Here is a 57,671-nt window from a genome sequence, read left to right as displayed (position 1 = left end):
CCATCGGCCTGGGGCTTCTCGCGCTCAGCATCTTCTTCTCCGGACGCATCGCCCGGCTGAAGGTCTACACCGTCTCCGAGATGCTCGACCTGCGCTACGGCGGCCGGGCCGGGGTCATCTCCGGCGTCGTCATGTGGGCGTACACGCTGATGCTCGCGGTCACCTCGACGATCGCCTACGCCACGATCTTCGACGTCCTCTTCGACATGAACAGGACCGTGGCGATCATCATCGGCGGCGCGATCGTCGTGGCGTACTCGACGCTCGGCGGCATGTGGTCGATCACCCTCACCGACATGGTGCAGTTCGTCGTCAAGACGATCGGCGTGCTGCTGCTCCTCCTGCCGATCGCGATCGTCAAGGCGGGCGGCTTCTCGGAGATGAAGGCCAAGCTGCCCACCTCGTACTTCGACCCGCTGGGCGTCGGCGGCGAGACGATCTTCACGTACGTCCTGATCTATACCTTCGGCATGCTGATCGGACAGGACATCTGGCAGCGGGTCTTCACCGCGCGCAGCGACAAGGTCGCCCGCATCGGCGGCACCGTCGCCGGCACCTACTGCCTGGTGTACGCGGTCGCCGGAGCCGTCATCGGCACGGCCGCCAAGGTCATGTACCCGAAGCTGCCGAGCGCCGACTCCGCCTTCGCGACCATCGTGAAGGACGAACTGCCCATCGGCGTGCGGGGCCTGGTGCTCGCCGCCGCGCTGGCCGCGGTGATGTCCACCTCGTCCGGGGCGCTGATCGCCTGCGCCACCGTCGCCAACAACGACATCTGGTCGCGGCTGCGGGGGATACGCGGTGGCGGGAGTGCCCGGGGCGACGACCACGACGAGGTGCGCGGCAACCGTGCCTTCATCCTCGCCATGGGTGTCCTGGTCATCTGTATCGCCATCGCGCTGAACAACGTCGTCGAGGCGCTCACCGTCGCGTACAACCTGCTGGTCGGCGGCCTGCTGGTGCCGATCCTCGGCGGACTGCTGTGGAAGCGCGGCACGGTGCAGGGGGCGCTCGCGTCCGTGGCCGCGGGCGGACTCGTCGTCCTGGGCCTGATGGCGAAGTACGGAGCCCTCGCCAACGAGCCCATCTACTACGGGCTGCTCAGCTCCCTGGTCGTGTACGTCGTCGTCTCGCTGGCCACGAAGCCGACGGACGCGGCGGTGCTCGCCACCTGGCGGGAGCGGCTGGCCGGGCGGGACGGTTCCGGTGCATCCGGTGCATCCGGTGCGGAAGAAGCCGAGCCCGGCGCCGGTACGGATTCGGTACCGGCCCATCATTGAGGTTCCACGCGCCGAACACGCGCAGGACCGCGCCACAAGCGCAGAAACACAGAACAGAGAAGAAGGGCACACCCATGAGCAGCACCGACCAGCCGCGCGGCCCCGTCGATTCGTCCCGAGTACCCCGGTACGCGGGCCCCGCGACCTTCGCCAGGCTGCCCCGGCTCGACGAGGTCGGCACCGCCGACGTCGCGGTTGTCGGTGTGCCCTTCGACTCCGGTGTCTCCTACCGGCCGGGCGCCCGCTTCGGCGGCAACGCCATCCGGGAGGCATCCCGGCTGCTGCGCCCGTACAACCCGGCCCAGGACGCGTCGCCGTTCGCCCTGGCACAGGTCGCCGACGCCGGTGACATCGCGGCCAACCCGTTCAACATCAACGAGGCCGTCGACACCATCGAGGCCGCCGCCGACGACCTGCTCTCCACCGGCGCCCGGCTGATGACCCTCGGCGGCGACCACACCATCGCGCTGCCGCTGCTGCGCTCCGTCGCCAAGCAGCACGGCCCCGTCGCGCTGCTCCACTTCGACGCGCACCTGGACACCTGGGACACCTACTTCGGGGCCGAGTACACCCACGGCACGCCGTTCCGCCGGGCCGTCGAGGAGGGCATCCTCGACACGTCCGCGCTCTCCCACGTCGGTACCCGCGGCCCGCTCTACGGCAAGAAGGACCTGGACGACGACGCGAAGATGGGCTTCGGCATCGTCTCGTCGGCCGACGTCATGCGGCGCGGCGTCGACGAGATCACCGACCAGCTGCGCCAGCGCATCGGTGACCGGCCGCTGTACATCTCCATCGACATCGACGTGCTGGACCCGGCACACGCCCCGGGCACCGGCACTCCGGAGGCGGGCGGCCTGACCTCCCGCGAGCTCCTGGAGATCGTCCGCGGCCTCTCCTCCTGCCACCTGGTCTCCGCGGACCTGGTCGAGGTCGCGCCCGCGTACGACCACGCCGAGATCACCTCCGTCGCCGCCTCCCACACGGCGTACGAGCTCACCACGATCATGTCGCGCCAGATTGCCGAGGCCCGAGCGAAGTGACCCACGACCACCACCACGAGACCCCCCGGCTCACGGCCGAGCAGACCGCTGCCGCGCTGAACCCCCCGGCCGGACGCAACGGCGGCGACCTCGTCGTCGAGACGCTCCAGGGCCTCGGCGCGACCACCGTCTTCGGGCTGCCCGGCCAGCACGCGCTCGGCATGTTCGACGCGCTGCGCCGCTCCGCGCTCGCCTACGTGGGGCTGCGCGTCGAGAACAACGCCGGCTTCGCCGCCGACGCGTACGGCCGGATCACCGGCGAGGTCGCCCCACTGCTGCTCTCCACCGGCCCCGGTGCGCTGACCTCGCTCGCCGCGCTCCAGGAGGCGGCGGCGGCCAGCGCGCCCGTGCTCGCGATCTCCAGCCAGGTCCCGACGGCCGGGCTCGGCGGCGGACGCCACGGCTATCTGCACGAGCTGCGCGACCAGAAGGCGTCGTTCCGCGACATCGTGAAGTCCGTGCACACCGTGCGCTCCGCCTCCCAGATCCCCTCCGCCGTCGCTGCGGCCTGGGAGTCCGCGCTGACCGCGCCGCACGGCCCTGTCTGGGTGGAGATCCCGCAGGACGTGCTGCTCGCGGAGACGACCCTCCCGCCGGTCACGGCGCTGGACGCGACCCCGCGTGAGCTGGAGCCCCGCCCCGAACTGACCGCGGTGGCAGCGCATCTCCTCTCGCACGCCGAGCGACCCGTGATCATCGCGGGCGGCGGTGTCGTACGGTCCGACGCGGCCGGGAAGCTGCTCGCGCTCGCCGAACGCCTGGACTCCCCGGTCGTCTGCACCGTCGGCGGGAAGGGTGCCTTCCCCTGGGAGCACCCGCTCTCGCTCCAGTCCTGGATGGAGGACCGGCACACCACGGACTTCCTGGAGGCGGCCGACGTCCTGCTGGTCGTCGGCTCCGGGCTTGGCGAACTCTCCTCGAACTACCACACGTTCAAGCCGCGCGGCCGGGTCGTCCAGATCGAGGCGGACCTCGGCAAGCTGGAGTCCAACCACCCGGCGCTCGGCATCCACGCGGACGCCAGGATCGCGCTGTCCGCTCTCCTGGAGACCGTGGAGGAGCGCACCGACCCGGGCGCTGCCGATGCCGTACGCACCGTCCTCGCGAAGGTCGCCGAGCGGATCGGGAGCCAGGACCTGAACCTGGAACAGCAGATCCTGGCCTCGGTCAGGGCCGCGCTGCCCGCCACGTCCCCCAGCTTCTGGGACATGACGATCCTGGCCTACTGGGCCTGGTCCGCCTGGCCCGGCGCCCTGCACTCGGCGCAGGGGGCGGGCGGTCTCGGCTACGGCTTCCCGGCCGCGCTGGGCGCGTCGGTCGCCGACCCGACGACACCGGTCCTCGCGGTGTCGGGCGACGGCGGCGCGATGTACTCGATCGCCGAACTCGCCACGGCCAGGCAGTACGGCCTGCCGGTCACCTGGCTGATCGTGGACGACGGCGGCTACGGCATCCTCCGCGAGTACATGGAGGACGCCTTCGGCGAGGCCACCGCCACGGAGCTCACCCGCCCGGACTTCGTCGCGCTGGCCGAGTCCTTCGGGGTCCCGGCGGTCCGTACGACGCCTGAGGCACTGACCGAGGATCTCGCGAAGGCGTTCGCCGCTCCGGGCCCTTCGGTGGTCGTGCTGCCCGCGGTCCTGAAGATGTTCGCACCGACGCACCTGGGCTGACACCCGGGCGGGGTCCGGCCGCGCCGGTCCTAGGTCCGCGGACCGGTGTTCCCGTAGGTCCTTCGGACCGGCTTCGGCCCCCGATTGTTGCGGCGGGATGAAATCCCCTGGTCGCCGCGTTGGTTCCTTCCGGTGGTATGAGACAACGGGAGGCACCAGTGGCGGACGCCGCGCAACAGGATCCCGCGCAGCAGGCCGGCGCGCAGCAGGACGAGACGCCGGGCGGTGTGCGGCAGGACGGCGCAGCCCGGGACCCGGCGCGGGACGGTGTGCGGGAGGCCGGGGGAGCGCAGCCGCAGGGCTGGGCGAGACGGCTCGTCGGGTACGCCTGGCGGTACCGCCGCAACGTGCTGCTCGCCCTCGGCTCGTCGCTCGCCGGGATGGCCGTCATGGCGCTCGTCCCGCTGGTCACGAAGGTGATCATCGACGACGTCATCGGCAACGGCACCCGCTCCCTCGCGGTCTGGACGGGACTGCTGATCGGCGCTGCCGTCGTCGTCTACGGCCTCACCTTCGTCAGGCGCTACTACGGCGGCCGGCTTGCCCTCGACGTCCAGCACGACCTCCGTACCGAGATGTACGGAACGATCATGAAGCTGGACGGGCGCCGGCAGGACGAGCTGTCCACCGGGCAGGTCATCGGCCGCGCCACCAGCGACCTCCAGCTCATCCAGGGGCTGCTCTTCATGCTGCCGATGACCATCGGCAACGTGCTGCTCTTCCTGATCTCGCTGGGCATCATGGCCTGGCTCTCCCCGCTGCTGACCCTGATCGCCGTCGCCGTGGCGCCCGCTCTGTGGATCATCGCCAAGCGCAGCAGGACCCGGCTCTTCCCGGCCACCTGGTACGCCCAGTCGCAGGCCGCAGCCGTCGCTGGTGTCGTCGACGGAGCCGTCACAGGTGTCCGGGTGGTGAAGGGGTTCGGCCAGGAGGACCAGGAGACCGGCAAGCTCCGCGCGGTCAGCCGCAGGCTCTTCGCCGGGCGGCTGCGCACCATCAAGCTGAACTCCCGCTACACCCCGGCGCTCCAGGCCGTCCCCGCCCTCGGCCAGGTGGCCATGCTGGCGCTCGGCGGCTGGCTGGCCACCAGGGGCGAGATCACCCTCGGGACGTTCGTCGCCTTCTCCTCCTACCTCGCCCAGCTCGTCGGCCCGGTCCGGATGCTCGCCATGGTGCTCACCGTCGGCCAGCAGGCCCGTGCGGGCGTCGAGCGCGTCCTGGAGCTGATCGACACCGAGCCGGCCATCGCCGACGGCACGAAGGAGCTCCCGGCGGACGCCGAGGCCACCGTCGAATTCGACGACGTCTCCTTCGGGTACACCGATGACCGGCCCGTGCTCGACGGGTTCTCACTGACCATCGCACCGGGCGAGACGGTCGCAGTCGTCGGCTCGTCGGGCAGCGGGAAGTCCACGGTCTCGCTGCTCCTGCCGCGCTTCTACGACGTCTCGCACGGCGCGGTGCTCATCGGCGGCCACGACGTGCGCGAACTGACCCTGGAGTCGCTGCGGGCCGCCATCGGCCTGGTGCCCGAGGACAGCTTCCTCTTCTCCGACACCGTCCGCGCCAACATCGCCTACGGCTTCCCCGACGCCACCGATGAGCAGATCCGCACCGCGGCCCGCGCGGCCCAGGCCGACCGCTTCATCGCCGAGCTGCCCGCCGGTTACGACACCACAGTCGGCGAGCACGGCCTCACGCTCTCCGGCGGCCAGCGCCAGCGCGTCGCGCTCGCCCGTGCCATCCTCACCGACCCCAGGCTGCTCCTCCTGGACGACGCGACATCCGCCGTGGACGCCCGCGTCGAGCACGAGATCCACGAGGCGCTGCGCGGCGTGATGGCGGGCCGCACCACGCTGCTCATCGCGCACCGCCGCTCCACCCTCAACCTCGCCGACCGCATCGCGGTCCTCGAAGGGGGCCGGCTCGCCGACATCGGCACGCACGCCGAGCTGGAGGAGCGCTCGGCGCTCTACCGGCAGCTGCTGACCGACCCCGACGAGCTGGGCGGCGTCTCGCCCGGCCACGCGGCGCCCGCGGCCGGTGAGCCCGATGACACCTCCGTACGGGCCGAGCTGGAGGCCGAGTTCGACGCCGAGCGGGGCATCACCCCGCCGCTCTGGGTACGCAACGAGACCCCCGGCACCGGCACGGACGCCGCCCCCGCCCCCGGCGGGATGCCCGCGACGCCCGAACTCCTCGCCCAGGTAGCGGCGCTGCCGCCCGCCACGGACACCCCGGACGTGGACGAGGCACACGCCGTCGCCGCCGAGACGTCCTACGGGCTGCGCAGGCTGCTGCGCGGCTTCGGGCCCGTGCTGCTCATCAGCCTGCTGCTGGTGGCGATCGACGCGGGCATGGGGCTGCTGCTGCCCGTACTGATCCGGCACGGCATCGACCAGGGGGTCACCCGGCTCGCCACCGGCGCGGTGTGGACGGCGGCCGGGCTCGGCCTGGTCACCGTGGCGGTCCAGTGGCTGGCCCAGACCGGCGAGACCCGGATGACCGGGCGCACCGGCGAGCGGGTCCTCTACACGCTGCGGCTCAAGATCTTCGCGCAGCTCCAGCGGCTCGGCCTCGACTACTACGAGCGCGAGCTGACCGGCCGGATCATGACCCGGATGACCACCGACGTGGACGCGCTCTCCACCTTCCTGCAGACCGGCCTGGTCACCGCGTTCGTCTCCGTCGTCACCTTCTTCGGCATCCTCGTGGTGCTCCTCGTCATCGATGTGCAGCTGGCCCTGGTCGTCTTCGCCACGCTGCCGTTCCTGGCCGTCGCCACGTACGTCTTCCGCAAGAAGAGCGTCCGCGCGTACGAACTGGCACGTGAGCGGGTGTCGGTCGTCAACGCCGACCTCCAGGAGTCCGTTTCCGGGCTGCGCATCGTGCAGGCGTTCCGCCGCGAGTCCACCGGCGCCGGCCGCTTCTCCGGCCGCAGCGACCACTACCGGCAGGCGCGGGTGCGCGGGCAGTGGCTGATCTCGGTCTACTTCCCGTTCGTCCAGCTGCTGTCGTCGGTGGCCGCGGCCTCCGTGATGATCGTCGGCTCCCACCGGATCGAGGCGGGCACCCTCACCACGGGCGCCCTCGTCGCCTACCTCCTGTACATCGACCTGTTCTTCGCACCCGTGCAGCAGCTGTCGCAGGTCTTCGACGGCTACCAGCAGGCCACCGTCTCGCTCAAGCGCATCCAGGAGCTGCTCGTCGAGCCCACCTCCACCGAGGCGAGCGCGGTGCCGCTGGGGGTCGGCGCACTCCGCGGCGACATCGCCTTCGAGGGCGTCTCCTTCGCGTACGGCCCCGGCGGCGAGCCCGATGAGGCGGCGCTCAGCGGTGTCGATCTGCTGATCCCCGCAGGACAGACGGTCGCCTTCGTCGGGGAGACAGGCGCGGGCAAGTCCACCCTGGTCAAGCTGGTCGCGCGGTTCTACGACCCGACAGCGGGCCGCGTCACCGCCGACGGCGTCGACCTCCGGGACATGGACTTGACCGCCTACCGGCACCGGCTGGGAGTCGTCCCCCAGGAGGCGTATCTCTTCGCGGGCACGGTCCGCGACGCCATCGCGTACGGCCGGGCGGACGCCACCGACGCCGAGGTCGAAGCGGCGGCGCGGGCGGTCGGCGCGCACGACATGATCGCGACCCTGGACGGCGGCTACCTCCACGAGGTCGCCGAACGAGGCCGGAATCTCTCGGCCGGCCAGCGCCAGCTGATCGCGCTGGCCCGCGCCGAGCTGGTCGACCCGGACATCCTGCTGCTCGACGAGGCGACCGCAGCGCTCGACCTCGCGACGGAGGCCCAGGTCAACCAGGCCACGGACCGGATCGCCGGGCGCCGGACCACGCTGGTGGTCGCCCACCGGCTGACCACGGCGGCGCGGGCCGACCGGGTGGTGGTGATGGACCACGGCCGGGTCGTCGAGGACGGCACGCACGAGGAGCTGCTGGCCCTGGACGGGAGCTACGCGCGGCTGTGGCGGACGTTCACGGGAGAGCACGCCGAGGTGGTGGTCTAGCCGCCGGACGGGCGCCGTCACGGCGGGTGCAGGAGGGGCCGGGCCGGTGCGGTCCGGCCCCTCCTCGCGGCGCGGCGGGGGCGGGATGAGAGCGTTGGCGAGGCCGCACGTCCGCCGTCCGGGACAACTTTTCCTCCCGTCCGGCCCTCTTCCCTGCCGGGATGTGCAGCCCCGACAGCGCACACACCGGAAGCGGGAGCTGAGATACGGTGCCGACGATCAGTCAGCGGATGCACTTGGTGCTGCTCACCGTATGGACGGTGCTGTGGTTCGCCGTGGTGGAGCCGCACGGCGGCTTCTCCTGGCACTATCTGCGCGCCGGCGGCGAGCTGCTCTACCAGGGCGACGGCACCGGCGGCCTCAACCTCTACGCCCACCACCCCGAGCTCCAGATGGGCCCGGTCAGCTTCCTCGTCGCCGGAATGTTCAATCCGTTCCCGGAAGCCACCGGACAGTTCCTCGCCGCCGCGCTGATGTCCCTGCTCGGTCTGGTCATCGTCGTGCTGGCCGGACGCAGCGCCGCGCACCATCTGCTGGGTACCGGCACCAACCACCAGCGGCTGCGCCAGCGGGTGCTGATCGCCGGGCTCGCCTTCATCCCGATGTGGATCGAGGTCTCGGTCCGCTTCGGGCATCTCGACGACGTCCTCGCGCTGTTCTTCACCGCGCTCGCCGTCCGGGCCGTCACCCGGGGCACCCCGGCTGCCACCGGCGCGTTCCTCGCCCTCGCGATGGACTCCAAACCCACCGCACTGGCGTTCCTCCCGCTGCTGCTGGCGCTTCCCCGGCGGCACTGGCTGCGGGCCGCCCTGTGGTGCGCGGGGCTGGTGGCGGTGGCCTGGCTGCCGTTCTTCGCGGGCGATCCTCAGTCGTTCGCCGCGGCCAAGTTCGCCATTCCCAACCATCCGGCGTCCGCACTGCGCTGGCTCGGTGTCGGTGATCCGGAGACACCCGGCTGGGACCGCCCCGCCCAGGCCGCGCTCGGCCTGGTGCTCGGCACGGTGGCGGTCTGGCGGGGCCGCTGGCCCGCCGTGGTCCTGCTCGGCGCCAACGCCCGGATCGTGCTCGATCCGAGCGTCTACACGTACTACACGGCGTCGGTGCTGCTCGGCACTTTGCTGTGGGACGTGATCGGGCAGCGCCGGCTGGTGCCGTGGTGGAGCTGGCTGGCCCTGCTGACCCTGTACGGAAGCGTCTTCGTCATCCCGGACGACGCGGTCCGCGGTCTCCTGCGCCTGGCGTTCGTGGCGCTCTCCACGGCCTATGTGCTGCTCTGGCCGGTCCGTGAACGCGGTGGCAGGGGCGGGGTCCGCGGTCGGCGCAGACCCCCGGCCGGCGCGAGGGGCCCGCTGGTGGACTCGGGCCCGTAGGCGCTCCGCGCCCCGCTGGCGCGCCCCGCGCTCCCGGGACCGGCAGCTGTCCGTGCCCGCCGTGCCCCCGATCCGTGGTTCTTCTGCCGGTCCAGGGGCAGCCGGTACGGGGTGACATCAAAACTGTCACCATCTGTCCGCTTCTGCGGTGCAACCAGCCGACTGCCCGATGCGTCCGTACACACATACGTCCGCGCGGCCGAAAGGGAAAAAGTGTTCGAGTGGCGACGAAAGCCGGAGCCCGGCCCGGAGCCGGTGGGCGCATCGGTGCGCGCAACCGGCGGTGGCGGCCGGGCCGGTCGCTGGACAGCCGGGCTGACGGCGGCGGCAGCGGTGACGCTGACCCTGGCGGGGCCGGGCGTTCACGCGGCGAGTGCTGCTTCCGGCTGCCCCGGGCACCAGGTCAGGGCCGTGGGCTTCGCCACCGGCCAGCTCCGGGTCTACCGGAGCGGCCAGTACGTCTGCGCCGTCGCCGTCGCGAAGAAACCCGGCGCCAGGAGGCAGATGTCCGTGGAGCTCCAGGTGCGCGGGGGCAGGCCGGTCGTCGACAGCGGGCGTTTCACCCGACTGGCGGGGCCGGTGAAGGTCCGTGCGGCGAACCGCTGTGTCCGGGCCGTGGGCGCGGTCTCCGGCGGGAAGGGAGCGTCCGGCTGGTTCCTGTGCTGAGCGGCCGGTAGCCCCCGGTGGTCAGCTGGGTCTGGCGGGCCTGGTGGTACCCCGGCTAGGTTCGCGGCTACTCGTCGTGATCCCCAGGGGAGGGCTGAATGCGCAAGGCGCTCAGATGGCTGCTCGCGTTAGTGGTGCTCATAGGCACCTTGAGTGCGGCAGGTGTGCCGGCCGGTGCGGCCACCGCCGCGGTACCGGGCACTCCGGATATCAAGGACCGGATCCTCGCGATACCGGGCATGAGTCTCATCGAGGAGAAGCCCTACACGGGCTACCGCTTCTTCGTTCTCCAGTACAGCCAGCCCATCGACCACCGCCACCCGTCGAAGGGCACCTTCAACCAGCGCTTCACCCTGCTCCACAAGGACACCAGCCGGCCGACCGTCTTCTACACCGGCGGGTACAACGTCTCCACCGCGCCCAGCCGCACCGAGCCGACCCGCATCGTCGACGGCAACCAGGTCTCGCTGGAGTACCGCTACTTCACACCGTCCAGGCCGCAGCCCGCCGACTGGTCCAAGCTGGACATCTGGCAGGCCGCCAGCGACCAGCACCGGCTGTTCACGGCGCTGAAGAGGATCTACACCCGGAACTGGCTCACCACCGGCGGTTCCAAGGGCGGTATGACCGCCACCTACTACGAGCGCTACTACCCCCGGGACATGGACGGGGTCGTCGCCTACGTCGCCCCCGACGACGTCGTGAACGACGAGGACTCGGCGTACGACCGCTTCCTCAGCACCGTCGGCACCAAGGAGTGCCGCGACCGGCTGGAGGGCGTCCAGCGTGAGGCGCTCATCCGCCGCGCGCCGCTCGAGAAGAAGTACGCCCAGTACGCCGAGGAGAACGGCTACACCTTCGGCACCGTCGGTTCGCTCGACAAGGCATACGAGGCCGTGGTCCTCGACTACATCTGGGGCTTCTGGCAGTACAGCCTGCTCTCCGACTGCGACACCATCCCTGCCGACGCCCCGCACGCCACGGACCAGGAGATCTGGGACTCGGTCGACACCATCTCCGGCTTCTCGTTCTACACCGATCAGGGGCTGGAGGCGTACACGCCGTACTACTACCAGGCAGGCACCCAGCTCGGTTCGCCGGACATCCAGCAGCCGTGGCTCGGCAGGCTGAGCCGCTACGGTTACCAGCCGCCCCGCCACTTCGTGCCCAGCTCCGTCCCGATGCACTTCCAGCCGGGCGTGATGGCCGAGGTGGACAACTGGGTGAAGCACCACGCCCACCACATGCTGTACGTGTACGGGCAGAACGACCCCTGGGGCGCCGAGCGCTTCAGCGTCGGCAAGCACCCGGACGACAGCTATGTCCTCACGGCGCCGGGGATGAACCACGGCGCGAACGTCGACGGCCTCGCCCCCGCCGAGAAGGCGCAGGCCACCGCCCGCATCCTGGCCTGGGCCGGCGTCGCCCCTGCCGAGGTCCAGGCCGACCCCCAACGGGCCAAGCCGCTTGCCCCCTACGACGCGACGCTCGACCACAAGGGCCTGGAGCGCGAACCGTCCCTGCGGCCCTGACCGGGCAGCAGCGCTCCGACAACCCCTGAAGCACGCCCGGTTGGACTGTGCCCGCCGCGGAACTCCGCGGCGGGCACAGCCGTTGCCGGGCGGAGCGGGCTCAGTAGGTCAGGCCGTGTCCCACCGGATACAGCACCTTCGTGGGATCGTCCGCGCGCTGGACGGGCACCGGCAGCAGCCCGCGCGGCGTGACCTGCCCGGCGATCACCCGTGCCGCCGCCCGGAGTTCGACATCGGTCCAGCTGTAGGTGGCGATCGAGGCCCGGACGCCTGGGAGCACGGCGATGTCGTACGGATTGCGGATCGCGATCTGCACCACCGGGACCCCGGACGCGACCAGGGCCGCCACCAGTTTCGACTGCGCGTCGCCCGCGGCCACGTCGTAGGTGCCGACGACGACCGCGTCCTTGCCCGCCGCTGCGGCCACCGCGCTGTCGATCAGGGCGGCGGTGGGCGCGGTGCCGGTCGGCAGCACCGTGGTGGTGAAGCCCAGCCCGGTCAGCTCCTTGCCGAGCACGGTGGTCGGCGGCCCCGTCGTCCCCGTGGGCGACGCCGGGTCGGGGCCGACGACCAGCAGACTCCGGGAGCGGCGCCGGGAGAGCGGCAGCAGCCGGTCCGTGTTGACCAGCAGCGTGGTGGTCCGCTCGGCGATCAGGTCGGCCGACGCGAGATGGGAGCGGATGCCGACCGTGCGGTCGATCCGGACCCCGGCCACGTACGGGCTGCTGAACAGCGCGCGCCGCTCCTTGAGGCGCAGGATCCGCAGAATCGATACGTCGAGCCGCTCCTCGGTGAGCTCCCCGCTCCGGACCGCGCCGAGCACACCGTTCCACGCGGCGGCGAGGTCCGGCGGGTTCAGCAGCTGGTCGACGCCGGCCTTGAGCGCGAGCACCGGCACCCGGTCGTCGCCGTACTTGTCCCGCACGCCCTGCATGCCGAGCGAGTCGGTGACGACGACCCCGTCGTACCCCAGCTCCTCACGGAGGATGCCCGTCAGGATCGGCTGCGACAGGGTGGCCGGGTCGTTGCTCGGGTCCAGGGCGGGGAACTGGATGTGCGCCGTCATGATCGAGTCGATCCCGGCGGCGACGGCTGCCTTGAAGGGCGGGGCGTCGATGCGCTCCCACTCCTCGCGGGTGTGGGTGATGACCGGGATCCCGGTGTGGCTGTCGACCGCGGTGTCGCCGTGGCCCGGGAAATGCTTGGCGGTGGCGGCGACCTGGGAGCTCTGGTAGCCCTCCACCTCGGCGGCGACCAGCCGGGCCACGGCGGCCGGATCGGAGCCGAAGGAGCGGACGCCGATGACCGGGTTGGCGGGGTTCACGTTGACGTCGGCGTCCGTCGAGTAGTCCTGCCGGATGCCGATCGCCCGCAGTTCGGCCCCGGAGATCCGTCCGACCGTGCGGACGTCCTCGCGCGAGCGCCCCGCGCCGAGCGCCATCGCGCCGGGGAACAGGGCGGCCGGATAACCGACCCGGCAGACGATGCCGTGCTCCTGGTCGGTGGCGATCAGCAGCGGTACGGGGGTGCGCTGGGCGAGCCCCGCGCGCTGGATGCCGTTGGAGAGAGCGGCGATCTGGTGCGGGTCGCGGGTGTTGTGCGCCCAGCTGAAGTAGATGATGCCGCCGACGTGGTACTTGGCGATCAGCTCGGCGGCGGTGCGGACGCCGATCTCGCTCAGGTTGGCGTCGATGTCGGCCTGGTCGGGTGCGGTCGCGGAGTGCCCGTACACCCGCATCACGAAGAGCTGGCCGACCTTCTCCTCGATGCTCATCCGGTCGATGAGCTTCTTGAGCCGCCGGTCGCGGCTGCGGGAGCCGGGACCGGGACGGGGATCGGCGTGTGCCGTGGCGCCGGTGGCGCCCGTAGCGGCTGCGGCGACCGCTGCGGCGGTGGCGGTGAGCAGGGAACGTCTGGAGGTGCGGTACTGCACTGGTGCCCCTTCCGGCCATGCTGCGCAAGGAATCTGAAGGAAACTTCCGATCAGCAGCGATATCCGGAAAGTAACTGCCAGGTCAAGGGTGTGGGCCGGATCGGGGCGGCATTGGCCCATATGCCAGCGGGCCGGCCGGGGCGGGGCCCGCCCGCCACGGCCTGTGGCGGAGAGGCCCGCGCCGGGACGGTGGCCCCGCGCCGGACCGGACCCGCTACCGCGCCGTGGGGGCCGCGCCCCCGGCCAGCAGCTGCTCCAGGTACTCACGGCCCGCCGTCAGCAGCCCCGGCAGCCCGGCCGCCTCCGGGTACCAGCGCTTCTCGTACTCCCAGCAGAGCCACCCCTGGTCCGGCGCGAGCAGCTCCACACACTCCCCGAGCGGCAGCACCCCGGCGCCGAGCGCCAGCGGGGTGGTGTCCTCGGCCGACGCGATGTCCTTGACCTGCGTGTAGCCGAGGTGCGGGGCGAGGACGGCGTGGCTCGCCGCCGGGGTCTCACCGCCCAGCCAGGTGTGCATGACATCCCAGAGCGCCCCGACGTTGAGGTGGCCGACCGGGCCCAGCACCCGGGACGCGTCGGCGCCGGTGCGGTGCGAGTCATGGGTTTCGAGCAGGATCCGTACGCCCTTGTCGGCGGCGACCTCGGCCGCCGCTCCCAGCCTGCGTGCGGCGGCCGCGTCGGCCTCGGCCGGCTCCTGACCGCCACCGCCGGGGAAGACCCGGACGAACGGGGCGCCGAGGTCGGCGGCGAGGAAGACCAGTTCGGCGAGGTCGCCCTCGATCTGCTTGTCGTCGCCGGGCGCCGCCACCCGTACGTATCCGGCCACCCCGAGGATCTCGACGCCGCCGCCGGCGAACTCCTCGGCGGCAGCCTTCCGTTCCCGCAGCCCGGTGCCGGGGTGCAGCGCCTCCTCGGCGTGGGCGCGCAGTTCGACCCCCTGGTAGCCGCTGTCCGCTGCGAGCCGCACCACGTCCGGGACGGTGATTCCTGGCACTCCGAGGGTGGAGAACGCGAATTTCAACGCACTGTTCCTTCCTGAAGGCCGAGCCGCCGGCTCCGACTCCGGGCGCTCCGGCAGTTCCGTCTGATGTGTCGCTGCTGCTGGTTCCGACTGGTCTGGTTCCGCTTGCCCTGATTCCCGCAGATCCTGCCTGCTGGTGCCAGGTCATCATTGGTCCACGGCAGCCGTTCCCGGTAGCGCGCCTCGCGGAGGGAGCCGCTCACCGCCCCGGGCGGCGCAGGGCCGCCCCCGTCACCGCCCGGGCGGAGCCGTCGACGCCCGGGTCACCAGCTCGCCCCGCACCACAGCGGCCCCGCCCTTCGGGACCGCCTCCCGGCCCATCGCCAGCCGGCCCGCCCGCGCCCCCGCCTCGTGGAGCGGCAGCCGCACCGTGGTCAGGGCCGGTACCGCGTCCACCGAGAACGGCAGATCGTCGAAACCGGCCACCGAGACGTCCTCGGGGATCCGCAGGCCCCGCTCCCGCAGCGCCGCGCAGGCGCCCAGGGCAACGGTGTCGTTCGCCGCCACGATCGCCGTCAACCCCGGCTCTCTTCGCAGCAGTTCGAGAGTCGCGTGGTAGCCGGAGCCGCGGTCGTAGGGGCCGTGGACGGTGAGTCCGTCCCGGCCGTCGGGCAGGCCGGCCGCCGCCAGGGCCAGCCGGTGGCCCTCCAGGCGGTCCCGGGTCGTGGTCCGTTCGGTGGGGCCTGCCACGTAACCGATCCGCCGGTGTCCCAGCGTCAGCAGGTGCTCGGTGAGCCGCTGTCCGCCGCCCCGGTTGTCGAAGGTCAGCGCGGCCACCACGGACTCGCTGCCGGGCATCGGGGGGCGCCCGCAGAGCACGACCCGCGTCCCCGCGTCGGCCAGTTTCGCGAGTTTGGCGGAGACCGCTGCGGTGTGCTCCGGGTCCTCGATGGCGCCGCCCGTCAGCACCACCGCGGCGGCGCGCTGGCGCTGGAGGAGTGTGAGGTAGGTCAGCTCACGCTCCGGGGAGCCGCCGGTGTTGCAGACGACGGCCAGCTTCTCGCCGCCCGCGCGCCCGCTGCCCTCCTGGCCGCTGATCTCGGACTGGGCCGCGCCCGCCATGATGCCGAAGAACGGGTCGGCGATGTCGTTGACCAGGATGCCGACCAGATCGGACGTGGCGGCGGCGAGCGAGCTCGCGGGCCCGTTCAGCACGTAGTCCAGCTCGTCCACGGCCGCCAGGACCCGCTCCCGGGTGGCCGCCGCCACCGGGTAGTTGCCGTTGAGCACGCGCGAGACCGTCGCCGGGGAGACCCGTGCGCGGGCCGCGACGTCCGAGAGCGTCGCTGTCATTTCTGCCTCCGTGCCACTCGCCCGCATCTCCTGTCAGGTGATCGCGACCCTGTGCGCCTGTCCGCGCCTCTTGTCCGGGCCGGTGTGCGCAGGTTAGCTTCATACCGCGTAGAAAGCGCTTGCTATGACCGTGTGGAGGGACCTTTCGTGACACGTAAGACAGTGCGGATCGCCATGAACGGCGTGACGGGCCGGATGGGCTACCGCCAGCACCTGGTCCGCTCCCTGCTCGCTATCCGCGAGGAGGGTGGCCTGGACCTCGGTGACGGCACGGTGCTCTGGCCCGAGATCGTCCTGGTCGGCCGCCGTGAGCACGCCCTCCGGACCATGGCCGGCAAGCACGGGCTCGACGAGTGGTCCACCGACCTCGACGCCGTGCTGGCGGACCCGTCCATCGACATCTACTTCGACGCCCAGGTCACCTCCGCCCGCGAGGAGGCGCTGCGGAAGGCCATCGCGGCCGGGAAGCACATCTACACCGAGAAGCCGACCGCGACCGGCCTGGACGGCGCCCTGGAGCTGGCGCGGCTGGCCGCGGCCGCCGGGATCAAGCACGGCGTGGTCCAGGACAAGCTGTTCCTGCCGGGCCTGCTGAAGCTCAAGCGGCTCATCGACGGCGGCTTCTTCGGCGAGATCCTCTCCATTCGCGGCGAGTTCGGCTACTGGGTCTTCGAGGGGGACTGGCAGGAGGCCCAGCGCCCCTCGTGGAACTACCGCGCACAGGACGGCGGCGGCATCGTCGTGGACATGTTCCCGCACTGGGAGTACGTCCTGCATGAGCTGTTCGGCCGCGTCACCTCCGTCCAGGCCCTCACCGCCACCCACATCCCGCAGCGCTGGGACGAGCGGTCCGAGCCGTACGAGGCGACCGCCGACGACTCCGCCTACGGCGTCTTCCAGCTGGAGAGCGGCGCTGTCGCCCAGATCAACTCCTCCTGGGCGGTACGCGTCAACCGCGACGAACTGGTCGAGTTCCAGGTCGACGGCACGGAGGGCTCGGCCGTCGCCGGCCTCCGCAACTGCCGTGTCCAGCACCGCAGCGCCACCCCGAAGCCGGTCTGGAACCCGGACCTGCCCGCCACCCACTCCTTCCGTGACCAGTGGCAGGAGGTCCCGGACAACGGCGACTTCGGCAACGGCTTCAAGGTCCAGTGGGAGCTGTTCCTGCGCCACATCGTGCTCGACGAGCCGTACCACTGGGACCTGCTGGCCGGCGCGCGCGGAGTGCAGCTCGCCGAGCTGGGACTCAAGTCGTCCGCCGAGGGCCGCCGTCTCGACGTTCCGGAGATCTCGCTGTGACGATCCTGCTTCCGCGCGCGGGCGCACCCGATGGCGGTCCGCACGCCGGCGGTACGTACGCCTACACGCCCCGCACCGAGCCCGCCCCCTTCGCACCGGGCGGCGCGCCGCTCGCCTCCCGTACGGTCTTCTCCGCCGCGCACGTCGTCGCCGACCCGTACGCCGATGTCCCGCCGGACGGGCCGGCCGCCGTGGACTGGGAGTCCACCCTCGCCTTCCGGCGCCACCTCTGGTCCCACGGGCTCGGGGTGGCGGAGGCCATGGACACCGCACAGCGCGGCATGGGCCTGGACTGGCCGGTCGCGGCGGAGCTGATCCGCAGGTCCGCGGCCGAGGCCAGGTCGGCGGGCGGGGCCATCGCCTGCGGCGTCGGCACCGACCAGCTCCCGCCGGGCGAGGTCACCCTTGACCAGGTCGCCGCGGCGTACGAGGACCAGCTCGGCGTCGTCGAGGAGACGGGCGCGCAGGCCATCCTGATGGCCTCCCGCGGGCTGGCGGCAGCCGCGAAGAGCCCCGACGACTATCTGGAGACCTACGGGCATCTGCTGCGCCAGTGCGCCGAGCCGGTCATCCTGCACTGGCTCGGCCCGATGTTCGACCCGGCGCTCGACGGTTACTGGGGCTCCCCGGACCTGGACGCGGCGACCGACACCTTCCTCGATGTCATCGCGGCCCACCCGGACAAGGTCGACGGCATCAAGGTGTCGCTGCTCGACGCCGAACGCGAGGTGGAGCTGCGCCGCAGACTGCCGGACGGGGTCCGCTGCTACACCGGCGACGACTTCAACTACCCCGAGCTGATCGCGGGCGACGAGCGCGGCTTCAGCCATGCCCTGCTGGGGATCTTCGACCCGCTCGGCCCGCTGGCCGCCGAGGCGGTCCGGGTCCTGGACACCGGCGACACCCAGGGTTTCCGGGACGTCCTGGACCCGACGGTCGAGCTGTCCCGTCATCTGTTCCGGACGCCGACCCGCTTCTACAAGACGGGTGTGGTCCTGCTCGCCTGGCTCGCCGGGCACCAGTCGCACTTCACGATGGTGGGCGGCCTCCAGTCCGCACGCTCGCTGCCCCATCTGGCGCGGGCGTACGAACTGGCCGACCGGCTGGGTCTCTTCCCCGACCCGGCGCTCGCCGAGAGCCGGATGAAGTCCCTGCTGACTGTGGGCGGAGTACCCCAGTGACCATGGACCTCACCCGCTTCAGCATCAACCAGATGACCGTGAAGCAGCTCACCCTGCCGGAACTGGTCTCGGCCTGCACCGACTTGGGCGTCCCCGGGGTCGGGCTGTGGCGTGAACCGGTGCAGCGGTACGGCGTCGCGGCGGCAGCGGCACTCGTACGGGACGCGGGGCTGTCCGTCACCACGCTCTGCCGGGGCGGCTTCCTCACCGCGATCGACCCGGCCGAGAGGGCCGAGGCGCTGGCGGACAACCGTACGGCGGTCGACGAGGCGGTGGCCCTGGGCACGGACACCCTGGTGCTGGTCTCCGGGGGGCTCCCGGCGGGCTCGAAGGACCTGCACGGCGCACGCGAACGCATCGCGGACGCACTGGCCGAACTCGGCCCGTACGCGGCCGAGCGCGGAGTGCGCCTCGCGATCGAACCGCTGCACCCGATGTTCGCGGCGGACCGCTGTGTGGTCTCGACCCTGACGCAGGCCCTGGACCTGGCGGAGCGCTTCCCCGCCGACCAGGTGGGCGTTGCCGTCGACACGTACCACATCTGGTGGGACGACCAGGCGCCCGCGCAGGTGGCCCGTGCGGGCGCGGCGGGCCGCATCTGCACCTTCCAGCTGGCGGACTGGGTCACCCCGCTGCCCGCCGGGGTCCTGAACGGCCGCGGCCAGATCGGCGACGGGTCGGTCGACATGCGGGAGTGGCGCGAGCGGGTGGACGCGGCCGGATACACGGGCCCGGTCGAAGTCGAGCTCTTCAACGAGGAGTTGTGGGCGCGGGACGGGGTGCAGCTGCTGCGGGAGACAGCCGGGCGATTCGTCCGGTACGCGCTGTAGCGGACCGGACAGGACCGCACGGGCGAGCGCATCGCGCGGCCCGTGCCGGGTCGGCAGCCGCAGAGTGCGGGAAAACTACTCCCCGCAGCCGTACAACCCTTCCGCCGTGACGGAAGTCGTAGGTGGCGTACAGGGCTTCAGGGGGACGTATCCGGGGGGAAACGTGGAGCTCTGGTCACAGGGGAGGGGAATGCGGCGGGGGCCCGGTCCGGTGGACCGGGCCCTCTCGGCACCTCCTCCGGTCAGGAGAGGGCCCCGCACCGCGTGGTCAGAAGAAGACCCCGCACCGCAGCAGCACGTTCGCGTACGGCCGGGCCTCGCCCGTGCGGACCACCAGGCGGGCGCCCGCCGACAGCTCCTTGAGGCCGTCGTGCGGGACCAGCCGCAGGTCCGGGAAGCGGGCGTCCAGCAGTTCCGCCGTCGCCGGGTTCGCCTCCCGTACCTCGTGCGCGGCCGTCGCACCCTCCACGACCAGTTCGGCCAGCAGCCCGTCCAGCACCTCGGCGAACGAAGGGGTACCGGCCCGGAACGCGAGATCCACCAGGCGGGGGCCGGACGGGACCGGCATCCCCACGTCACAGATCAGGACACCGTCGCCGTGGCCCAGCTCGGCCAGGGCGCCCGCCAGATGGCGGTTGAGGATTCCCGACTTCTTCATTCCGGGCGCACCTCGTCCGCAGTCGGGTAGGACTCCTGCGCGCCGGGCCTGGTGACCGCGGTCGCACCCACCCGGGCGGCGAACGCGGCGGCCTGCGCCAGATCGTCGCCCAGGCCCAGCCGCCAGGCCAGCGCGGCGGTGAAGGCGTCGCCCGCACCGGTGGTGTCCACGGCCTCCACCTTCAGGCTCGGCACATGCGCGCTCGTCCCCGTGCGGCCGTCCACGACCAGCGCGCCCTCGGCGCCCAGGGTGACCACCACCGAGCGCGGGCCGAGCGCGAGCAGCGCCCGCGCCCACTCCTCAGGGGAGTCGCCCGCCGTGTCGCCCAGCACCGTCCTGGCCTCGTGCTCATTGACCACCAGGGGGTCGCAGGCCGCGAGGATCTCGTCGGGCAGCGGCTGCGGCGGGGACGGATTCAGTACGAACCGGGTCCCGGACGGCAGCACCCTGACCACCTCGGCGACCGTCTCCAGCGGGATCTCCAGCTGCGCCGACACGGCTCCGGCCGACGCGAACAGGCTGCCCGCAGCGCGGACGTCGGCGGGAGTGAGCCGGGCGTTGGCACCGGGGGAGACCACGATGCTGTTGTCGCCCGACGGGTCCACCGTGATCAGCGCGACGCCGGTGGGCGCACCGCCGACCAGGACGCCGGCGGTGTCGACGCCCGCCGCGCTCTGGGACTCCAGCAGGAGCCGGCCGTTGGCGTCGTCGCCGACCCGGGCCAGCAGGGCGCTGCGGGCGCCGAGCCGTGCCGCGGCCACCGCCTGGTTGGCGCCCTTGCCGCCCGGATGGATCGCCAGGTCGGAGCCGAGCACGGTCTCGCCGGGGGCGGGGCGGCGTTCGACGCCGATCACCAGGTCGGCGTTGGCCGACCCTACGACCAGCAGGTCGTAGTCGTACATCTCTGTCCTGCTTTCGAAAGAGGGCGATGACAGGGCCGGCGGCCCGTCAGGAGAAGTCGGCTGCGTTCTTCTTGGTGACGACCTTGACCGGCACCTTCACCATGCTGCCGACCTTCTTGCCGTGCGTGGCCCTGAGCGCGTTCCGGACCGCCAGCCTGCCGAGCTCCGCGGGCTGCTGGGCGACCGTGGCGTACAGCGTGCCCGCCTCGACGGCCTTCAGCCCGTCGGGCGTTCCGTCGAAGCTGACCACCGGGATCGAGGTGCCCGCCTTGCTGCCGAGCGCCTTGATCGCTCCGAGGCCCATCTCGTCGTTCTCGGCGAAGACCCCGGTGACGCCGTGGTTCGCCTGGAGCAGGTTGGTCATGACGTCCAGGCCCTTGGTGCGGTCGAAGTCGGCGGGCTGCCGGGCGACGACCTTGATGCCCGGGTAGGCCTTGATGCCCTCGTCGAAGCCCTGCCCGCGCTCACGGCTGGCCGAGGTGCCCGCGGTGCCCTGGAGCACCACGATCCTGCCCTTGCCGCCGAGCTTCTCCGCGAGGGTCTTCGCGGCGAGCTTGCCGCCCGCGATGTTGTCGGACGCCACGAGCGTCGCGGTGTCGGCCTTGTTGACACCGCGGTCGGCCGCGACCACCGGGATGCCGGCCTTGTCGGCCGCGCGTACGGAGGGGGCCGCGGCGTCCGAGTCCACCGGGTTGATGATCATGGCTTTGACACCGGCACTGGTGAAGTTCTCGATCTGGTTGGCCTGCTGGGAGGCGTCGTTCTGTGCGTCGGTGACGGTCAGATCGACGTGCTCCGCCTTGGCCTCCTGCTGGGCGCCCGCCTTCATCTGGACGAAGAAGGGGTTGTTCATGGTGGAGAGCGAGAGCCCGACCTTGGTCCGGGCGGTCGACGAGGAACCGGAGTTGACGTAGGAGACGGCGCCCACGACGGCCGCGACCACGACGACGGCGATGCCCGCCTTCGCCGCTTGCCTGCCCTTGCCGCCCGGCCCGCCGGAACCGGTGCCCGCACCGGCGGAACCGGCGCCCGCACCGGACCCGGCGCGGCGGCGCAGCGTGTCGAGCAGCACGGCCAGGGCGATGACCACGCCGATCACTACCTGCTGCCAGAAGGCGGACACCGAGAGGAGGTTGAGGCCGTTGCGGAGCACGGCCAGGATCAGTGCGCCGATCAGGGTGCCGGACGCCTTGCCGACACCGCCCGCCAGGCTGGCCCCGCCGATGACGACGGCGGCGATGGCGTCCAGCTCGTACCCGTTGGCGGCCTGCGGCTGCGCGGAGGAGAGCCGCGACGCGAGGACGATGCCCGCTGCGGCGGCGAAGAGGCCGGAGAGTGCGTAGATGGCGAGCTTCTGCCGCTTGACCCGCAGCCCGGAGAGGCGTGCCGCCTCCTCGTTGCCGCCGATGGCGTACATCGAGCGGCCGATGTAGGTGCGGGCCAGGATCAGCGCGGTGATCAGCCCCATCACGATCATCACGATGACCGGCACAGGCAGCCAGCCGCCGAGCGTGTCACCGAGTGTGGAGACCGAGCCGGGGAAGGCGATCGGGCTGCCCTGCGAGATGACCAGTGAGAGACCGCGGCCGATGGAGAGCATGGCAAGCGTGGCGATGAACGGCGGGAGTTTGCCGTACGAGATGAGCACACCGTTGACCAGGCCGCAGGCGATGCCGGTCGCGACCGCCAGGATCACCGCGATCCAGACGGGTATCCCCTCGGAGGTCGCCGTCCACGCCAGTACGGTCGCGGAGAGCGCGGCCACCGAGCCGACCGAGAGGTCGATGCCCGCCGAGACGATGACGAAGGTGACGCCGAACGCGAGGATCGCGGTCACGGCGGCCTGCACGCCGACGTTGAGCAGGTTCTGGGTGGTCAGGAAGTCACCGGAGAGCAGCGACATCGCCACCACCAGGACCACCAGGGCGCTGAGCGCGCCGTTGTCGAGCAGGAGGCGGCGGGCCGTCCGTGCCGGGGCGCCACTGGCGCCCGTAGTGCTCTTGAGCGTGTCAGTGGTCACGGGAACCCTCTGCTTCCTTCACTTCGCCATGGGAGTGGGTGGATTTGCTCTGCGCCGGGGCGGGCGCGCTGACGGCGAGTGCCATCACCGCGTCCTGGGTCGCTTCGTGCGCGGAAAGTTCCCCGGCGATCCGGCCCTGTGCCATCACCAGCACCCGGTCGCTCATGCCGAGCACCTCGGGGAGATCGCTGGAGATCATCAGGACCGCGTGGCCGGACGCCGTCAGCTCGTTGATGAGCTGGTAGATCTCGACCTTGGCGCCGACGTCGATCCCGCGCGTCGGCTCGTCCAGGATCAGGATCCTGGTGTCGGCGAGCAGCCACTTGCCGATGACGACCTTCTGCTGGTTGCCGCCCGACAGGGTGCGCACATGCTGGCCGAGCCCGGCCATGCGTACGCCGAGCTGCCCGGCGACGCGGGCGGCCGCGGCCTGCTGGCCCTTGATGTCGACGAGGCCCGCGCGGGTGGCCGAGCGCAGCGTGACCAGGCCGAGGTTCTCCTCGACCGAGGCGTCGAGCACCAGGCCCTGGCCCTTGCGGTCCTCGGGGACCAGGCCGATCCCGGCGCCCATCGCCGCGTTCACGTCGTGCCGGGGGAGCCGTCTGCCGACGACGTCGACGGTGCCGGTGTCGTAGGGGTCGGCGCCGAAGACCGCGCGGGCCACCTCGGTCCGGCCGGCCCCGACGAGCCCGGCGATGCCGACGACCTCACCGGCGCGCACCTCGAAGCTGATGTCGTGGAAGACGCCGTCCCGGCCGAGGCCGCGTACGGAGAGCAGCGGCGCGGCGCCGCCGGGCTCGCCGGGGCCGGCGTCCGGGCCGGCGGCGGGGCGCTCCCGCGGGTACTGCTGCTCGATGCTGCGGCCCACCATCAGCCGGACCAGCTCGTCCTCGGGGGTGTCGGCGGGCACCTGGTCGATGCTGCGGCCGTCCCGGATCACCGTGACCCGGTCGCCGAGTGCGGCGATCTCCTCCAGATGGTGGGTGATGAAGACGATGCCGACGCCGCTCTCGCGCAGCGTGCGGACCAGCCCGAAGAGCTTCTCCACCTCGCCGGACGTGAGCACGGCGGTCGGCTCGTCCATGATCAGCACGCGTGCTTCCAGGCTCAGTGCCTTGGCGATCTCCACCATCTGCAGCCGGGCGATGCCCAGTTCGCGCACCTTGGTCCGGGGCGAGACGTCGAGCCCCACCCGGGCCAGCAGCCCGGTGGCGTCCTGCTCCATCCGCGCGCGGTCGATCATCCCGAAGCGGCGCGGCTGGCGTCCGAGGAAGATGTTCTCGGCGACCGTCAGCTCGGGCACCAGGTTGAACTCCTGGTAGATCGTGGCGATCCCGAGGCGTTCGGCGTCCTGCGCATCGTGGATGCGGACCTCGGCGCCCTCGGCGAAGATCCTGCCGCTGTCGGGCCGGTAGGCGCCCGAGAGCATCTTGATGAGGGTGCTCTTGCCGGCGCCGTTCTCGCCGAGCAGGACATGGACCTCGCCGCGGCGCAGGTCGAAGTCGACGCTGTCGAGCGCGACCACTCCGGGGAAGGTCTTGCGTATGCCTTCGATACGCAGCAACTCGTCGGGGGAGTTCACCGGTTGCTCCTGTTCGGAGTGGGGGACGGGGGTGTGGCGGGCGCTGTCACGGGGGAGGCGGGCGAGGCTCCGCCGGCCCCGGTGGGGGGTGGCGGTTCGCCGCACGAGCGCCGGATCACCAGCTCGGCGGGGAGGATGGCGGACTGCGGCTCCCGGCCCGCCAGCCGGTCGATGAGCGCGCGCACGGCGGCCCGGCCGAGCTCGCCGGTCGGCTGGGCGATGGCGGTGATCGGCGGGTCGGTGTGCACGAACCACGGGATGTCGTCGAAGGCGGCCAGCGCGATGTCCTGCGGGATGCGCAGGCCGTGGGCGCGGATCGCGTCCATCGCGCCGAGCGCCATCAGGTTGTCGGCGGCGAAGATCACGTCCGGGGGTTCGGCGAGCGCCAGCAGCCGGGCCGCCTCCCGGCGTCCGCTGGCGGCCTGGAAGTCACCGTGCCCGATCCGGGAGTCAGGGAGGGGCAGCCCGTGCTCGGCCAGTGCCTCGCGGAAGGCGTCCACCCGCTCGCTGCCTGTGGTGGTCGTGGCCGGGCCCGCGATGATGGCGAGTCTGCGGTGCCCCAGGGCGTACAGGTGGGCCACCAGGTCGCGGACTGCGCCACGCCCGTCGGACCGTACGACGGGGACGTCCACGCCCGGGATCCAGCGGTCCACGAAGACCATCGGCACGCCGGCCCTGACCGCGTCGAGCATCAGCGGGGAGCCCCCGTCGGTGGGGCTGACCAGCAGGCCGTCTATCCGGCGGTCGACGAGCGTGCGGACGTGGTGGTCCTGGAGGGCGGGCTGTTCGTCGGCGTTGCCGATGATCACGCTGTAGCCGTGCGCCCGCGCCTCGTCCTCGACGGAGCGGGCCAGCTCGGTGAAGTACGGGTTCAGCACATCGCTGATGACCAGTCCGAGCGTGCGGGTCTGCTGGGTGCGCAGGGATCTGGCCACCGCGTTCGGCCGGTAACCGAGGGCCTCCACGGCGGCCATCACCCGGGTGCGGGTGTCGGGCCTGACCGACGGATGGCCGTTGAGTACCCGGGACACCGTGGCGACGGAGACCTCCGCGCCGGCTGCGACGTCCTTGATGCTCGCCATCGCTGGACCACCTCCCTGTGGGCCGCATGGAATCGATTACACGGGTGATTGGAATCGATTACATGCAGAGCGGTCAAGAGGAACCCGGCACTCCGTAATCCGATCGTGACCGCGCGGGCCGGCCGGTCCCGGCGGGCCTCACGGCGCGCGGCGGGCCTCACGGCGCGCGGCGGTCGGGGCGGCCGGACCGCATCGCTCCGGATCCCCGCGGTCCGCTGTCGGACCGCGGCGGTAACGTCGCCCCATGTCCAACATGGCAGTGCTGGAAGGGGTCCTGGAGCGGATCACCTACGCCAACGAGGAGAACGGCTACACGGTCGCCCGTGTCGACACCGGCCGCGGATCCGACCTGCTGACCGTCGTCGGCTCGCTGCTGGGCGCCCAGCCCGGCGAGTCGCTGCGCATGGAGGGCCACTGGGGCTCGCACTCCCAGTACGGCAAGCAGTTCACCGTGGAGAACTACACGACGGTCCTGCCCGCCACCATCCAGGGCATCCGGCGCTATCTCGGCTCGGGGCTCATCAAGGGCATCGGCCCGGTGATGGCCGACCGGATCACCACCCACTTCGGCCTGGAGACGCTCGACGTCATCGAGCAGGAGCCCAAGCGCCTCATCGAGGTGCCGGGGCTCGGGCCGAAGCGGACGAAGATGATCGGCGCGGCCTGGGAGGAGCAGAAGGCGATCAAGGAGGTGATGATCTTCCTCCAGGGGGTCGGGGTCTCCACCTCCATCGCCGTCCGGATCTACAAGAAGTACGGCGACGCCTCGATCTCCGTCGTACGGAACGAGCCGTACCGGCTGGCCGCCGACGTCTGGGGCATCGGTTTCCTGACCGCCGACCGCATCGCCCAGGCCGTCGGCATCCCGCACGATTCGCCCGAGCGCGTCAAGGCCGGTCTCCAGTACGCGCTCTCCCAGTCCACCGACCAGGGGCACTGCTTCCTCCCCGAGGAACAGCTGATCTCCGACGCCGTGAAGCTGCTCCAGGTCGACACCGGCCTGGTCATCGACTGCCTGGCCGAGCTGGCCGCCGATGAGGGCGTCGTACGGGAACGGGTGCCGGGACCTGAGGGCGGCGAGGAGCAGGTCACCGCGGTCTATCTGGTCCCCTTCCACCGGGCCGAGATCTCCCTCGCCTCCCAGGTGGTCAGGCTGCTGCGCACCGAGCAGGACCGGATGCCGGCCTTCCGCGACGTCGACTGGGAGAAGGCGCTGCACTGGCTGGCGGGGCGCACCGGGGCCGAGCTGGCCCCCGAACAGCAGGCGGCGGTCCGGCTCGCACTCACCGAGAAGGTCGCGGTCCTCACCGGCGGACCCGGCTGCGGCAAGTCCTTCACGGTCCGCTCCGTGGTCGAGCTGGCCCGCGCCAAGCAGGCCAAGGTGGTGCTGGCGGCGCCCACCGGCCGCGCCGCCAAGCGTCTCGCCGAGCTGACGGGGGCGGAGGCGTCCACCGTGCACCGCCTTCTGGAGCTGAAGCCCGGGGGCGACGCGGCGTACGACCGGGACCGCCCGCTCGACGCGGACCTGGTCGTCGTGGACGAGGCGTCGATGCTCGATCTCCTCCTCGCCAACAAGCTGGTCAAGGCCGTCGCCCCGGGTGCGCATCTGCTCCTCGTCGGCGATGTGGACCAGCTGCCGTCCGTCGGCGCGGGTGAGGTGCTTCGCGACCTGCTCTCGGCCACCAGCCCGGCGCCCTGCGTCCGGCTGACCCGGATCTTCCGCCAGGCCCAGCAGTCCGGGGTGGTCACCAACGCCCACCGGATCAACTCCGGCGTGCAACCGGTCACCCAGGGGCTGCCGGACTTCTTCCTCTTCGTGGAGGACGAGACGGAGGAGGCCGGGCGGCTCACGGTCGACGTGGCGGCCCGCCGCATCCCGCAGAAGTTCGGGCTGAACCCCCGCCGTGACATCCAGGTGCTGGCCCCGATGCACCGCGGCCCGGCCGGAGCGGGCACGCTCAACGGGCTGCTCCAGCAGGCGATCACCCCGGCCCGTCCGGGCCTGCCCGAGAAGCGGTCCGGCGGCCGGGTCTTCCGGGTCGGCGACAAGGTCACCCAGATCCGCAACAACTACGACAAGGGTGCCAACGGGGTCTTCAACGGCACGGTGGGCGTGGTCACTGCCCTCGACCCGGAGGACCAGAAGCTGACGGTCCGCACCGACGAGGACGAGGAGGTGGTGTACGACTTCGACGAGCTGGACGAGCTCGCGCACGCCTACGCGGTGACGATCCACCGCTCCCAGGGCAGCGAGTACCCCGCGGTGGTCATCCCGGTCACCACCGGAGCCTGGATGATGCTCCAGCGCAATCTGCTCTACACGGCCGTCACCCGGGCCAGGAAGCTGGTCGTCCTGGTCGGCTCCCGGAAGGCGATCGGCCAGGCGGTCCGCACGGTCTCCGCCGGAAGGCGGTTCACCGCGCTGGACCACAGACTGGCGGGAGGCGGCGCGGGCACCGGAGCATGGGAATCGTCACCCCGGGGTTCCGGAACCGGGGCGAAGAGGGCAGGATAAGCAGGTTGGCGGCACTCAGTGCCGCCAAATAGCCCAACGGGCGACCCCGAGTGCACTCTGCTGAGCCAAGTGGGGGATGGTAGAGACAGTCAGGGCACCTCGAAGAAGAGGCACTACGTCGGTGAGGGATGACGTGAGCGAGAACGCTAACAAGGCTGTAGTACTGCGGTACGGCGATGACGAGCACACCTACCCGGTGATCGACAGCACCGTCGGCGACCAGGGCTTCGACATCGGGAAGCTCCGAGCCCAGACCGGGCTGGTGACGCTGGACAGCGGATACGGCAACACCGCCGCCTATAAATCCGCTATCACCTACCTCGACGGCGAGGAAGGCATCCTCCGCTATCGCGGTTATCCGATCGAGCAGCTGGCCGAGCAGTCCAGCTTCCTCGAAACGGCCTACCTGCTGATCAACGGTGAGCTTCCCAAGGTCGACGAGCTGTCGACCTTCAAGAACGAGATCACCCAGCACACGCTGCTGCACGAGGACGTCAAGCGCTTCTTCGACGGCTTCCCGCGTGACGCGCACCCGATGGCGATGCTGTCGTCCGTGGTGAGCGCGCTGTCCACGTTCTACCAGGACAGCCACAACCCCTTCGACGAGGAGCAGCGGCACCTCTCGACGATCCGCCTGCTCGCCAAGCTGCCGACCATCGCGGCGTACGCGTACAAGAAGTCGATCGGGCACCCGTTCGTCTACCCGCGCAACGACCTCGGGTACGTGGAGAACTTCCTGCGGATGACCTTCTCGGTCCCCTCGCAGGAGTACGTGCCGGACCCGGTCGTCGTCTCCGCGCTGGACAAGCTGTTCATCCTGCACGCGGACCACGAGCAGAACTGTTCGACGTCCACCGTGCGTCTGGTCGGCTCCTCGCAGGCGAACATGTTCGCCTCGATCTCCGCCGGTATCAGCGCGCTGTGGGGCCCGCTGCACGGCGGCGCCAACCAGTCGGTGCTGGAGATGCTCGAAGGCATCAAGCAGTCCGGCGGCGATGTCGACACCTTCATCCGCAAGGTGAAGAACAAGGAAGACGGCGTGAAGCTCATGGGCTTCGGGCACCGCGTCTACAAGAACTTCGACCCGCGGGCGAAGATCATCAAGGCGGCGGCGCACGATGTCCTCTCGGCCCTCGGCAAGGATGACGAGCTGCTCGACATCGCGCTGAAGCTGGAAGAGCACGCGCTGGCCGACGAGTACTTCGTCGAGCGGAAGCTCTACCCGAACGTGGACTTCTACACGGGTCTGATCTACCGGGCCATGGGCTTCCCGACCGAGATGTTCACCGTGCTGTTCGCGATCGGCCGGCTGCCCGGCTGGATCGCCCAGTGGCACGAGATGATCAAGGAGCCCGGCAGCCGTATCGGCCGCCCGCGTCAGATCTACACCGGTGAGGTCCTGCGCGACTTCACGCCGGTCGAAGGCCGCTGACACACCGGTCCTTCACACAGCGATCGAAAAGCGCCCCGCCGCCGATCCCCCCACGGGTCGACGATACGGGGCGCTTCCCGTTTCCCCGGGCGGATTCCCCCCACGGGATCCGGTCCGGGCGTCTGTTGGGTGCAGGCGGCACCTGAATGCCACCGCTGCTGCCTCGGCGCGGTCTGCCGGGGTACGTACACGACGGGTGGGCCGCTCAAGCTCCCCGTGGCACGTGCCCCGGCCAACGCTTGCCCGGAACATCCCCCAAGATGTTCCGCCGGACGTCCCCCAAGACATCCTTGGCATCGCTCACTTAGACACTCGGGGCCCCCGAATGGTTACCCCCCAAAACGTGTGATGTGAATCTCGTTGTGAACGTCCTGTGAAGGTACGCAATTCCGGGCCGTTTGTCACTACGAACAGCGAAGAGTTGGCCATGGCAATAACTGCCGCTGGGGTGCTGTACACCTCGGTCACCAGGAGATCTCCACTTACGGGCCCGGATCGGGCCCGGTTCGCGTGTCCGTAAACCGTCGCGTTCTCCCCTGTGCGGGTCCGGCCGTCCGCGCGTGCCGTTCCGGATCATCCGGCCCCCGGGTGTGCCGGGCCGGCGGCCTGGCAGGTCGCCCGCGCGGCCGGGACCGGCGGGACCCCGCGGGCGCCGCCCGTGATCCGGTGGGGCCCGCGCCGGCAGGGGACCGGCGCGAGCCCCACGGCGAGCGGGTTCGGATCCAAGCGCGGGGTCAGGCCCGGTCCAGGAGCCCGTATCCCGCCTCGTCCAGCACGGAGCGCACGGTCTGCTCGTCCAGCGGGGCGCGGGATACCACGGTCACCTGCCCGGTGGCGGCGACGGCCGTGACGCCGGTGACGCCGGGGAGCTCGGCGAGTTCGAGGGAGATGGCCCCCTCGCAGTGCTCGCAGGTCATCCCGGTCACCTGGTAGACGGCGGTGACCGAGCCCACCTCCACATCGGCGGTCGAACCGCCGCCGCAGCACCCGCCGCCGCAGCACCCGGCTGCGGGGGCGGCCTCGGTGGCCCGGGCGGCCGGAGCGGACCGGCCGGCCCCGGGCGGGGAAGTCTCTGTCTCGGCGCTCATGCTGCTCTCCTCTGTGCGATGTGCGTTCCTCCCCATGGTGCGCCAGGGACTCCTGATGACCAGTGGGCCCCGGCGTCGTGTTGCCGTCCGGGCCCGCCCTGATGCGGGCGAAAGGCCCTGGAGGGTCCGCGAGGCCGTGTCGCCGCCCCGGGGGCGGACCCGCGGCGTCCGGTGCGGCGCGGGGCGCGTGCCGTCCGCCGCGAGCCGGACGCGACGCGCGGACCCGTCTAGCGGCCTCTGTTGCTCGGCCTGCGCGACACCCAGACCCTGATGGTCTCCGCGTACCAGTACGGCTTCCCGTTCTCCACCTGATCGGGTGGTGGCAGCAGGCCGTGCTTGCGGTACGAGCGGACGGTGTCCGTCTGTACCCGGATGTGAGCGGCAATCTCCTTGTAGGACCAGAGCTTTCGGTCGGTCATGACCAGCACCTCCCCGCACGCCGCGCGACGCCGGCCTGGCAGCCGTCGGGGGAGTCGCGGAGCTGTGCATTGGTGATCAATTCACCCTCTCCCCGGACAACGGCGTCCGAAGAGGGCAGGGAAGGTGCTGTTGATCTCCTGTGACGGAAAGGCCGCGTAACGCGGACATGCGTGACGGGAAGGTAACTGCTGTGACGGAAGCGGCACATGAGGGCATAGGGGTCTGTGCCGGGAGTAATCGCCACCGATCCGGGGCCGGCGGAAGCACGGAGGGCACCGGCCCCCGCGGGGCCGGTGCCCTCCGTGGGATGCCGGTGTGTCAGGCCCCGCAGGAGCGGAGGAACGCGCGGGTGCGGCGCGCGATGGGCAGCGGCCGGTCGGGCGCGCATGGGTACATGTCCTGCTCGACGATCGCGAACAGGTCGGTCCCCAGCTTCCGCGCCGCGTCGAGCACCGGTCCCAGCGCCGGGACGCCCTCCGGCGGCTCGCACATCACCCCGCGGGCCACGGCTGGGCCGAACGGCAGCTGCTCGGCCCGCACCTGGGCCAGCACCGCGGGGTCCACCTGCTTGAGATGCAGATAGCCGATCCGCTCCCCGTACGTCTCGATGAGCCGCACACTGTCCCCGCCGCAGTACGCGTAGTGCCCGGTGTCCAGGCAGAGCGAGACCACGTCCGGGTCGGTCGCGTCCAGGAAGCGGGTGACGTTCTCCTCGGTGTCGATATGGGTGTCCGCGTGCGGATGCACCACGATCCGCAGCCCGAACCGCTCGCGCACCTCGTGGCCCAGACGCTCGGTCAGCCGGGTGAGCTGCCCCCACTGCCCGGCGTCGAGCGTGTCGGACTCCTTGATCTCGCCGGTCTTGTCGTCCCGCCAGAACGACGGGATGACCACGAGGTGCCGGGCCCCGGCCGCCTGCGCGAGCGCGGCGACATCGGCGACATGCGCCCACGTCGCGTCCCACACGCCGGGCCCGTGGTGCAGCCCGGTGAAGACCGTGCCGGCCGACACCCGGAGCCCGCGCGCCGCTGTCTCCCCGGCGAGGCGGGCCGGGTCCGTGGGCAGATAGCCGTACGGGCCCAGCTCGATCCACTCGTAGCCGGACGCGGCGACCTCGTCGAGGAAGCGGGTCCAGGGGACCTGGAGCGGGTCCTCGGGGAACCACACCCCCCAGGAGTCGGGTGCGGAGCCGATCCGGATCTGGGTCATGGGACAAGGCTTCCGCCAGGCCGGGAAAGCTGTCAAGCGTTGGTCCGAATGTCAGGACAATGCGTTGACAGGGCTCCGAGGGGGGAGTTAGACCTGAGGGCCCGTTACCCGGCCCTCCCTCACCCGGCCGTGGGGCGGGGCCGCCCGAAGGACGAGAGGACGTGCACGGTGTACGACCTGATCACGATGGGCCGGATCGGAGTGGACCTCTACCCGCTGCAGGCGGGCGTGGGGCTGGCGCAGGTCGACACGTTCGGCAAGTTCCTCGGAGGCTCGGCGACGAACGTCGCGGTCGCCGCGGCGCGGCTGGGGCGGCGTACGGCGGTCGTGACCCGGACGGGCGCCGACCCGTTCGGTGAGTACCTGCACCAGGAACTGCGGGCCTTCGGCGTCGACGACCGCTGGGTGACCCCCGTGCCCGGCCTGCCCACGCCGGTGACCTTCTGCGAGATGTTCCCGCCGGACGACTTCCCGCTGTACTTCTACCGGCAGCCGAAGGCACCCGATCTGGAGATGTACGGGGAGGAGCTGGACCTCGGGGCGATCCGGGACGCACGGGTGTTCTGGATGACGGGGACCGGGCTCTGCGCGGAGCCGAGCCGTACGGCGACACTGACCGCGCTGGCGGCCAGGAGCGCCGGCCCCGCGCACCCGCAGTCCACCCCCGCGGAGCCCCGCGCCACCGTCTTCGACCTGGACTGGCGCCCGATGTTCTGGACCGACGACCCGAAGCCGCAGTACGCCAGGGCGCTGCGCCACGCCACCGTGGCCGTCGGCAACATCGACGAGGTCGAGATCGCCACAGGTGAGCGGGAACCCCGGGCGGCGGCCGAGGCGCTGCTCGCCCACGGGCCGGAGCTCGCCGTGGTGAAACAGGGCCCGGGCGGCGTCCTCGCCGTCCACCGCGACGGCCGTACCGCCGAGGTGCCCCCGGTGCCGGTGGAGGTCGTCAACGGCCTCGGCGCGGGCGACGCGTTCGGCGGCGCGCTCTGCCACGGGCTGCTCGCCGGGTGGGAGCTGGAGCGGACCATGCGGTACGCCAACGCGGCGGGCGCCATCGTCGCCTCCCGGCTGGCCTGCTCGTCGGCCATGCCCTTCGCGTCCGAGGTGGACGAGGCCCTCCAGGGAGTGCGCCCGTGAGCGGCCGTGCGGCGGTCTCCCTCAGCGATCTGGTCGCCACCAGGACCCACCATCCCGAGGCCATCGCCGAGGCCGCGGCCCGCCGCGCCCGCCGGCCGCTGCTCCGGCACGGCGGGCGGCTGATGATCGTGGCCGCCGACCATCCGGCCCGCGGCTCACTCGCCGTCGGCGGGCGGGACCTCGCCATGGCCAACCGGCACGACCTGCTGGAGCGGCTCTGCCTCGCCCTCTCCCGGCCCGGTGTCGACGGAGTGCTCGCCACCGCCGACATCCTGGAGGACCTGCTGCTCCTGGGCGCGCTGGAGGACCGGGTCGTGATGGGCTCGATGAACCGCGGCGGCCTCGCCGGGTCCTCCTTCGAACTGGACGACCGCTTCACCGGGCACCGGGCCGAGGACCTGGCCCGCCTCGGCTTCGACGCGGGCAAGCTGCTCCTGCGCATCGACTACGACGACCCCGGCTCCCTGGCCACCCTGCACGCCACCGCGCGCGCCATCGACGCGATGGCCGCCCACGCACTCCCGGTCTTCGTCGAGCCGTTCATCTGCCACCGGGTGGACGGACAGCTCCGCAACGACCTCAGTGCCGACGCGGTCACCCGCTCCCTCGCCATCGCCTCCGGACTGGCCGGCACCTCCGCCTACACCTGGCTCAAGGTCCCGGTCACCGCCGACCCCGACGACATGGCACGGGTCATGGGGACGACCACCCTGCCCGCCGTGCTGCTCGGCGGCGAACCGGGCGGCGACCAGGACACGACGTACGAGAAATGGCGCACGGCGCTGCGACTGCCCACCGTGCAGGGGCTGGTGGCCGGGCGCTCGCTGCTCTACCCGGCGGACGGGGACGTGTCGGGCGCCGTGGACATCGCGGTGGGACTGCTCAGGCCGCCCGGGAGGAACGCATGACCGACAGCCGTCCGCACGACGACCGGGTGGTACGGGCCGGCAGCGCCGCCCGCGGCCCGTACGCCCTGGACATCGGCCCCGGGCAGGCCGGCTGGGACCGCTCGGCGCTGCGGATCCTGGACCTGGCCCCCGGGGGTTCACAGCCATTTTCCACGCGGGACAGCGAATGGATCGTGCTGCCGCTCACCGGGGGCTGTACCGTCCATGTCGACGGAGAGGTCATCGAACTGCTGGGCAGGGCAGGGGTGTTCGCCGGGGTCACCGACTTCGCCTACCTGCCGCGCGACGCCCGTGCGCAGATCTCCTCCGGTGCGGGAGGCCGCTTCGCCCTGGCAGGAGCGAAGTGCGAGCGACGTCTCCCCGCCCGTTACGGCCCCGCGCCGGAGGTCCCCGTCGAGCTGCGCGGCAGTGGCAGCTGCTCGCGCCAGGTCAACAACTTCGCCGCTGCCGACACCTTCGCGTGCGACCGGCTCATCGCGGTCGAGGTGCTCACCCCCGGCGGCAACTGGTCGTCGTTCCCGCCGCACAAGCACGACGCGTACCACCCGGGCGAGGAGTCGGTCCTGGAGGAGATCTACTACTTCGAGATCGCGGACGGCGGCCCCGGCTACCACCGGGTCTCCCCGTCCCGGCCCGGCGGCACCGATCTGCTGGCCGAGGTCCGCAGCGGCGACACGGTCCTGATTCCGGACGGCTGGCACGGGCCTTCGATGGCCACCCCCGGGCACCACATGTACTACCTCAACGTGATGGCGGGGCCCGGAGCGGAGCGCGAGTGGCTGATCCGGGACCACCCCGACCACGGATGGATCCGGCAGACCTGGGACGCGCAGCCCGTCGACCCGAGGCTTCCGCTGTACGGCAACGGAGCGCAGGAGGAACGCCGATGACCCCCCGCAGGACCGGCGAGCAGACCGCGGAGACCCGCCGTCTCACCACCGCCCAGGCGCTGGTGGCCTTCCTGGCGCGCCAGTACACCGAGCGCGACGGCCGCAGACAGCGGCTGATCGCCGCCACCTGGGGCATCTTCGGCCACGGCAACGTGGCCGGGATCGGCCAGGCGCTCACCGAGTCGGGCCAGGACGCGATGCCCTACCACCAGGGCCGCAACGAGCAGGCGATGGTGCACGCGGCCGTCGGGTACGCCCGGCAGTCCGGCCGGCTGTCCACCCACGCCGTCACCACCTCCATCGGCCCCGGCGCCACCAACCTGGTCACCGGCGCCGCCCTCGCGTCCGTCAACCACCTGCCGGTGCTGTTGCTCCCCGGCGATGTCTTCGCCGCCCGCCCCGCCGACCCCGTGCTCCAGCAGCTCGAAGTCCCTTACGCGGGCGACGTGTCGGTCAACGACTGCCTGCGGCCGGTCTCGAAGTACTTCGACCGGATCACCCGCCCCGAGGCACTGATCCCGGCCGCGCTCGCGGCGATGCGTGTCCTCGCCGATCCGGAACTGACCGGCGCTGTGACACTGGCGCTGCCGCAGGACGTGCAGGCGCAGGCGTACGACTGGCCGGAGGAGTTCTTCGCCGAGCGGGTCTGGCGGGTGCCCGTGCGGCGGCCGGACGCCACCGAGTTCGCCGACGCGGTCGCCGCGGTCCGGGCCGCCGCCCGGCCGCTGATCGTCGCGGGCGGCGGCGTCCGCCACAGCGGCGCCCAGGAGGCGCTGCGCGCCCTCGCCGACACGACCGGGATCCCGGTGGCGTCCACCCAGGCGGGCAAGGGCGTGCTCCCGTACGACCACCCGGCGGATGTGGGCGGGATCGGCCACACCGGCACCGCCACCGCCGACGGGCTGGCTCGCGCCGCCGATCTGGTCATCGGGATCGGAACCCGCTACACGGACTTCACCACCGCGTCCGGGACGCTCTTCCAGTACCCCGGCGTCCGCTTCGTCAACATCAACATCACCGGTTCCGACGCGTACAAGCTCTCCGCGCTCCCGCTCGTCGCGGACGCCCGCGCCACGCTGGAGCGGCTGACCGGCGCGCTCTCAGGCCACCGGGTGAGCACCGCGTACGAGGGCGCGTACCGCGCGGCGAAGGCGGAGTGGGAGGTGCGGGTCACCGCGGCCTACACGGGCGACGAGGACGCGGCGCCCACCCAGGCCCAGGTGCTCGGGGCGCTCGACGCGCTGGTCACCGGCGACGACATCGTCATCAACGCGGCGGGCTCCCTCCCCGGCGACCTGCACCGGCTGTGGCGGACCCGCTCCTGCGACCAGTACCACGTCGAGTACGGCTACTCCTGCATGGGATACGAGATCCCCGCCGCGATCGGCGTCCAGCTGGCCGCTCCCGGCCGGCCCGTCTGGGCGCTGGTGGGCGACGGTACGTATCTGATGAATCCCACCGAGATCGTCACCGCCGTCCAGGAGCGGCTCCCCATCAAGGTCGTCGTCCTGCAGAACCACGGATACGCCTCGATCGGCGGGCTCTCCGAGTCGGTGGGCGCCGAACGCTTCGGCACGGAGTACCGCTTCCGGGCCCCGGACGGCACGTACACCGGAGACCCGCTGCCGGTCGATCTGGCGGCCAACGCGGCCAGCCTCGGACTGACCGTCCTGCGCCCCAAGACCCTCCGTGACCTGCGCGAAGCTCTGGCCACTGCACGTGCTGCGGACCGTCCCACATGTGTCTACGTGGAGACCGAAACGGCAGACACAGTGTCGGGGCCGCCTCCGGCACAGGCGTGGTGGGATGTTCCTGTGGCCGAGACCGCCACCCGCCCCTCGGCGGTCGGGGCCCGGGAGGAGTACGACCGGCAGGTCGCAGCCCGACGCCGTCATCTCTAAGGCTTTAGGAGCGTTCACCATGAAGACCGTCACCCACTGGATCGGTGGCAAGTCCGTCGACGGCACGTCGGGCAACTGGGGCCCGGTCACCGACCCGGCGACCGGCGCCGTCACCACGCAGGTCGCGCTGGCCTCAGCCGCCGACGTGGACACCGCGGTCGCTTCGGCGAAGGCCGCCTACGCGACGTGGGGAACCTCCTCGCTCTCCGCCCGCACCACGGTCCTCTTCCGCTACCGGGCGCTCCTCGACGCCCACCGCGACGAGATCGCCGCGCTGATCACCGCCGAGCACGGCAAGGTGCACTCCGACGCGCTCGGCGAGGTCGCCCGCGGTCTGGAGATCGTGGAGCTGGCCTGCGGGATCACCACCCAGCTCAAGGGCGAGCTCTCCACCCAGGTCTCCAGCCGGGTCGATGTCTCGTCGATCCGCCAGTCGATCGGTGTCGTCGCGGGCATCACGCCCTTCAACTTCCCGGCCATGGTGCCGATGTGGATGTTCCCGCTGGCCATCGCCTGCGGCAACACCTTCGTCCTGAAGCCCAGCGAGAAGGACCCGTCGGCAGCGAACCTGCTGGCCGAGCTGGCCACCGAGGCCGGTCTGCCGGACGGCGTACTGAACGTGCTGCACGGTGACAAGGTCGCCGTGGAGGGCCTGCTGAGCCACCCGGACGTCGCCGCCGTCTCCTTCGTCGGCTCCACCCCGATCGCCCGTCACATCCACGCCACCGCCACCGCGTACGGCAAGCGCGTCCAGGCGCTCGGCGGAGCCAAGAACCACATGCTGGTCCTGCCCGACGCCGACCTGGACGCCGCCGCCGACGCGGCCGTCTCCGCCGCGTACGGCTCCGCAGGTGAACGCTGCATGGCGATCTCCGCCGTCGTCGCGGTGGCCTCCGTCGCCGACGAGCTGGTCGCGAAGATCCGGGAGCGCGCCGAGAAGATCACGATCGGCCCCGGCAACGACCCGTCTTCCGAGATGGGCCCGCTGATCACCCGCGCGCACCGCGACAAGGTCGCCTCGTATGTCACGGGCGCCGCCGCCCAGGGCGCCGAGGTCGTCCTGGACGGCACCGGGTTCACCGTCGAGGGCCACGAGGACGGCCACTGGATCGGCCTCTCGCTGCTGGACAGGGTCTCGACCGATTCGGACGCCTACAAGGACGAGATCTTCGGCCCGGTCCTGTGCGTACTGCGGGTCGAGACGTACGAGGAGGGCGTGGCGTTGATGAACGCCTCGCCGTTCGGCAACGGCACCGCGATCTTCACCCGGGACGGCGGCGCGGCCCGCCGCTTCCAGCTGGAGGTCGAGGCCGGCATGGTCGGCGTCAACGTCCCGATCCCGGTCCCGGTCGGCTACCACTCCTTCGGCGGCTGGAAGGACTCGCTCTTCGGCGACCACCACATCTACGGCAACGACGGGGTGCACTTCTACACCCGGGGCAAGGTCGTCACCACCCGCTGGCCCGACCCGGCGGACGCCCCGGCCGGCGTCGACCTGGGCTTCCCGCGCAACCACTGATCCACCTCCGGATCCGCACGCGTGGCGACGGCGGGCGGATGGCGCGGCGGTGAACTCTCGCCGAACTCCCGCGAGGGCGGCTTCCGTACGGCAGTCCGGGCGCGGTCGGATGCCTAGCATGAACGGCATCCGACCCGCCTGCCGTACGAACGGAGCCCCCTGTGTCCAGCCGCGCCACCGGCTCAGGTGAGGCGCCCGCCGCCGGCCGCCGCAGCTGGGTGGTGATGGCCGTCCTCGCCACGGCCGTCGCGGTCGCCCTCGGCGCCACCCTGATCCCCGGAGGCCCCGGCGGTACGGCGGGCCACCACGTGGGGGACGCGTCCGACGGGCCGCGCCACACCGCGGTCGAGATATCCCCCGGCTCCTGCGGACGCGGCTGGACCCGGCCGCACCCGGGGACCCAGGTCTTCGACCTGACCAACACCTCCAACGGCCCCGCCGAGGTGGACCTCACCGACCCGCGCACCGGCGCCGTCTACGCGGAGACCGAGGGCCTCGCGCCCGGTGCGACCCGCGAGATGCGGGTGGCGCTCGGCAGCGGCTCGTACGCCTTCACCTGCCTGCCCGACGACACGGACGCGGTGCGCGGTCCGACCGTGCGCATCGCGGGCCCCGCGCGGGGAAGCGGACCACACGCGACCCCCGTGAGCGGGCACGATCTGGTCCTCCCGGCCCTCGCCTACCAGAAGTGGATCGGCGCCAGGGCCGGTGAACTCGTCAGGCTGACCGGCGTACTCAGGAAGGCCGTCGACAGCGGCGACCTGGCGGCGGCACGCGCGGCGTGGCTGCCCGCACATCTGGTGTACGAGCGGATGGGCGCGGCCTACGGCACCTTCGGCGACGCCGACTCCGCCATCAACGGCACCGGCGCCGGGCTGCCGCGCGGCCCTCACGACCCGGACTTCCAGGGGTTCCACCGCGTCGAGTACGGGCTCTGGCACGGCGAGTCCGCCGCCTCGCTGCGCGGCCCGGCCGACCGGCTGTACACCGCGGTCCGCGCCCTCCGCGACGGCTGGCCGCAGCAGCGGATGGACCCGGCGGACCTGGGGCTGCGCGCCCACGAAGTGCTGGAGAACACCGTCCAGTCCGAGCTGACCGGACGCACCGACCGCGGGAGCGGCACCAGTCTCGCCACCGCCCGCGCCAATCTCGACGGCACCCGCGAACTCCTCGCGGTTCTCAGGCCGTTGCTCACCCCGCGTGACCCCGGGCTGCCCCGGCTCGACTCCTGGCTCGACCGCACGCAGCACACCCTGGACCGGTTCGGCCACGGGGGACGGTGGACCCCCGTGAACCGGTTGCGGACCGCCGACAGGGAACGGCTCGACGCCGACGTCGGCCAGGCCACCGAGCTGCTCTCCCCGGTCGCGGCCCTGTGCGACCTGCGCCGTACGGCGTGAACCGGCAGGGACCACCGCAGGACAGGTGGCTTGCGGCACGACACGGGGGACGACACCATGCGGGGCGGCAGTACCCCCACGGCAGCCTGCGGGACGAGACCTCGCGGCACGGCACGGGAACGGCGGGAGACACGGTATGAGCGGGAACGGCGCGAACGAGGTACGCAGGCGCGGATTCCTGCGGAGCGCGGCGCTGGGGATGGGGTCAGTGGCGGCGGGGGCCGCGCTCGTCGGCGCGGACCGCCCCGCAGCAGCCACAGGTACCACGGCTGCCCAGGCGGCCGCGTCCGCCGGGGAGTTCCACGGCGCACACCAGGCGGGGATCCTCGAACCGCCCCGGCCCGCCACGGTGTTCGCGTCCTTCGACGTCACCGCCGACGGCCGCAGGGAGCTCACCGAACTGCTGCGCACCCTCACCGCGCGGGCCCGCTTCCTGACCACGGGGGGCACCCCGCCCCCGCTCGGCATCACCGCCCCGCCCAGTGACTCCGGGGTACTCGGGCCGCAGGTCCCGGCAGGCGGGCTGAGCGTCACGGCCGGTGTCGGCGCCTCCCTCTTCGACGGCCGCTTCGGGCTCCACGACCGCAGGCCGCTGCGGCTCACCACCATGCCGTCCTTCCCCGACGACGACCTCGACCAGGCCGAGTGCCACGGCGACCTCAGCGTGCAGCTCAGCGGAGACAGCCCCGACGTGGTGCTGCACGCCCTGCGCGACATCGCACGGCACACCCGGGGTGCGATGCAGGTGCGCTGGCGGATGGACGGCTACACCAGCCCGTCCCGGCCCAGCGGAACACCCCGTAACCACCTGGGGTTCAAGGACGGTACGGCCAACCCCGGGACACATGACACCGCGGCGATGGACCGGCTGATCTGGGTGGGCTCCGGGGCCGAGCCCCACTGGACGGCGGGCGGCACCTACCAGGTCGTGCGGCTGATCCGGATGCTGGTGGAGTTCTGGGACCGGGTCTCGCTGACCGAGCAGGAGCGGATGTTCGGCCGCGCCCGGGACACCGGGGCGCCGCTCGACGGGAACCACGAGTCCGACTCCCCGCGGTACGCGCAGGACCCGAAGGGCGATGTGATCCCGCTGGACAGCCACATCCGGATGGCCAACCCGCGGACGCCGAAGACCGAGGGGCAGCGGCTGCTGCGCCGGGCGTACAACTACGACCGGGGCATGGACACCAACGGAAACCTCGATATGGGGCTGCTCTTCTGCTGCTATCAGCAGGATCTGGCGAGGCAGTTCGAGACCGTGCAGAAGCGGCTGGCCGGTGAGCCGCTCGTGGACTACATCAAGCCGTTCGGCGGGGGGTACTTCTTCGCCCTGCCCGGCGTACGGGACCGTACGGACTGGTTCGGCAGGGCGCTCCTCGCCTGACGTCCGCGCCGCTTCCCGGCGAACCTCCCCGCCCCAAGGAAGGGTCAAGTCTTCCCCCGGACTTCCTGACCGGCTGTTCACCCCGGCGACACAGCGGCGCAGCCGCCGGGTCGTGGCGGTCGCGCAGCATCCTCCGCGTAAGGGACACGACAACCAGGCGGACAGCCGGCAGCGGAGGCACGGAGAGCATGGTCAGCACAGGGAGAACGGCGGGGCCCGGACGGCGGGCGATACGGTGGGGCGCCTTCGCCGGAGCTGCGGCGCTGACCGTACTCGGGGGCCCGGCCCCCGCTTTCGCGGACGCGCACGGATCCGGCCGGGACCACCGGGGCGGCAGCCACGCGACCGCCACACCGGTCAAGCACCTGGTGGTGATCTTCCAGGAGAACGTCTCCTTCGACCACTACTTCGGTACGTACCCGAAGGCGGCCAACACCGACGGCACGAAGTTCACGGCGGCCCGGACCACCCCGAAGAACATCAACACCCTGAGCAACGCGGGGCTGCTGAAGAAGAACCCGAACCAGTACACGCCCCGGCGGCTCTCCTCGTCGCAGGCGCTGACCTGCGACCAGAACCACAACTACGGGCCCGAGCAGTACGCCGCCGACGGCGGCAGGGCCGACCAGTACGTCCAGAACACCGACTCCGGCAAGTGCTCGGGCAGTCTCTTCGGCGAACCCGGCCTGGTCATGGACTACTACGACGGCAACACGGTCACCGGCCTGTGGAACTACGCCCAGCACTACTCCCTCGGCGACAACGCGTACAGCTCCAACTACGGCCCTTCGACGCCCGGCGCGCTCAACCTGATCTCCGGCCAGACGCACGGCGTGACCTCCGTCGACCCGGCATCGGGCACCGAGCACCCGAAGCAGACGGCGAAGCCCGACGCGTACACGGTCGTCTCACCGGATGCCAGGGGCGTCGGCACGGTCACCAACGACCCGGACCCGGCGTACGACGACTGCGCGAACGGCGACCACACCAGCAAGAACGCGCTCGCCGTCATGCACGGCAGCAACATCGGTGACCTGCTGAACAAGCAGAACGTCAGCTGGGGCTGGTTCCAGGGCGGCTTCCGGCCCAGCACCGCGTGGAGCGGCAAGCAGGGCGACTACGCGAAGTGCGCCGGAACCACCCACGCCAACACCGGCGGCGCCGCGTCCGTCGACTACAGCGCGCACCACGAGCCCTTCCAGTACTACAAGTCGACGTCCAACCCGCACCACCTGGCCCCGAAGAGTGTCAGCGAGATCGGCCACAGCGGGCGGGCCAACCACAACTACGACCTGACGGACTTCGACGCGGCCCTGAAGTCGGACCGGCTGCCCGCGGTGAGCTTCCTGAAGGCGTCCGAATTCCAGGACGGCCACGCCGGATACTCCGACCCGACCGACGAACAGCACTTCCTCGTCGGGCAGATCAACAAGCTCCAGAAGTCCCCGGAGTGGAAGGACACCGCCGTCGTCGTCGCGTACGACGACTCGGACGGCTGGTACGACCACGCGTACGCCACGCCGCAGAACGGCTCGAAGGACACCGCAAAGGGCTCCAACGGCAAGGCCACCGACAGCCCCGCCTGCCAGGCAGGACCCAAGTCGGCCGGCGGCTACGCCGACCGCTGCGGCCCGGGTACCCGGCAGCCGCTGCTGGTCATCTCCCCGTACAGCAAGGTCAATTCGGTCGACCACACCCGCACCGAGCAGGCGTCGGTCACCCGGTTCATCGAGGACAACTGGCACACGGGTCGTATCGGTGACGCGTCCTTCGACGCCCGCGCCGGGTCGCTGACCTCGGCCTTCGACTTCAGGCACCCGAACGACAAGCAGGTGCTGCTCAACGCGGACGGATCGGTGCAGTCGGTGCGACACATCCCCGCGCAGCCGTCGCGCCCGCACGGCGCGGCGGCAGCGACGACCGACCGGTCCGCCACCCGCTCCGACCTCGCGTCCAGCGATGTCGCGGCGAGCGCCCCGTCGTCGGCCGCCCTGCCGGCCGGCATCGCGGCGGTACTGGTGGCGGCGGGAGGCGCGGCCTTCGTGGTGCGGCGCCGCAGGGCACGTACGGACGGCTGAGCCCGGACGGTGCGCACCCGTTCCGCCCGTCAAGGACCGGGCGGGTGCGCGCGAGCCGGGCTGTGTCAGAACCAGTTCGCGGGGTTCGCGTGCTTGGCAAGACTCTTGGCGCCGTCAGCGATGCCGTCGCCGACGTCGGACGCCTTGTCGCTCACCCAGTCGGCGGCCTTCCCAGTGCCTTTCTTGATGTCGCCCCAGTGTTGGACGATCTTCGCGCCACCGTAGACGACCCCGAAGCCGACGGCGAGGCCGATGGTGAGGGGGTTGGGGGCGATCATGGCAGCGGTCATCGACGCGTTGAAGCCCGCTTCGGCGACGTCAGCGACGTAACCGGCACCCTCCCTCTTGAAGGCTGCGAGAGGGTTGCCTTGGACGACGACATTCGCGGTGCTGAAGCCGGTGGCGGCCACGCTGCCGACGATGCCGGCGCCCCGCAGGGCTCCGGCGACTTTCCCAGCGCCCGCCAGCCCCTTCGCCAGCGATGTGGTACGGCTGAAATTCAGGCTGCGGGCCTTCGAGAAGATGTTGCCTGTGACCCTCAAGAGGTTGGCATTGCCGGCTCGTGACACCGCCTGGCCTGCGTGGGTGGTGCCTCCGTACCGAGCAGCCAGGGAGTCCGAACCCACCACGAAGTCGATGGCTCGATTTATGGAAACACCCCTCCAGAGAGGGGACTTCATCAGGGAGAAGCGGCGCACAGCGTCGTAGCCGTCGCCTGTCCAGTCCGAGATGGTTCCTCGTGTACCTGGAATCCTCTGTGCCCACTGGCTGAGCTTTCCGGGGAACCAGCTTCCTGGCGCGCCGAGCGAGCGGATTGTCGGGGAGTAGGCGACGATCTTGTTCCCTACCCACTTCAGCGGGCCATTGCCGGAGTCCGCGAGTGCTGTGCCGATGCGGTTCTTCCACGGCGCAAGGACGCCCTCTTTGAGCGAGTTACCCACCAGCACCTTGGTGAGTGCCGTTCCCTGCATGGTCACGGTGGCCGTGGTGTCTCCGACCGACTTCCAGTCGCCGTACAGGTCCAGGATGCTGACAATGGTCGCCCCATGCGGTTTGAGACCGGGGATCCATTCCAGTGCGTGGGCCTTGATCCGGCCGATCCAGTGGCTCAGTGACTCGTTGGACTCCCTCTTGAAGACGGACGCCTCGGGGCTCGTGCTGACCGCGACGGAGTTGGCCAGCAGGATCTCGTCCGGTGGCAGCCCTTTGCCTTCATGCTCTTTGAGGTACTTCTCAAGGTCCTTCGACGAGAATCCGGCCCACCGCACTCCGGCTTCCGGGTCACCGCTCTCCAGTCTGGCGATCGAAGCGCGCTTGCGGAGATCCGGTCCGGTGTCCTGAGTCCAGGAGCGCAGCGGTTTGAGTGACGTCAGATGACTGGAGACGCCGAGTCGAGAGGCTCTGGTGAAAGCCTCATCCAGTTTTTCCTGTACGCCGCCTTTCCCGTCCAGGAGCTTGGCGAGCTGTTCCAAGTCATCGGGATTGGCGATCCTCATGTGGGTGGATTTCCTCGGGATTTCAGTTCACCGGGCACGGGGCGGCGGCACGACGGCGGGAAATGGGGCAGGGCCCGGGCTCCGTCGGCTGACGGAGTCGAGGCCACTGGGCGTGCTACTTGTCGCCGATGAGGGCGAACGCGAAAGCCAGTCGGCGGTCGATCCAGGCCGCGCAGATATTGATCTTCGTGCTACCCAGGGACGTGATGACGACCTCGTCTCCCGAACGCCACTCAAGTGGCCGGTATCTGCTCCCCGGCTGATCGCCCTGGCCCGGGTTGAGCAAGTCGTCGAAGACGCCGGTGACAAACCTGCCCGCTGCCCGCCCTGCTACTTCCTTGGCGCTGCCACTCGCCATCTTGTTGCGTCCGACGATCTCCGGACGGCCTGGCTGATCGATCCGCCAGGTGTGCTTGAACGGGCGCTTGGGAGGCACTCGTCGCAGGGTTCCGATGACAAGGTCCCCTGCGTCACGCACCACGTGATGTCTTTCGCCCTTCACTTCCTGCGGGGCGTCGAGGTAACAGAGCAGCTGTTGCTGCTCGATGTCCTCGTAGAGAGTCAGTCCGGGGTCGGAAGGGAGCGAGTGCTTCTCCGCCGTCGCCACGTAGGCGCAAGGAGCGAGGACCGGCAAGTCCTTGTCGCCCCGCGGTACGCGTATGGCGCGAGGGCCGAACCCGGAACGTGTACGTTTCGCTGACTTGGGCCGTTCGACCGACCCGAGAACGAACTCGTTGACATCCGCCCAGGGAACCGGCTCCACCCGAGGCTCCTCGACCGTCCTGTCCCTGCCGAATCCCACCGTTGCCTCCTCCTGAACCGGTCTCACGGGCGAGACGATCCGAGCCCGGACCGATCCTACGGTGGCGGAGAGCGACGGTGCTCGCTCGTACTCCGCAATGACCTGGCTCCGCGATTACGGACAGGGATTACGGACAGCCAGGGAGGTCCCCAGCGCCGGCTGCTCCGCCCGTACGCCGGGCACTTCCACCCGGCGGCCCGCCGCGCTGTCCGAGCAGCCGCTTAGGGTTCGGACATGAAGCTACGCAAACCCCGTGGCCGGGTCATCGCCTGCGCGGTCGCCGCGCTGGCCGTCCTCGCCGGGGCCGGCACATGGACGGCCGTCGCCTCCGACGGGCCCGCGCCCGTGCACCGCGAGGACCGGCTGATGGCGGTGGACGGGGTCCGTATCGACACGTCCTACTTCACGGCGGGCAGCCCGGGGCGCCGGCCCGCCGTGCTGCTCGGGCACGGTTTCGGCGGCAGCAAGGACGATGTGAAGGGACAGGCCCAGCAGCTGGCGCGGGACGGATACGCGGTGCTGACCTGGTCCGCACGCGGCTTCGGGAAGTCGACCGGTGCCATCGGGCTCAACGACCCGGACCACGAGGTCAAGGACGTGTCACGGCTGATCGACTGGCTGGCGGCCCGCCCCGAGGTCCAGCTGGACAAGCCCGGAGACCCGCGTATCGGTGTCACCGGTTCCTCGTACGGCGGGGCGATCTCCCTGCTCGCCGCCGGGTATGACCACCGGGTCGACGCCATCGCCCCGCAGATCACCTACTGGAACCTGGCCGACTCGCTCTTCCCCGACGGGGTCTTCAAGAAGCTCTGGGCCGGGATCTTCATCAACTCCGGTGGTGGCTGCGCCCGCTTCGAGAAGCAGCTCTGCGCGATGTACGACCGGGTCGCCGGGAACGGCAAGCCGGATGCCGCCGCCCGCAAGGAGCTCGATGAGCGGAGCCCCTCGGCCGTCGGCGACCGCATCAAGGTGCCGTCGCTGCTCATCCAGGGCCAGACGGACTCCCTCTTCCCGCTGAGCCAGGCGGACGCCGCCGCGCGGCGGATCAAGGCCAACGGCGCGCCCGTTTCGGTCGACTGGATCGCCGGCGGACATGACGGCGGCGACCGGGAGAGCGGCCGGATCAACGGGCGGATCGCCTCCTGGTTCGACCGCTATCTCAAGGGCGACAAGAGCGCCGGCACCGGCCCGGCCTTCCGGGTCACCCGGACCGGAGGGATCGACTCCACCGACGGCGCCGCCCAGTTGAGAGGCGCGAGCAGCGACCGCTATCCCGGCCTGGAGAGCGGCGGGCGCTCCCTCGCGCTGACCGGCCGCGAGCAGACCGTGGAGAATCCGGCGGGCGGCGCCCCGCCCGCGATCTCCGCACTGCCGGGCGTCGCCGCGGCCTCCCAGCTCTCCGGACTCGGGGTGGGGCTCTCGCTCGACTTCCCCGGCCAGTACGCCCACTTCGACTCCGCCCCGCTGACGACCGCTCTCACCGTCACCGGATCGCCGAGAGCCAGGATCCGGATCACGTCGTCCTCACCGGACGCCGTGCTCTTCGCCAAGGTGTACGACGTGCCGCCGGGCGGCAAGCAGCAGGTGCTGCCCCACCAGCTCGTCGCCCCGGTCCGGATCACCGGGGCGAAGGCGGGGCGGACGGTCGAGCTGACCCTGCCGGCCGTCGACCACAAGGTCGAGGCCGGGCACCGGCTTCGGCTGGTCCTCGCGTCGACCGACCTCGGGTACGCCTCACCGGCTCACCCCGCCACGTACTCCGTCTCGCTGGACGGTCCGCTGACCGTCCCCACGGTGCCCGCGCTGCACACCGCGGGCACCGGGTTCGCCTGGTGGGTGTGGGGGCTTCCGGCGCTGGGTGCGCTGATCGCGGTCCTCCTGCTGATCCCGCGGCGCAGGCCGGCCCCGGCGCCCGACCCGGCCCTGGCCGACCTGCCACTGCGGATCACCGGCCTGACCAAGAAGTACGCCGGGTCCGCCGACCGGTACGCGGTCCGTGATCTGTCCTTCGAGGTCGGCAAGGGCCAGGTGCTCGGTCTGCTCGGGCCCAACGGCGCCGGCAAGACCACCACGCTGCGCATGCTGATGGGACTCATCACCCCGGACGGCGGGGAGATCCGGGTCTTCGGCCACGCGATCCGTCCGGGCGCGCCCGTCCTCTCGCGGGTCGGCGCGTTCGTCGAGGGGGCCGGTTTCCTGCCGCACCTCTCCGGCCGGGCCAATCTCGACCTGTACTGGCAGGCCACCGGCCGCCCCACCGAGGACTCGCACGTCGCCGAAGCGCTGGAGATCGCCGGGCTCGGTGACGCGCTGGAGCGCGCGGTCCGTACGTACTCGCAAGGCATGCGGCAGCGGCTCGCCATCGCCCAGGCCATGCTCGGCCTGCCCGATCTGCTGATCCTGGACGAGCCGACGAACGGTCTCGACCCGCCGCAGATCCGCGAGATGCGGGACGTGATGATCCGGTACGCGGCCGAGGGCCGCACAGTGATCGTCTCCAGCCATCTGCTGGCGGAGGTCGAGCAGTCCTGCACGCATCTGGTCGTCATGGACCGCGGGCAGCTCATACAGGCCGGCCCGGTCGCCGAGATCACCGGCAGCGGGGACACCCTCCTCGTCACCTCCGCCGAGGAGATCACGGAGGCGCTGGCCGGGAAGGTGGCCACCCTGCCCGGCATCGGCTCCGCCGTACGCACCGACGACGGACTGCTCGTACGGCTCGACGGCGCCACCCCGGCCGCGCTCATCTCGGAACTGCTGCGCCTGGACGTGCCGCTGACCGGTGTGGGTGCGCACCGCCGCCTGGAGGACGCGTTCCTCACCCTGATCGGAGGCCAACCGGCATGAGCACGACCGTCCTCCCGGACCCAGCCCGCCCGGATCCCGCGCGGGCCACCGCGCCCGGGTACCGCGCCCGGCACACACTGCCGCTGCTCGTCGAGGCGAAACGGCAGTTCAGGCGCCGGCGCACCGTGGCGATGGGTGCGGTGCTCGTCGCGCTGCCCTTCATCCTGGTCGCCGCCTTCGCGGTCGGCGGCACCCCCAGCGGCGGCAGCCGGAACGGGCCGACGCTGCTCGACACCGCGACGGCATCCGGCGCGAACTACGCTGCCACCTGCCTGTTCGTGTCGGCGGGCTTCCTGCTGGTGGTGCCGGTCGCGCTGTTCTGCGGTGACACGGTGGCGTCCGAGGCCGGGTGGTCCTCGCTGCGCTATCTGCTCGCCGCCCCGGTGCCGCGCGCCCGGCTGCTCGGGAGCAAGCTCACGGTGGCGCTGGCCTTCAGCCTTGCCGCGATGGTGGTGCTGCCGGTGGTGGCGCTCGCGGTGGGCACCGTCGCGTACGGCTGGGGTCCGCTGGAGCTGCCCACCGGGGGTGCGCTCGCCGCGGGGGACGCGGTGCCGCGGCTCGCGCTCGTAGTGGCGTTCATCTTCGTCTCGCAACTGGTCACGGCCGCGCTGGCGTTCTGGCTCTCCACCAGGACGGACGCGCCGCTCGGCGCGGTCGGCGGCGCGGTCGGCCTGACGATCGTCGGGAACGTGCTGGATGCGGTGACGGCCCTCGGCTCCTGGCGCGACTTCCTGCCCGCGCACTGGCAGTTCGCCTGGGCGGACGCCCTCCAGCCCCAGCTCGAATGGGGCGGCATGGTCAAGGGAGCGGCCGTCTCGGTGGCGTACGCACTCGTCCTCTTCGCGCTGGCCTTCAGGGGCTTCGCGCGCAAGGACATCGTGTCGTAGCGCGGCCGGGAGGACGGAGTACCGCCGGGCCTGCGGTGGCGCGAAGGACCGGACGCGGTTGTGCGAAGCACCGGAAGGAGCGCGCCCGCCGGGCGGGGAGTTGGTGGCTTCTCCCTATGGGGGCGGGGGCCACGGACCCCCTAGCGTCGATCCCAGGAATCGTCGGGTGTGCCGCCGAGGTGTGCTGTGCCACGGATCCTGCCCGGCTCTGCGGAATGAGAGTGCGTGACAAGCACAGCGGGCAAGTTCAGGCGTGCCGTCCGCGACGGCGGGGTCCCACCGGTCCTGGCGGCGGCCGTCCTCTGGGGCACCGTGGGGCCCGCCGAGATCCTGGCCGGGAGCAGCGCGTCCCCGGTGGCGATCGGCGCGTGCCGGATGCTTGTCGGAGGGGCGGTCCTGGGGCTTTTCACCGCACGGCCCGCGGGGATCCGGACCTTGTGGCAGCGGTCCGCCCGGTGGTGGATGCTGGTCAGCGTCCTGGTCACCGCGGCCTTCCAGGCATGCTTCCTGGAGGCGGTGGCCCGCAGCGGCGCCGCCCTGGCGACCGCCGTCACGTTCGGCGCGGTCCCGGTCGTGACCGGGATATGCGGGCGCGCCCTGAACGGCGAACGGCTGAGCGGACGGTGGGGCTGCGGCACCGTGTGCGCGATCGGTGGCATCACGCTGCTCCTCGTGCCCGCCGACGGCGGACCCGCGGACCGTACGGGCGTACTGCTCGGGCTGGTCGCCGGCGCCGGCTTCGGCGTGTACATCTCGGCGACCAAACGGCTCGGCGACCGCGGGGCGGACACCGCGGCGGCTGCCCCCGTGAGCGTGCTGGGCGCGGGGATCCTGGTCTCGCCCTGGGTCCTCGCGCGTCCCGACGGGCTCGGTGAACCGCGTGCGGTGGTCCTGGTCGGCTGGCTGGCCCTCGCCACCACCGCCCTGGGCTATCTGCTGTTCACCAGGGGGGTGGCCAGGATCAGCGGAGCCACCACCGGCACGCTCAGCCTGGCGGAGCCCCTGGTCGCCACCGTGCTGGGGATCGTCCTGCTGGGGGAGCGCCTCAGCCCCCCGGGGGTGGCGGGCGCGGTGCTCCTGCTGGGCGGACTGGTCCTGGTCTCCGTCCCGTCCCGGCGTCGCCCAGCCGTGACCCGTACGGAGGCGGCCCGTACGGAGGCGGCCCGTACGGAGGTGGTCCGTGCGCAGGAGACCGGAGCAGGTACGGGCGGGGGCGGCGGAGACCACGCCTCCCGCGCTGCCCGGACGGGGGCGCGCGAGGAGGCGTAGCCGGTCGAAGGCCGCGCTGCTCAGCGGTCCTGGTACGCGGACATGGCGTCGTTCACCCGGGGGGAGAAGAAGAGTGGGCCGATGGCATCGGCCCACGCCATCCCCTCCGGGGTCAGCCGCAGCACTCTGCCGTCGTGGGTCAGCCAGCCCCGCTCGGTGACCAGGGCGAACTGCGCCGGGAAGTCTTCCTGCGGAAGGCTGCCGAACTGCAGCCGGTAGCGCTCGACGCTCATTCCGTCCGCCTCCAGCAGCATGTGCAGGATCAGCATGCGGCGGCGTTCGTCGTCGTCCATGCGGAACGACCACTGCGCACGCCGGAAGGCGTCGGTCGGCGTCGCTATGTAGTCGTCGATGATGCGTCTGACCTCGGGCACGGCGACGGCGTAGTCGGTCGTGTAGTGCAGATCGGTCGTGAACGACCGTGCGCCGACGCCCAGTCCGACCATGCCGGCCTGCTGGTTGTACTCGCTGATGTTGGAGTCGTGCGCGCTGTCGACCGCCGCGCTGCCGATACGGCTGAAGACCCGCATGGAGGTCTGCCGGTAACCGGCGGCGAGCAGGTACTCGCGTCCGTAGCGGTACAGCCGCAGCCGCTGCTCGTCCCAGAGTTCGCCGCTCTTGTCGTGCCGGGCCATGAGCCCGGTCAGCGGACGGACGTACAGCGGGTAGAGGTAGATCTCCTCGGGCTCCCAGCCCAGCGCGGCGTCCAGCGACACCTTGAAGCTCTGCTCCGTCTGGCCGTCGATGCCGTAGATCAGGTCGATGTTGAGGATGGGGAAGGCGGCTCTCTTCAGCCGGGCGAGCGCCGCCTCGACCTCGGTGCGTTTCTGCGGCCGTACGGCGGCCCGCGCCTCTTCGTCGACGAAGCTCTGGACCCCGATGCTCAGCCGGGTCGCGCCGCGTTCGGAGAGGACCGCGATCCGGTCCGCGGTGGCCGTGGCGGGCGAGGTCTCGACCGACCACGGGACGGCCTGGAGGTCCGCTCCCATCACGTTCTCGCAGATGTCGCAGAGCCGGACCAGCTCGTCCGCTGTGAGATAGGTCGGGGTGCCGCCGCCGAAGGCGGCGAGGGTGAACTCCGGTGCTCCGTTGGCCTCCAGAGCCTCCCGGGTGACGCGTGCCTGCCGCTCCAGAGTGCCCAGGAAGTCGCGGGTGACCTCCTCGGGCGCCCCGGTGCGGGTGAAGAGATTGCAGAAGCCGCAGCGCATTTCGCAGAAGGGGATGTGGACGTAGAGGGAGAGCGAGTCGAGCCGCTCACCCGCCCACAGATCGGTCAGGAGCGGCCGCTCCCGGCCGAGCCGGTAGGCCTTCTGGTGCGGGTAGGCGTACACGTACTGCTTGTACGGCGTGGTCGGTTCATCGGGAACAGAAGGGGAGATGTGGACCGGTACAGAGGATGTCACTACCGTGATGCTTCCTTCCGGATTCGATCGGATCCCTGGGCAGTCGCGCCACGTGACAGCATCGTCGACGGAGCGTCACGGGATGCATGGGGTGAAACGCCGAACTATTTGGCTCTCTCTTTGCCCGAGTTGGATGGTTCCGTGACTTGCCCGGATTCCTGACCTCTGGCATGGAGGCGCCTGCGGCCGTGCCGGGAAAGGGAGTCCGGCTGAAAGTCCGGCGCCGTTGCGCTCACCATGGCGTCCATGAAGCGACTTCTCATAGCGGCCGGCGGTGGCGGCGACGCCATCGCGACAGCGATGGTGCACGCCGCTCTGCACGGACCCGACGAGCCCGCCCTCGTGCTGACATACGCCTGGGAGCGGCTGGTTGTCGATCCGGTGCCGGGCCCGCGGCGGCCTTCCGACTTCACCGGGACCCTCCCGGCCGGACCCACCCTGCGGCTGGTCACCCCCGAATCCGCGCCCCGGCCGCCTGCCGGGTCGCTCCTGCCCCGGCTCGCCGCCGGCCTGCGCCCCACGCTCGGCCTGCTCGACCCCTACGACGGGGCGGTTGGGCTCGCGCACCAGATCGCGGAGGCCGCCGCGTACTGCGGAGCCACGCGGGTCGATGTCGTCGATGTCGGCGGCGACATCCTGGCCGACGGCACCGAACCGACCCTGCGCAGCCCGCTCGGGGACGCGCTGGTCCTCGCCGCCTGTGCACGCGCCGCGCTCCCCACGGCGGTGCATGTGGCGGGCCCGGGGCTCGACTCCGAGGTGCCGGAGGCCGCCCTGCTGCCTCTGCTGGGCGATCCGCTGCGCGCCCTGACCCACGCCGACACCCTGCCCGTTCAGGCGGTCTTCGACTGGCACCCCTCGGAGGCCGGGGCGCTGCTGGTCGCCGCCGCGCGCGGGATCCGCGGGGTCTGCGGCACCCGGGACGCCCCGCGGCCCGTCACGCTCGGCGCCGCCAGCGCCAACGTCTACCGGCTCACCCTGGAGCGGGCCCTCGAAATCAACCCGCTGGCAAGGGCGTTGGCGGGGAGTACGAGCCTGGCCGAGGCGGAGCGGGCCAGCGAACAGATCTGCGGCTTCTCCGAGATCGCCCGGGAGCGCGCCCGTGCGGCCCGGCTCGGCCGGGAGACGGGCGGATCGGCGGTCGGGCGGGCCGGTCGTTCGGGGCAGCCGTCGCCGGCCGAGCGCTTCGCCCGGTGGGAGCGCGGGACCGCACGCAGGGGGATCGCCTATGTCACCACGCGGCGCATCGCCGAGGAACTGGCCCTGGACCCGGTCGAACTGGCAGAGCTGCGTGACCACCTCCGCACGGCGTCCCCGCTCCGCCACACCCCGCCGCTCTGGCGGCTGGTGACGGCGGAGGGGTGATGCGGAGGAGCGGCGCCGGACCGCACAGCGTCACGTCACGTCGCCATGGCGTGCTGTGGCGCCGTGCGGAATGCGTGCGGTCCCGGCGGCGACGGTCCGTACGGTTCCGGCCGCCCGTACCGGCCCTGTCGGCCTGTCGTTCCTACAGGTCGAACTCCGTCGGGGGGATGCCCAGCGCGAAGCACGCCTCGCGGACCACGGCCTGCTCGGACTTGTCGAAGTCCCCGTCGGCTCCGCCGATCACGATGCCGATCTGGATGACGGCACGCGCCTCGGTGGGCTTCTTGCTGACCTTGCCGATGGTCTGCAGGACGCTGACCTTGCCGAAGGCGAAGTCGGCCGTGAGCTTCTGGCAGTAGTCGTTGAAGCGGGTCTGCAGATCGTCCGCTGTGAAGTTCTGCAGCACGTCATTGGTGGCGATCAGGGAGGCGACGCGCTGCCGCTCCGCGGGGTCGATCGAGCCGTCGGCCGCGGCGACCAGCGCGCACATGGCCATGCTGGCGTCCCGGAATCCGCCGCTCTTGAGGTCGTTCTTCTTCGCGTCGAGCTGCGTCTGCATCGTCTTCGCAGAGTCCTTCAGGCGGTCCCACAGGGCCATCAGCCGTCTCCTCATTCACCGCGTGACCATTTTGATCACTCTTTACGGAGGGACAACGGCCGGACCCGTCAGGAAGTGCCCGCCGCGGGCCCGGTGGGTGCCGGGCGCCGCCTCTGCCCGGTGGCGGGTCCGGACGGCGGGTGGCGGCTCCGGCGCGCGTGGCAGACTGACTGACCGATGAACCTCGACGCCACCGACCTCGCGCTGGTCCACCTCCTCCAGGAGGACGGCCGCACGTCCTATGAGGCGCTTGCCGCGCGCGTCGGCCTCTCCCGCGCCGCCGCCCGCACCCGGGCGCTGCGGCTGACCGAGGACGGGGTGCTGCGCATTGTCGGCGTCATCCACCCCGCGGTGCTGGGGCGGACGGTCAGCGCGCACGTGGCGATCGACGTCGACGGTCCGGCCGGACCTGTGGCGCGGACCGTGGCCGGGCTGTCCGAAGCCGTCTTCGTGACGCTGACCGCCGGCCGCCGCCCGGTCATCGCGGAGCTGCGGACGTCCGACTTCGACGCGCTGAGCGCCCTGGTGGCAGGCGTCGCGCGGCTGCCCGGCGTACGGGGCGTCGACACGACCCCGTACACGCGCGTGCTCAAGGACCCCTATCTGCCGGTTACTTCGCCGGACCTGGTGAGTCTCGACGAGACGGACCACGCGATCCTGCGGGCGCTGCAGACCGACGGGCGGATGTCGTACGCGGAGCTGGCCGAGCGGATCGCCATGTCGGCGGCGGCCGCACGGGCCCGCTCGCTGCGCCTGCTGGACGCCGGTGTCTTCCGGGTCGCCGCGCTGGTCCGGCCGGGGACCCTCGGGATGGGCCACCTCGCGGGCTTCTCGATGCGCCGCTCCGGCGCCGCGCACGGTGCGGCGGGGGTGGGCAGCCTGCTGGCCACCGAGCAGGTGCAGTTCGCCGCGGAGTGTGTGGGCCGGGCGGACGTCATCGGGACGGTCGGTGGCGAGACCCTCGCCGACGTGCTGGCCTCGCTGGAGGAGTTGCGCGCCCTGGAAGGCGTGCACGGCCTGGAGAGCTGGCTCCATCTGGAGCTGGTCAAAGAGCGCTACGACTCCCTGACGAGCTGAGCCGACGAGCTGACGGCCCCGCGTTCCCGGGCCTGCCTCCCCGCGCGGAGGCCTCGCCCGGGCGCGCCAGGCCCCGGCGCCCGGCTCCGGCGCTCTGCTTCCGCCACCCGTCCTCCCGCCGTTTCCGCCGTCCCCCTCTCCGGCGGCCGGCGCTTCGCTCGCTGAGGGCCGGTTCTGCAAGCGAAAAGTTCTCCAGTTGCCCCTCTGGATAATCTTTCGCTTGCATCGTACTGTCGCAGTCAGCGGATCACTCGCACTTGCCTCCATCCGGCGTCGATTCGTTTCCCGTGCTGTCGGAGCGCCGGCGTATGCCCGCCGTCCTGCGCCGGCCCACCGGGACCGCACGCCCCTCCCCGTACGACCGGAGTACCCACATGGCCAGCACGCACGCAGCACACCCGGACCGCACCCTCCTCGTCACCGGCGGCACCGTCCACACCCTCACCCCGGCGGGCCGTGCCGAGGCCCTCGCGGTGCGCGGTGAGCGCATCGTGCACGCGGGTACGCCCGAGGAGTGCCGCGCCGCACTGGACGGCCGGGTGGACGAGCGGCTGGACCTCGGCGGGCGCCAGCTGCTGCCCGGCTTCGTCGACGCGCACTGCCACCCGGTGATGTACGGGCAGAACCTGGCCTGGGCCGATGTGCGGCCCGAGACCGTCGCGGACATCGACGGTCTGGTCGCCGCGCTCCGCCGGCACGCGGAAGGGCTCCGCCAGGACGCCCCGCTGCGTGGCTTCGGCTACGAGCACCGCAGGCTGGCCGAGGGCCGCCACCCCACCTGCCAGGACCTCGACCGCGTCGCCGGCGACCGCGAGGTCTACGTGATGAACGCGTCCGGCCACGGCGGTGTCGTGAACACCCACACGCTGCGCAAGTACGGCATCACCGCCGGCACCCCCGACCCGGTCGGCGGGCGCATCGGCCGGACGCCCTCCGGCGAGCCCAACGGTGAACTGTGGGACGGCGCCTGCGATCTCCTGACAGGACCTGACGGGGTGAAGATCACCAACCACGGCCCGAACTTCCACCTCGACGACCCGGCCGACGTGATGCGCGGCCATCTGCTCCGGGCCCAGCAGACCTTCCTCGCCGCCGGGGTCACCACCATCGGTGACGCCCAGGCGTCCCGCCGTGAACTCTCCACGTACCTGCGCGCCCGCGACGCCGGTGACCTGCGGATGCGTACCTCCGTCTATCTGACGTCCGCGCTGCTGGACACGGCCCTCGACCTCGGGCTCGGCAGCGAACTCGGCGACGACCAGCTGCGGATCCAGGGCGTCAAGCTCTACGCGGACGGCACGCTGGGCGGCTGGACCGCGTACTTCCCCGAGGGATACGCGGCCGACTGCTGCAACCACGGGCAGCTCTACCACGACCCCGCCGACTACGCGGAGCTGGTGATGCGTGCCCACCGGGCCGGATTCCAGACCGCGACCCACGCGCAGTCCCCCTACGCCATCGGCATGGTCCTGGACGCGGTCGGGAAGGCGCTCGCCGACACGCCCAGGACCGACCCCCGGCACCGCGTCGAACACTGCGGTCTCCCCACCGACGCGGAGATCACCCGCATGCGGGAGCTGGGCGTGCACGCCGTGCTCCAGCCGCAGCACCACCTCCGCACCGGCGACGGCACGCTCACCGCGATCGGCGAGATGGGCCACCGCTACAACCCGGCGGGTCTGCTCCAGTCGGCGGGCACGGAGTTCGCGTTCAGCTCGGACGCGCCCGTCGCACCGCCCCGGCCGTTCGAGGCGGTCGCCGCGGCCGCGAGCCGGGAGACCGTGCTCGGCACCCGGCTCGGCACCCCGGAGATGCGGCTCGCGGTGGCGGACGGCATCCGCGCACACACACTCGGCGGGGCGCGGGCACTGCACCGCGAGAACGAGGTGGGCAGCCTGCGCGCCGGAGCGTTCGCCGACTTCGTCGTCACGGCCGCCGACCCGTACCGGACCGACGACCTCGCACAGCTCGCCACGACCGGCGTCGAGGAGACCTGGATCGGCGCCCGTCAGGTCTGGTCCGCCACGGCCTGACGCGCCGGGCGTCCGACGGTCCGGAGCCCCCTCGGCCCAGGCTGTTCACCGATTACGGCACACCGCGCCCGCCCGTTCCAGAGGCCGCCACCGTGAAGGAGCACCACCGATGAGCACCACCGCACAGCCGGACCGGCCCGGGGCCGGTACGGCCGAACACACCGGCGGCGGCCCCGCAGCGGGCGCGGTCGAACAGCACGGCTACGACTTCATCCCCGAGTCCGAGCGCTATATGACCCCGCGCCAGCTGGGCTTCTTCTGGGCCGGGATCAACTCCTACCAGTTCTTCTTCGTGCTCGGCGCGGGCGCCATCGCCCTCGGCCTCTCGCTCGTCCAGGCACTGGTCGCCGTGGTGGCGGGCAACGCGCTCTTCGCTCTCGTCGCCTACAGCTCGATCGCCGGACCGCGCGCAGGACTGCCCGCGCTCACGCTGAGCCGGGCGCCCTTCGGGGTGTTCGGCAACCGCATCAACGCGCTGTTCACCTGGGCCATGTCCCTGGGCTTCAAGACGGTCAACGGCCTCCTCGGGGTCTTCGCCGTGCTCGCCCTCTTCGACCGGCTCGGCTGGCACCACTCCGGCGCCCCGGGCAAGGTCCTGGCGACCCTGCTCGTGCTCGGGGCGGCCA

General features: G+C 71.6%; 42 protein-coding genes (2 of these 42 running past the window's edge). 27 read left to right on the top strand and 15 right to left on the bottom strand.

Annotated features, from left to right (window positions below; all coding sequences use genetic code 11):
• From OG917_RS12020 to OG917_RS11990, 7 genes are all read left to right on the top strand, one after another.
• On the top strand, positions 1-1,280 hold the 3' portion of the coding sequence (locus OG917_RS12020) for a sodium:solute symporter (protein WP_328317565.1). It extends 232 nt beyond the left edge of the window; only the last 1,280 of its 1,512 coding nucleotides appear in the window; its start codon lies beyond the left edge, outside the window; the stop codon is at positions 1,278-1,280.
• A gap of 74 nt (positions 1,281-1,354) precedes the next feature.
• Entirely contained in the window at positions 1,355-2,323 is a 969-nt protein-coding gene (speB, locus tag OG917_RS12015; protein WP_328317564.1) for an agmatinase, read from the top strand.
• On the top strand, positions 2,320-3,996 hold the full coding sequence (locus OG917_RS12010; protein ID WP_328317563.1) for a thiamine pyrophosphate-binding protein: 1,677 nt from the start codon (positions 2,320-2,322) through the stop codon (positions 3,994-3,996). Before speB ends, OG917_RS12010 begins: the two co-directional genes overlap by 4 nt.
• Before the next feature lie 137 nt (positions 3,997-4,133).
• Positions 4,134-8,015: an ABC transporter ATP-binding protein gene (locus OG917_RS12005; protein ID WP_328317562.1), complete on the top strand. Its 3,882-nt coding sequence runs from the start codon at positions 4,134-4,136 to the stop codon at positions 8,013-8,015.
• Positions 8,016-8,224: 209 nt separating this feature from the next.
• Positions 8,225-9,385, top strand: coding sequence for a hypothetical protein (locus tag OG917_RS12000; RefSeq protein WP_443058947.1), 1,161 nt, complete (start codon positions 8,225-8,227; stop codon positions 9,383-9,385).
• A 267-nt stretch (positions 9,386-9,652) separates the two neighbouring features.
• Complete coding sequence (locus tag OG917_RS11995) at positions 9,653-10,051, top strand: hypothetical protein (RefSeq protein WP_443058946.1); 399 nt, start codon at positions 9,653-9,655, stop codon at positions 10,049-10,051.
• A 98-nt stretch (positions 10,052-10,149) separates the two neighbouring features.
• Entirely contained in the window at positions 10,150-11,583 is a 1,434-nt protein-coding gene (locus OG917_RS11990) for a S28 family serine protease (RefSeq protein ID WP_328317561.1), read from the top strand.
• A 100-nt stretch (positions 11,584-11,683) separates the two neighbouring features.
• On the opposite strand, the gene OG917_RS11985 is transcribed toward OG917_RS11990, so the two are convergent.
• From OG917_RS11985 to OG917_RS11975, 3 genes are all read right to left on the bottom strand, one after another.
• Complete coding sequence (locus OG917_RS11985) at positions 11,684-13,516, bottom strand: glycoside hydrolase family 3 protein (protein WP_328317560.1); 1,833 nt, start codon at positions 13,514-13,516, stop codon at positions 11,684-11,686.
• Positions 13,517-13,730: 214 nt separating this feature from the next.
• Positions 13,731-14,537, bottom strand: a complete 807-nt coding sequence (locus OG917_RS11980) for a sugar phosphate isomerase/epimerase family protein (protein ID WP_328317559.1) — start codon at positions 14,535-14,537, stop codon at positions 13,731-13,733.
• 231 nt (positions 14,538-14,768) lie between these two features.
• Complete coding sequence (locus OG917_RS11975) at positions 14,769-15,830, bottom strand: LacI family DNA-binding transcriptional regulator (RefSeq protein ID WP_328317558.1); 1,062 nt, start codon at positions 15,828-15,830, stop codon at positions 14,769-14,771.
• Positions 15,831-15,977: 147 nt separating this feature from the next.
• On the opposite strand from OG917_RS11975, the gene OG917_RS11970 reads away from it, so the two are divergent.
• Genes OG917_RS11970 through OG917_RS11960 form a run of 3 tightly spaced genes read left to right on the top strand, consistent with a single transcriptional unit; the run spans position 15,978 to position 19,140 of the window.
• Positions 15,978-17,129: a Gfo/Idh/MocA family protein gene (locus OG917_RS11970; protein ID WP_328317557.1), complete on the top strand. Its 1,152-nt coding sequence runs from the start codon at positions 15,978-15,980 to the stop codon at positions 17,127-17,129.
• Positions 17,126-18,310 carry a dihydrodipicolinate synthase family protein gene (locus tag OG917_RS11965; RefSeq protein WP_443058945.1) on the top strand — a complete coding sequence of 395 codons (1,185 nt, stop codon included), beginning with the start codon at positions 17,126-17,128 and terminating at the stop codon, positions 18,308-18,310. The genes OG917_RS11970 and OG917_RS11965 overlap by 4 nt, the downstream gene beginning before the upstream one ends.
• 2 nt (positions 18,311-18,312) lie before the next feature.
• Positions 18,313-19,140 carry a sugar phosphate isomerase/epimerase family protein gene (locus OG917_RS11960; RefSeq protein WP_328317556.1) on the top strand — a complete coding sequence of 276 codons (828 nt, stop codon included), beginning with the start codon at positions 18,313-18,315 and terminating at the stop codon, positions 19,138-19,140.
• A 268-nt stretch (positions 19,141-19,408) separates the two neighbouring features.
• Here the strand turns inward: OG917_RS11960 and rbsD are convergent, their stop codons facing one another.
• From rbsD to OG917_RS11935, 5 genes are read right to left on the bottom strand one after another with little or no spacing between them, the layout of a single operon-like run.
• A complete protein-coding gene (gene rbsD / locus OG917_RS11955) occupies positions 19,409-19,798 on the bottom strand; it encodes a D-ribose pyranase (RefSeq protein WP_328317555.1) in 390 nt (129 codons plus the stop codon).
• Positions 19,795-20,700, bottom strand: a complete 906-nt coding sequence (locus OG917_RS11950; RefSeq protein ID WP_328317554.1) for a ribokinase — start codon at positions 20,698-20,700, stop codon at positions 19,795-19,797. The genes rbsD and OG917_RS11950 overlap by 4 nt, the downstream gene beginning before the upstream one ends.
• 46 nt (positions 20,701-20,746) lie before the next feature.
• A complete protein-coding gene (locus tag OG917_RS11945) occupies positions 20,747-22,720 on the bottom strand; it encodes an ABC transporter permease/substrate-binding protein (protein ID WP_328317553.1) in 1,974 nt (657 codons plus the stop codon).
• Positions 22,710-24,302, bottom strand: a complete 1,593-nt coding sequence (locus OG917_RS11940) for a sugar ABC transporter ATP-binding protein (protein WP_328317552.1) — start codon at positions 24,300-24,302, stop codon at positions 22,710-22,712. Before OG917_RS11940 ends, OG917_RS11945 begins: the two co-directional genes overlap by 11 nt.
• Positions 24,299-25,384, bottom strand: coding sequence for a LacI family DNA-binding transcriptional regulator (locus tag OG917_RS11935; protein ID WP_328317551.1), 1,086 nt, complete (start codon positions 25,382-25,384; stop codon positions 24,299-24,301). The genes OG917_RS11940 and OG917_RS11935 overlap by 4 nt, the downstream gene beginning before the upstream one ends.
• Positions 25,385-25,628: 244 nt before the next feature.
• Here OG917_RS11935 and recD2 point away from each other — a divergent pair, with 244 nt between their 5' ends.
• Both recD2 and OG917_RS11925 read left to right on the top strand, forming a co-directional pair.
• Positions 25,629-27,899 carry an SF1B family DNA helicase RecD2 gene (gene recD2 / locus OG917_RS11930; protein WP_328317550.1) on the top strand — a complete coding sequence of 757 codons (2,271 nt, stop codon included), beginning with the start codon at positions 25,629-25,631 and terminating at the stop codon, positions 27,897-27,899.
• 133 nt (positions 27,900-28,032) lie between these two features.
• Complete coding sequence (locus OG917_RS11925; RefSeq protein WP_328317549.1) at positions 28,033-29,331, top strand: citrate synthase; 1,299 nt, start codon at positions 28,033-28,035, stop codon at positions 29,329-29,331.
• Positions 29,332-30,065: 734 nt separating this feature from the next.
• Here the strand turns inward: OG917_RS11925 and OG917_RS11920 are convergent.
• The 3 genes from OG917_RS11920 to OG917_RS11910 all read right to left on the bottom strand — a co-directional run bounded on the left by OG917_RS11920 (position 30,066) and on the right by OG917_RS11910 (position 32,048).
• Entirely contained in the window at positions 30,066-30,419 is a 354-nt protein-coding gene (locus OG917_RS11920; protein WP_328317548.1) for a heavy-metal-associated domain-containing protein, read from the bottom strand.
• Positions 30,420-30,646: 227 nt separating this feature from the next.
• The gene (locus OG917_RS11915) at positions 30,647-30,838 is read right to left on the bottom strand and encodes a helix-turn-helix transcriptional regulator (protein WP_328317547.1); all 192 of its coding nucleotides are present in this window, start codon (positions 30,836-30,838) and stop codon (positions 30,647-30,649) included.
• 319 nt (positions 30,839-31,157) lie between these two features.
• Positions 31,158-32,048 (bottom strand): sugar phosphate isomerase/epimerase family protein, encoded by an 891-nt coding sequence (locus OG917_RS11910; RefSeq protein WP_328317546.1) that lies wholly within the window; start codon positions 32,046-32,048, stop codon positions 31,158-31,160.
• A gap of 168 nt (positions 32,049-32,216) precedes the next feature.
• Here OG917_RS11910 and iolC point away from each other — a divergent pair, with 168 nt between their 5' ends.
• The 8 genes from iolC to OG917_RS11870 all read left to right on the top strand — a co-directional run bounded on the left by iolC (position 32,217) and on the right by OG917_RS11870 (position 43,268).
• On the top strand, positions 32,217-33,188 hold the full coding sequence (gene iolC / locus OG917_RS11905) for a 5-dehydro-2-deoxygluconokinase (protein WP_328317545.1): 972 nt from the start codon (positions 32,217-32,219) through the stop codon (positions 33,186-33,188).
• A complete protein-coding gene (locus tag OG917_RS11900) occupies positions 33,185-34,096 on the top strand; it encodes a Cgl0159 family (beta/alpha)8-fold protein (RefSeq protein WP_328317544.1) in 912 nt (303 codons plus the stop codon). The genes iolC and OG917_RS11900 overlap by 4 nt, the downstream gene beginning before the upstream one ends.
• Complete coding sequence (gene iolB, locus OG917_RS11895; protein WP_328317543.1) at positions 34,093-34,986, top strand: 5-deoxy-glucuronate isomerase; 894 nt, start codon at positions 34,093-34,095, stop codon at positions 34,984-34,986. Before OG917_RS11900 ends, iolB begins: the two co-directional genes overlap by 4 nt.
• The gene (iolD, locus tag OG917_RS11890; RefSeq protein WP_328317542.1) at positions 34,983-36,887 is read left to right on the top strand and encodes a 3D-(3,5/4)-trihydroxycyclohexane-1,2-dione acylhydrolase (decyclizing); all 1,905 of its coding nucleotides are present in this window, start codon (positions 34,983-34,985) and stop codon (positions 36,885-36,887) included. Before iolB ends, iolD begins: the two co-directional genes overlap by 4 nt.
• 19 nt (positions 36,888-36,906) lie before the next feature.
• Entirely contained in the window at positions 36,907-38,406 is a 1,500-nt protein-coding gene (locus OG917_RS11885; RefSeq protein WP_328317541.1) for a CoA-acylating methylmalonate-semialdehyde dehydrogenase, read from the top strand.
• Between the two features lie 161 nt (positions 38,407-38,567).
• Positions 38,568-39,806 (top strand): EfeM/EfeO family lipoprotein, encoded by a 1,239-nt coding sequence (locus OG917_RS11880; RefSeq protein ID WP_328317540.1) that lies wholly within the window; start codon positions 38,568-38,570, stop codon positions 39,804-39,806.
• Positions 39,807-39,942: 136 nt separating this feature from the next.
• Positions 39,943-41,190 (top strand): iron uptake transporter deferrochelatase/peroxidase subunit, encoded by a 1,248-nt coding sequence (gene efeB, locus OG917_RS11875; RefSeq protein WP_328317539.1) that lies wholly within the window; start codon positions 39,943-39,945, stop codon positions 41,188-41,190.
• Positions 41,191-41,378: 188 nt separating this feature from the next.
• Positions 41,379-43,268 (top strand): phospholipase C, encoded by a 1,890-nt coding sequence (locus OG917_RS11870; RefSeq protein WP_328317538.1) that lies wholly within the window; start codon positions 41,379-41,381, stop codon positions 43,266-43,268.
• Positions 43,269-43,333: 65 nt separating this feature from the next.
• Here OG917_RS11870 and OG917_RS11865 read toward each other — a convergent pair whose 3' ends face one another.
• Together OG917_RS11865 and OG917_RS11860 are read right to left on the bottom strand one after the other, a co-directional pair.
• Positions 43,334-44,764: a PE-PGRS family protein gene (locus OG917_RS11865; protein WP_328317537.1), complete on the bottom strand. Its 1,431-nt coding sequence runs from the start codon at positions 44,762-44,764 to the stop codon at positions 43,334-43,336.
• 115 nt (positions 44,765-44,879) lie between these two features.
• Positions 44,880-45,398, bottom strand: coding sequence for a hypothetical protein (locus OG917_RS11860; protein ID WP_328317536.1), 519 nt, complete (start codon positions 45,396-45,398; stop codon positions 44,880-44,882).
• Between the two features lie 402 nt (positions 45,399-45,800).
• Between OG917_RS11860 and OG917_RS11855 the strand changes: the two genes are divergently transcribed.
• From OG917_RS11855 to OG917_RS11845, 3 genes are all read left to right on the top strand, one after another.
• Complete coding sequence (locus OG917_RS11855; RefSeq protein ID WP_328317535.1) at positions 45,801-48,413, top strand: alpha/beta fold hydrolase; 2,613 nt, start codon at positions 45,801-45,803, stop codon at positions 48,411-48,413.
• Positions 48,410-49,300, top strand: coding sequence for an ABC transporter permease (locus OG917_RS11850; protein WP_328317534.1), 891 nt, complete (start codon positions 48,410-48,412; stop codon positions 49,298-49,300). Before OG917_RS11855 ends, OG917_RS11850 begins: the two co-directional genes overlap by 4 nt.
• 225 nt (positions 49,301-49,525) lie before the next feature.
• Positions 49,526-50,569, top strand: coding sequence for a DMT family transporter (locus OG917_RS11845; protein ID WP_328317533.1), 1,044 nt, complete (start codon positions 49,526-49,528; stop codon positions 50,567-50,569).
• A 20-nt stretch (positions 50,570-50,589) separates the two neighbouring features.
• Here OG917_RS11845 and OG917_RS11840 read toward each other — a convergent pair whose 3' ends face one another.
• A complete protein-coding gene (locus OG917_RS11840) occupies positions 50,590-51,972 on the bottom strand; it encodes an STM4012 family radical SAM protein (protein WP_328317532.1) in 1,383 nt (460 codons plus the stop codon).
• A 246-nt stretch (positions 51,973-52,218) separates the two neighbouring features.
• Between OG917_RS11840 and OG917_RS11835 the strand changes: the two genes are divergently transcribed.
• The gene (locus OG917_RS11835) at positions 52,219-53,337 is read left to right on the top strand and encodes a DUF1152 domain-containing protein (RefSeq protein ID WP_328317531.1); all 1,119 of its coding nucleotides are present in this window, start codon (positions 52,219-52,221) and stop codon (positions 53,335-53,337) included.
• 142 nt (positions 53,338-53,479) lie between these two features.
• Here OG917_RS11835 and OG917_RS11830 read toward each other — a convergent pair whose 3' ends face one another.
• Complete coding sequence (locus tag OG917_RS11830; RefSeq protein WP_328317530.1) at positions 53,480-53,935, bottom strand: tellurite resistance TerB family protein; 456 nt, start codon at positions 53,933-53,935, stop codon at positions 53,480-53,482.
• Between the two features lie 177 nt (positions 53,936-54,112).
• On the opposite strand from OG917_RS11830, the gene OG917_RS11825 reads away from it, so the two are divergent.
• The 3 genes from OG917_RS11825 to OG917_RS11815 all read left to right on the top strand — a co-directional run.
• A complete protein-coding gene (locus OG917_RS11825) occupies positions 54,113-55,012 on the top strand; it encodes an Lrp/AsnC family transcriptional regulator (protein ID WP_328317529.1) in 900 nt (299 codons plus the stop codon).
• A 374-nt stretch (positions 55,013-55,386) separates the two neighbouring features.
• Complete coding sequence (locus tag OG917_RS11820) at positions 55,387-57,045, top strand: amidohydrolase (RefSeq protein ID WP_328317528.1); 1,659 nt, start codon at positions 55,387-55,389, stop codon at positions 57,043-57,045.
• 109 nt (positions 57,046-57,154) lie between these two features.
• Positions 57,155-57,671, top strand: the beginning of a protein-coding gene (locus tag OG917_RS11815) for a purine-cytosine permease family protein (protein WP_328317527.1). It continues 959 nt past the right edge of the window; 517 of the gene's 1,476 nt are visible here — the first part of the coding sequence; it begins with the start codon at positions 57,155-57,157; the stop codon falls past the right edge of the window.

The sequence above is a fragment of the Streptomyces sp. NBC_00388 genome (genome assembly GCF_036061255.1).
GTDB lineage: Bacteria > Actinomycetota > Actinomycetes > Streptomycetales > Streptomycetaceae > Streptomyces.
The sequence above is the reverse complement of the archived record's forward strand: the minus strand, read 5'-3'. Positions and strand labels throughout refer to the sequence as shown.

Excerpts from the sequence above, each read along its gene's own strand:
- speB (WP_328317564.1), top strand. The coding sequence starts at position 1,355 with ATGAGCAGCACCGACCAGCCGCGCGGCCCCGTCGATTCGTCCCGAGTA.
- OG917_RS12005 (WP_328317562.1), top strand. The coding sequence starts at position 4,134 with ATGAGACAACGGGAGGCACCAGTGGCGGACGCCGCGCAACAGGATCCC.
- OG917_RS11990 (WP_328317561.1), top strand. The coding sequence starts at position 10,150 with ATGCGCAAGGCGCTCAGATGGCTGCTCGCGTTAGTGGTGCTCATAGGC.
- OG917_RS11975 (WP_328317558.1), bottom strand. The coding sequence starts at position 15,830 with ATGACAGCGACGCTCTCGGACGTCGCGGCCCGCGCACGGGTCTCCCCG.
- OG917_RS11960 (WP_328317556.1), top strand. The coding sequence starts at position 18,313 with ATGGACCTCACCCGCTTCAGCATCAACCAGATGACCGTGAAGCAGCTC.
- rbsD (WP_328317555.1), bottom strand. The coding sequence starts at position 19,798 with ATGAAGAAGTCGGGAATCCTCAACCGCCATCTGGCGGGCGCCCTGGCC.
- OG917_RS11950 (WP_328317554.1), bottom strand. The coding sequence starts at position 20,700 with ATGTACGACTACGACCTGCTGGTCGTAGGGTCGGCCAACGCCGACCTG.
- OG917_RS11935 (WP_328317551.1), bottom strand. The coding sequence starts at position 25,384 with ATGGCGAGCATCAAGGACGTCGCAGCCGGCGCGGAGGTCTCCGTCGCC.
- recD2 (WP_328317550.1), top strand. The coding sequence starts at position 25,629 with ATGTCCAACATGGCAGTGCTGGAAGGGGTCCTGGAGCGGATCACCTAC.
- OG917_RS11920 (WP_328317548.1), bottom strand. The coding sequence starts at position 30,419 with ATGAGCGCCGAGACAGAGACTTCCCCGCCCGGGGCCGGCCGGTCCGCT.
- OG917_RS11915 (WP_328317547.1), bottom strand. The coding sequence starts at position 30,838 with ATGACCGACCGAAAGCTCTGGTCCTACAAGGAGATTGCCGCTCACATC.
- OG917_RS11910 (WP_328317546.1), bottom strand. The coding sequence starts at position 32,048 with ATGACCCAGATCCGGATCGGCTCCGCACCCGACTCCTGGGGGGTGTGG.
- iolB (WP_328317543.1), top strand. The coding sequence starts at position 34,093 with ATGACCGACAGCCGTCCGCACGACGACCGGGTGGTACGGGCCGGCAGC.
- iolD (WP_328317542.1), top strand. The coding sequence starts at position 34,983 with ATGACCCCCCGCAGGACCGGCGAGCAGACCGCGGAGACCCGCCGTCTC.
- OG917_RS11885 (WP_328317541.1), top strand. The coding sequence starts at position 36,907 with ATGAAGACCGTCACCCACTGGATCGGTGGCAAGTCCGTCGACGGCACG.
- efeB (WP_328317539.1), top strand. The coding sequence starts at position 39,943 with ATGAGCGGGAACGGCGCGAACGAGGTACGCAGGCGCGGATTCCTGCGG.
- OG917_RS11870 (WP_328317538.1), top strand. The coding sequence starts at position 41,379 with ATGGTCAGCACAGGGAGAACGGCGGGGCCCGGACGGCGGGCGATACGG.
- OG917_RS11865 (WP_328317537.1), bottom strand. The coding sequence starts at position 44,764 with ATGAGGATCGCCAATCCCGATGACTTGGAACAGCTCGCCAAGCTCCTG.
- OG917_RS11855 (WP_328317535.1), top strand. The coding sequence starts at position 45,801 with ATGAAGCTACGCAAACCCCGTGGCCGGGTCATCGCCTGCGCGGTCGCC.
- OG917_RS11850 (WP_328317534.1), top strand. The coding sequence starts at position 48,410 with ATGAGCACGACCGTCCTCCCGGACCCAGCCCGCCCGGATCCCGCGCGG.
- OG917_RS11835 (WP_328317531.1), top strand. The coding sequence starts at position 52,219 with ATGAAGCGACTTCTCATAGCGGCCGGCGGTGGCGGCGACGCCATCGCG.
- OG917_RS11830 (WP_328317530.1), bottom strand. The coding sequence starts at position 53,935 with ATGGCCCTGTGGGACCGCCTGAAGGACTCTGCGAAGACGATGCAGACG.
- OG917_RS11825 (WP_328317529.1), top strand. The coding sequence starts at position 54,113 with ATGAACCTCGACGCCACCGACCTCGCGCTGGTCCACCTCCTCCAGGAG.
- OG917_RS11820 (WP_328317528.1), top strand. The coding sequence starts at position 55,387 with ATGGCCAGCACGCACGCAGCACACCCGGACCGCACCCTCCTCGTCACC.